Source organism: Gammaproteobacteria bacterium (assembly GCA_034522055.1).
Lineage (GTDB): Bacteria > Pseudomonadota > Gammaproteobacteria > JAABTG01 > JAABTG01 > JAABTG01.
Genome location: JAXHLS010000002.1, coordinates 3,191,208 through 3,248,878, shown reverse-complemented (window position 1 = coordinate 3,248,878; position 57,671 = coordinate 3,191,208). Strand labels below are relative to the sequence as shown.

At 64.7% G+C, this 57,671-nt stretch carries 43 protein-coding genes and 3 tRNA genes (2 of these 46 cut by a window edge); 8 read left to right on the top strand and 38 right to left on the bottom strand.

The window, feature by feature from the left end; all coding sequences use genetic code 11:
* From U5S82_15710 to U5S82_15695, 4 genes are all read right to left on the bottom strand, one after another.
* Positions 1-684: the 5' end (the start) of an ABC transporter ATP-binding protein gene (locus tag U5S82_15710; GenBank protein ID MDZ7753056.1), read on the bottom strand. The gene continues 1,356 nt to the left of window position 1, outside the view; the window shows 684 of its 2,040 coding nt (coding positions 1-684); it begins with the start codon at positions 682-684; the stop codon falls past the left edge of the window.
* 163 nt (positions 685-847) lie between these two features.
* Complete coding sequence (locus U5S82_15705; protein ID MDZ7753055.1) at positions 848-2,212, bottom strand: ABC transporter permease; 1,365 nt, start codon at positions 2,210-2,212, stop codon at positions 848-850.
* 4 nt (positions 2,213-2,216) lie between these two features.
* Positions 2,217-3,194 carry an ABC transporter permease gene (locus U5S82_15700; protein ID MDZ7753054.1) on the bottom strand — a complete coding sequence of 326 codons (978 nt, stop codon included), beginning with the start codon at positions 3,192-3,194 and terminating at the stop codon, positions 2,217-2,219.
* On the bottom strand, positions 3,191-5,341 hold the full coding sequence (locus tag U5S82_15695; protein MDZ7753053.1) for an ABC transporter substrate-binding protein: 2,151 nt from the start codon (positions 5,339-5,341) through the stop codon (positions 3,191-3,193). The genes U5S82_15700 and U5S82_15695 overlap by 4 nt, the downstream gene beginning before the upstream one ends.
* A 208-nt stretch (positions 5,342-5,549) precedes the next feature.
* Here U5S82_15695 and U5S82_15690 point away from each other — a divergent pair, with 208 nt between their 5' ends.
* Entirely contained in the window at positions 5,550-6,344 is a 795-nt protein-coding gene (locus tag U5S82_15690; protein MDZ7753052.1) for an enoyl-ACP reductase, read from the top strand.
* Between the two features lie 154 nt (positions 6,345-6,498).
* Here the strand turns inward: U5S82_15690 and U5S82_15685 are convergent, their stop codons facing one another.
* The 11 genes from U5S82_15685 to U5S82_15635 all read right to left on the bottom strand — a co-directional run bounded on the left by U5S82_15685 (position 6,499) and on the right by U5S82_15635 (position 19,772).
* Positions 6,499-8,436: a SurA N-terminal domain-containing protein gene (locus U5S82_15685; protein ID MDZ7753051.1), complete on the bottom strand. Its 1,938-nt coding sequence runs from the start codon at positions 8,434-8,436 to the stop codon at positions 6,499-6,501.
* A 313-nt stretch (positions 8,437-8,749) separates the two neighbouring features.
* A tRNA-Asp gene (locus U5S82_15680) sits at positions 8,750-8,826 on the bottom strand.
* 23 nt (positions 8,827-8,849) lie between these two features.
* Positions 8,850-8,925 (bottom strand) — tRNA-Val (locus tag U5S82_15675).
* Between the two features lie 13 nt (positions 8,926-8,938).
* On the bottom strand, positions 8,939-9,211 hold the full coding sequence (locus U5S82_15670) for an HU family DNA-binding protein (protein MDZ7753050.1): 273 nt from the start codon (positions 9,209-9,211) through the stop codon (positions 8,939-8,941).
* A 443-nt stretch (positions 9,212-9,654) separates the two neighbouring features.
* Positions 9,655-12,072 (bottom strand): endopeptidase La, encoded by a 2,418-nt coding sequence (lon, locus tag U5S82_15665; protein MDZ7753049.1) that lies wholly within the window; start codon positions 12,070-12,072, stop codon positions 9,655-9,657.
* 198 nt (positions 12,073-12,270) lie between these two features.
* On the bottom strand, positions 12,271-13,557 hold the full coding sequence (clpX, locus tag U5S82_15660) for an ATP-dependent Clp protease ATP-binding subunit ClpX (GenBank protein MDZ7753048.1): 1,287 nt from the start codon (positions 13,555-13,557) through the stop codon (positions 12,271-12,273).
* A 177-nt stretch (positions 13,558-13,734) separates the two neighbouring features.
* The gene (clpP, locus tag U5S82_15655; GenBank protein MDZ7753047.1) at positions 13,735-14,379 is read right to left on the bottom strand and encodes an ATP-dependent Clp endopeptidase proteolytic subunit ClpP; all 645 of its coding nucleotides are present in this window, start codon (positions 14,377-14,379) and stop codon (positions 13,735-13,737) included.
* Between the two features lie 27 nt (positions 14,380-14,406).
* Positions 14,407-15,699 (bottom strand): trigger factor, encoded by a 1,293-nt coding sequence (gene tig / locus U5S82_15650; protein ID MDZ7753046.1) that lies wholly within the window; start codon positions 15,697-15,699, stop codon positions 14,407-14,409.
* A 180-nt stretch (positions 15,700-15,879) separates the two neighbouring features.
* Positions 15,880-15,964 (bottom strand) — tRNA-Leu (locus U5S82_15645).
* 401 nt (positions 15,965-16,365) lie between these two features.
* On the bottom strand, positions 16,366-17,718 hold the full coding sequence (gene nhaD, locus U5S82_15640; GenBank protein ID MDZ7753045.1) for a sodium:proton antiporter NhaD: 1,353 nt from the start codon (positions 17,716-17,718) through the stop codon (positions 16,366-16,368).
* 65 nt (positions 17,719-17,783) lie between these two features.
* A complete protein-coding gene (locus U5S82_15635) occupies positions 17,784-19,772 on the bottom strand; it encodes an SLC13 family permease (protein MDZ7753044.1) in 1,989 nt (662 codons plus the stop codon).
* Between the two features lie 294 nt (positions 19,773-20,066).
* Between U5S82_15635 and U5S82_15630 the strand changes: the two genes are divergently transcribed.
* Entirely contained in the window at positions 20,067-20,984 is a 918-nt protein-coding gene (locus U5S82_15630; GenBank protein ID MDZ7753043.1) for a LysR family transcriptional regulator, read from the top strand.
* Positions 20,985-21,019: 35 nt separating this feature from the next.
* Here the strand turns inward: U5S82_15630 and U5S82_15625 are convergent, their stop codons facing one another.
* From U5S82_15625 to U5S82_15615, 3 genes are all read right to left on the bottom strand, one after another.
* Positions 21,020-23,032, bottom strand: coding sequence for a molybdopterin biosynthesis protein (locus U5S82_15625; GenBank protein MDZ7753042.1), 2,013 nt, complete (start codon positions 23,030-23,032; stop codon positions 21,020-21,022).
* The gene (locus U5S82_15620; protein MDZ7753041.1) at positions 23,019-24,161 is read right to left on the bottom strand and encodes a molybdopterin-binding protein; all 1,143 of its coding nucleotides are present in this window, start codon (positions 24,159-24,161) and stop codon (positions 23,019-23,021) included. The genes U5S82_15625 and U5S82_15620 overlap by 14 nt, the downstream gene beginning before the upstream one ends.
* 71 nt (positions 24,162-24,232) lie before the next feature.
* A complete protein-coding gene (locus U5S82_15615) occupies positions 24,233-24,697 on the bottom strand; it encodes a hypothetical protein (protein MDZ7753040.1) in 465 nt (154 codons plus the stop codon).
* A gap of 204 nt (positions 24,698-24,901) precedes the next feature.
* On the opposite strand from U5S82_15615, the gene U5S82_15610 reads away from it, so the two are divergent.
* From U5S82_15610 to U5S82_15585, 6 genes are all read left to right on the top strand, one after another.
* Positions 24,902-26,221 (top strand): dicarboxylate/amino acid:cation symporter, encoded by a 1,320-nt coding sequence (locus U5S82_15610; protein MDZ7753039.1) that lies wholly within the window; start codon positions 24,902-24,904, stop codon positions 26,219-26,221.
* A gap of 459 nt (positions 26,222-26,680) precedes the next feature.
* Positions 26,681-28,006 (top strand): tyrosine-type recombinase/integrase, encoded by a 1,326-nt coding sequence (locus U5S82_15605; GenBank protein MDZ7753038.1) that lies wholly within the window; start codon positions 26,681-26,683, stop codon positions 28,004-28,006.
* A gap of 200 nt (positions 28,007-28,206) precedes the next feature.
* Positions 28,207-28,395, top strand: a complete 189-nt coding sequence (locus tag U5S82_15600) for a hypothetical protein (GenBank protein ID MDZ7753037.1) — start codon at positions 28,207-28,209, stop codon at positions 28,393-28,395.
* A gap of 114 nt (positions 28,396-28,509) precedes the next feature.
* Complete coding sequence (locus tag U5S82_15595) at positions 28,510-28,704, top strand: transcriptional regulator (protein ID MDZ7753036.1); 195 nt, start codon at positions 28,510-28,512, stop codon at positions 28,702-28,704.
* Between the two features lie 237 nt (positions 28,705-28,941).
* A complete protein-coding gene (locus U5S82_15590) occupies positions 28,942-29,175 on the top strand; it encodes a ribbon-helix-helix protein, CopG family (GenBank protein ID MDZ7753035.1) in 234 nt (77 codons plus the stop codon).
* Positions 29,176-29,180: 5 nt separating this feature from the next.
* Positions 29,181-29,528: a type II toxin-antitoxin system PemK/MazF family toxin gene (locus U5S82_15585; protein MDZ7753034.1), complete on the top strand. Its 348-nt coding sequence runs from the start codon at positions 29,181-29,183 to the stop codon at positions 29,526-29,528.
* Here the strand turns inward: U5S82_15585 and U5S82_15580 are convergent.
* The 20 genes from U5S82_15580 to U5S82_15485 form a co-directional block, all read right to left on the bottom strand.
* Positions 29,498-29,707, bottom strand: a complete 210-nt coding sequence (locus U5S82_15580) for a carbon storage regulator (GenBank protein ID MDZ7753033.1) — start codon at positions 29,705-29,707, stop codon at positions 29,498-29,500. The two genes, U5S82_15585 and U5S82_15580, sit on opposite strands and share 31 nt — an antisense overlap.
* A 382-nt stretch (positions 29,708-30,089) precedes the next feature.
* Positions 30,090-30,557: an RES family NAD+ phosphorylase gene (locus U5S82_15575; protein ID MDZ7753032.1), complete on the bottom strand. Its 468-nt coding sequence runs from the start codon at positions 30,555-30,557 to the stop codon at positions 30,090-30,092.
* Positions 30,558-30,590: 33 nt separating this feature from the next.
* Positions 30,591-31,028, bottom strand: a complete 438-nt coding sequence (locus tag U5S82_15570) for an antitoxin Xre/MbcA/ParS toxin-binding domain-containing protein (GenBank protein MDZ7753031.1) — start codon at positions 31,026-31,028, stop codon at positions 30,591-30,593.
* Positions 31,029-31,082: 54 nt separating this feature from the next.
* Positions 31,083-31,232, bottom strand: a complete 150-nt coding sequence (locus tag U5S82_15565) for a hypothetical protein (GenBank protein MDZ7753030.1) — start codon at positions 31,230-31,232, stop codon at positions 31,083-31,085.
* Positions 31,233-31,570: 338 nt separating this feature from the next.
* Positions 31,571-34,396, bottom strand: a complete 2,826-nt coding sequence (locus U5S82_15560; protein MDZ7753029.1) for a helicase-related protein — start codon at positions 34,394-34,396, stop codon at positions 31,571-31,573.
* Entirely contained in the window at positions 34,393-35,904 is a 1,512-nt protein-coding gene (locus tag U5S82_15555) for a hypothetical protein (protein ID MDZ7753028.1), read from the bottom strand. Before U5S82_15555 ends, U5S82_15560 begins: the two co-directional genes overlap by 4 nt.
* Positions 35,905-35,985: 81 nt before the next feature.
* Positions 35,986-39,321: a Swt1 family HEPN domain-containing protein gene (locus U5S82_15550; GenBank protein MDZ7753027.1), complete on the bottom strand. Its 3,336-nt coding sequence runs from the start codon at positions 39,319-39,321 to the stop codon at positions 35,986-35,988.
* Between the two features lie 2 nt (positions 39,322-39,323).
* On the bottom strand, positions 39,324-39,665 hold the full coding sequence (locus tag U5S82_15545; protein MDZ7753026.1) for a HepT-like ribonuclease domain-containing protein: 342 nt from the start codon (positions 39,663-39,665) through the stop codon (positions 39,324-39,326).
* Positions 39,652-39,939, bottom strand: a complete 288-nt coding sequence (locus U5S82_15540) for a nucleotidyltransferase family protein (protein MDZ7753025.1) — start codon at positions 39,937-39,939, stop codon at positions 39,652-39,654. The genes U5S82_15545 and U5S82_15540 overlap by 14 nt, the downstream gene beginning before the upstream one ends.
* A gap of 30 nt (positions 39,940-39,969) precedes the next feature.
* Positions 39,970-43,053, bottom strand: a complete 3,084-nt coding sequence (locus U5S82_15535) for a DUF1156 domain-containing protein (GenBank protein ID MDZ7753024.1) — start codon at positions 43,051-43,053, stop codon at positions 39,970-39,972.
* Positions 43,050-43,640, bottom strand: coding sequence for a hypothetical protein (locus U5S82_15530; GenBank protein ID MDZ7753023.1), 591 nt, complete (start codon positions 43,638-43,640; stop codon positions 43,050-43,052). Before U5S82_15530 ends, U5S82_15535 begins: the two co-directional genes overlap by 4 nt.
* Positions 43,641-43,658: 18 nt before the next feature.
* Positions 43,659-44,819: an AAA family ATPase gene (locus U5S82_15525; GenBank protein ID MDZ7753022.1), complete on the bottom strand. Its 1,161-nt coding sequence runs from the start codon at positions 44,817-44,819 to the stop codon at positions 43,659-43,661.
* On the bottom strand, positions 44,819-45,208 hold the full coding sequence (locus U5S82_15520) for a type II toxin-antitoxin system PemK/MazF family toxin (GenBank protein MDZ7753021.1): 390 nt from the start codon (positions 45,206-45,208) through the stop codon (positions 44,819-44,821). Before U5S82_15520 ends, U5S82_15525 begins: the two co-directional genes overlap by 1 nt.
* Positions 45,198-45,428, bottom strand: a complete 231-nt coding sequence (locus U5S82_15515; protein ID MDZ7753020.1) for a type II toxin-antitoxin system PrlF family antitoxin — start codon at positions 45,426-45,428, stop codon at positions 45,198-45,200. The genes U5S82_15520 and U5S82_15515 overlap by 11 nt, the downstream gene beginning before the upstream one ends.
* A gap of 209 nt (positions 45,429-45,637) precedes the next feature.
* Positions 45,638-49,888 (bottom strand): ATPase, encoded by a 4,251-nt coding sequence (locus U5S82_15510; protein MDZ7753019.1) that lies wholly within the window; start codon positions 49,886-49,888, stop codon positions 45,638-45,640.
* A complete protein-coding gene (locus U5S82_15505) occupies positions 49,885-53,463 on the bottom strand; it encodes a helicase-related protein (GenBank protein ID MDZ7753018.1) in 3,579 nt (1,192 codons plus the stop codon). Before U5S82_15505 ends, U5S82_15510 begins: the two co-directional genes overlap by 4 nt.
* 351 nt (positions 53,464-53,814) lie before the next feature.
* A complete protein-coding gene (locus U5S82_15500) occupies positions 53,815-56,079 on the bottom strand; it encodes a VIT and VWA domain-containing protein (protein MDZ7753017.1) in 2,265 nt (754 codons plus the stop codon).
* A 5-nt stretch (positions 56,080-56,084) separates the two neighbouring features.
* Positions 56,085-56,510 (bottom strand): MerR family transcriptional regulator, encoded by a 426-nt coding sequence (locus tag U5S82_15495; GenBank protein MDZ7753016.1) that lies wholly within the window; start codon positions 56,508-56,510, stop codon positions 56,085-56,087.
* A 78-nt stretch (positions 56,511-56,588) separates the two neighbouring features.
* Positions 56,589-57,140: a cyclin-dependent kinase inhibitor 3 family protein gene (locus U5S82_15490; protein MDZ7753015.1), complete on the bottom strand. Its 552-nt coding sequence runs from the start codon at positions 57,138-57,140 to the stop codon at positions 56,589-56,591.
* Between the two features lie 10 nt (positions 57,141-57,150).
* A protein-coding gene (locus U5S82_15485) for a tetratricopeptide repeat protein (GenBank protein ID MDZ7753014.1) crosses the window boundary here: on the bottom strand, positions 57,151-57,671 show its 3' portion. It continues 130 nt past the right edge of the window; only the last 521 of its 651 coding nucleotides appear in the window; its start codon lies off the right edge, out of view; the stop codon is at positions 57,151-57,153.

Genomic DNA, 57,671 nt, shown 5'->3' with positions numbered 1-57,671 from the left:
CACCCCCACCTCGTGGGCCATCTCCGCCACCACCCCCAGATCATGGGTGATGAGCAGGATGGTCATGCCCAATTCCTCCTGGAGTCGGCGCAGCAGGGCCAGCACCTGGGCCTGGATGGTGACGTCCAGGGCGGTGGTGGGCTCGTCGGCGATGAGAATGTCCGGGCGGCCCGCCAGGGCCATGGCGATGATGACCCGCTGTTTCATGCCCCCCGAGAGCTGGTGGGGATAAGCGTCCAGGCGCCCGTCGGGGTCCGGGATCCCCACCTGGACCAGCAGCTGCCGGGCCTCGGCCCGCAGGGCCCGGCCGCGGAGGCCGCGGTGGCGCGCCAGGCCCTCGCCGATCTGATCCCCCACCCGCATCACCGGGTTCAGCGCCGTCTGGGGTTCCTGGAAGATCATCCCGATACGCCCGCCCCGCACCCGCCGCATGGCCTTCTCCGGCAGGCGCAGCAGATCCACGCCATCCAGCAGGGCCCGCCCCGCCGCCACCCGCCCTCCCGGTGGCAGCAGCCCCATGAGGGAGAAGGCGGTCATGGACTTGCCGCAGCCCGACTCACCGAGGATGGCGAAGGTGCGGCCGCGATGGAGTTCGAAGTCCACCCCGTCCACCGCCCGCACCTCGCCGTCGGCGGTATCCAGCACCGTCCGCAGGCCCTCCACCCGCAGCAATACGTCACTCATGGGGCGATGACTCCCTCGGAGCCGTCATCCCATGACAGCGCTGGGCCCCACCGACAAGAGACCGGGCCAACGGACCCCGGTGAGCAGGGAAGTAACCGGGTAGCCCCGCGGCGCCGGGTGTGAATGGTCATGGGCAACTCGTTGGTAGGGGACGCGTGGGCACTCACGAGCGGCGCGGGTCGAAGGCGTCGCGCACGGCATCGGCGAAGACGTTGGCCGCCAGCACCATGGTGAACATGAAGATGAAGGCGGCGGCCAGGCTCCACCATACCACCGGCTCCCGGGCCATCTCCAAGCGGGAGCTGTTGATCATGTTGCCCCAGCTGTTGGTGGTGGGATCCACGCCGATGTTGACATAAGACAGCACCGCCTCGGCCAGCACCAGGCCGCTGAAATCCAGGGCCACGGTGATGAGGACGATATGCATGACGTTCGGCACCACGTGGCGGGCGATGATGCCGCTATGGCTCACGCCGAAGCCGAGGGCGGCCTGGACGTATTCCACCTCCCTGAGCTTCAGGGTCTCGGCGCGCAGCAGCCGGCACAGGTTGGTCCAGCTGGTGATGCCGAGGATGATACACAGGGCCAGCAGGCGCAGATCGGCGCGGTCTTCCAGGGTGCCGAGGGCCTCGGCGTGGTTGGCCATGTAGATCTGCACCGTGAGGATGGCGGCGGCGATGAGCAGCACCCCGGGGATGGAATTCAGGGTGGTGTAGACATACTGGATGACATCGTCCACCAGCCCCCCGAAATAGCCCGCCGCCACGCCGAGGCCGATGGCGAAGGGCAGCATCACCAGGGTGGTGAGGGTGCCGATGACCAACCCCGTGCGGATGCTCTTGAGGGTCTGGTAGAACACATCCTGGCCGACCTTGTCGGTACCCAGCACGTGGTATCTGGGGGCCAGCTCCACGGCCAGGAACAGCAGTGCCAGCAGTACCCCCAGGGTGGCCAGCAGGGTGCGCCACGGCAGCACGTCCCGGCCCCCGACCATGATCCCCAGCGCCACCCGCCAGCCCGGGGTGCGGCGGCGCGCCACCCATCCCACCGCCGCCGCCGCCAGGGCCAGCCATACCAGGGCCGCGACGGCCAGGGCCCTCACGGCCCGCTGCCGGATGTCCCGCCCGCGCTGTCCCGGGTGCTCGAGGTGGGCCCCACCATGGGCGAGGCGCGGGTACTTGCGGGTCACCGTGCCATCGCCATGGGTGGTGCTCACCTTGGTGAAGGCATGGGTGGCGAAGGGGGCCGAATAGGAGGTCTCCGTGGACTCCCGCAGCGGTGTCAGGAGGGTATCCAGCACGCTCACCACCTGGCCGTCCGCCGCCGCCGCGCGGTAATGAACGGAATCCGCGAGGCCGATGACCACATAGACCCCCAGCACCACGATGGCCGCCATGCCCAACGGCGCGCGTGCCACCCGGCGCCAGTTGTCCAGCACATGGGGGCTGCGGCGCACCTGCCAGGCCCCCAGCAGGGCGACGACGACCAGCAGGTAGACCAGGGCATCGGTCCACAGGATCACCCACATGGACCTAGCCCAGGCGCACCCTGGGGTCTACCAGGGTGTAGGAGATATCCGTGAGCACCAAACCCACGATGTAGAGCACCGAGCCCAGGAACACCATGGCGCGGACGATGGCGAAGTCCTGGGCCAGGATGGCATCGATGGTGTAGCTGCCGAGGCCCGGGATGCCGAAGAAGGACTCGATGATGAGGCTGCCCATGAACAGCAGGGGCAGCAGCACCACGACCCCCGTGAGGATGGGGATGAGAGCGTTATGCAACACGTGGCGGCCCAACACCACGGACTCGGGCAGCCCCTTGGCGCGCGCCGTGCGCACGTAGTCCCGCCCCAGCTCCTCCAGGAACAGGGTGCGGTACCAGCGGGTGCCGGCGCCGATCCCGGACACTACCCCCACCACCACCGGCAGCACCAGGAACTTGAGGCCATCCAGTCCGCCGGCATAGCCGGAGATGGGCACCAGGCGCAGCAGCTTGCCCATGAGGAACTGGCCGCCGATGATGTAAAATAGGCTGGAGACGGACATCAGGGCGACGCACAGCACCACCCCCCAGGTATCCAGGTAGGTGGCGCGGAAGAACACCAGCACCAGGGCGAAGGTGATGTTCACCGCCAACCCCACCAGCAACACCGGCACGGCGATGGCGAGGCTGGGTCCCATGCGCTGGCCGATGTCGTAACCGATATCGCGGCCGCTGTCCGAGCGCCCGAAATCGAAGGCGAAGAGGCCGAGGGACTTGTGGTAGAAGATGGTCTCCGTGAAGCCAGCCGCCGCGGCGGCCTCGCCGTTCCAGAACAGGGGCAGGTGGTAACCACGCTCCTCCTTCCAGCTCTCCACCGCCGTGGGCGTCACGTGGCGCTCCCCCAGGTGCATATAGGCCATGTCATCGGGGCTGTTCACCAGGAAGAACAGGGCGAAGGTGAGCACGTTGACCCCCAGCAGGATGGGGCCGGCATACAGCACCCGCCGCAGGATGTAGGCCATCATGCCAGGGCACTCCGGCGCTGGCGCCGGCGCCAGCCCACCGCCGCCGGCACCACCATGAACACCAGCAGCAACGCCGTCACCCCCAGGGGCCACAGCCGCGGGCGGTTCCATTCCCGGCGTCTGGCCTCCCGCAGCTGCGGGTCGATACGCAGGTACTTGAGGGTGTTGTTGGCCATCATGTGGGGCTTGAAGTTGGCGTACCACTGGTGGCTCAGGGTGAACTCCGTAGGATGGAAGCCCCAGATCCACGGGGCATCCCGGCGCACCAGCTCGAGCATGCGGTCGATGACCGCCGCCCGCTCCGGGCCGTCGGCCATGGCGCGCATGTCCTGGAACAGGCGGTCGAACTCGGGATTGGCGTAGTTGGCCGCGTTCTCACCGCCGTGCTGCGCCTTGCCGTTGGGGCCGTAGAGCAGGAACAGAAAATTCTCCGGGTCCGGGTAATCGGCGTTCCAGCCCCAGCGGAAGATCTGGGCCGTGCCCTTGGTCATCTTGTCCCGGAAGCGGTTGTAGTCGGTGGCGCGGATATCCAGCTGGACACCGAGCTTGGCGAGTTGCTTGCGCATCCAGTCCAGGCGCGCCTTGTCGTCGGGGCCCGTGGCCCGCACGTCGAAGTGGAGCACCAGGGGCTCGCCGCTATCGGCCCGGATCCCTTCCGCATAGCCCGCCCGGACCAGCAGCCGGCGGGCCTCCTCGATGGGGCGCCTTCGCGGCTGGCCGCCGGCCCACTCGTAGACGTAAGGGTTGATGCCCTCCCGCCCCTCCCGGTGCCCGAAGACCCCCGGCGGCAGGGGCCCCTGGGCCGCCCGGCCACGGCCGTTGGCGAAGATGGAAATGTACTCCTCGGTGTCCACGGCGATGGAAATGGCGCGGCGCAACAGGCGCGCCCGTTCGTCGTAGCCCCCCACCACCGGGTCCTGCATGTTGAAGCCGCGATAGATGATGGAGGTGGTGACCGCCGATGCCAGTTCGATGCCCTTGTCCCGGAAGGTGGGGGTGACGTCCGGATCCCCCTGGCCCGTGAACTGCACCGCCTGGTCGAAGTTGTCCGAGGTGATGCTGGAGGCGTCGTAGTAGCCCTGCATGAACTTGTTCCAGTAGGGGATGTTCTCCTTCTCCAACACATACACGGCCTTGTCGATGAAAGGCATGGCGGCCCCCGCGTCCGCCAGCAGACCGGCCGCGCGGTCCCCCGGCTCGCCCTCATGGGGGTAGGGTTCACCGCGGAACTCGGGGTTGCGGGCCAGCACCATGCGGCGGTTGGGATTGTTCTCCACCAGCATGTAGGGCCCGGTGCCCACCGGGAACCAGTCCAGGGTGATGTTCCTGTCCGCGAGGCCGGGCTGGCGATAAAAGCGGTCGGCCTCCCACGGCATGGGAGCGAAGAAGGGCATGGCGAGCCAGTAGACGAACTGGGGATAGTGGCCCTCCAGGGTGATGCGGAAGGTATGGCGGTCCACCACCGCCACCCCGGCATGGGGGAGTTCCCGCAGGTCGATGAAGCGCTCCCGCTCCCCGCCGTGCTCCGCCCGGGCCGCCAGACGCTCGGCGAAACCCGCCATGTCACGGATGTAGTTTGCCATCAGGCCCGCGATGGGGGATTGCAGGCGGCGGTCGGCGAGGCGCTTGATCTGATAGACATAATCGGCGGCCGTCAGCTCCCGGCTCGCCAGGGGCGCCAGCTCCCCCGGCGCGCGCAGGTCCCCGAGGGCCGCGGCACCGAGGTCGTGATGAACGAAATCGCCGTCCGGCGTGCGGGCGAAGGCGGGATGGGGCTGGAAACGGACCCCCGGCTGCACCGACACCTCGTAGACGCTGTAGGCCACGGCGTCGGCATCGGTGTCCGCGGGCAGCTTCCGGCCTTCATGGTCGTAGAGCCGCACCGCGGGCAGGGTAGTGGCGGCGCGGGGGATCAGCCGGTAGGGGCGGAGGAGATAATGGTATTGTAAGGGCGGCTCGTAGATCTGGGAGATGAACCGGTATTCATCGCTGCTATAGGAGCGCGCCGGGTCCAGGTGCTTGGGCCGTTCCGCGAACGCCCCGTAGAGGATATTCTCGCCGTGCTGCGCCACCGGGTAGGGATGATTCCAGGGCTCGCCGCCACAGCCTCCCAGGACCAGCAAGGCGCAGAGCACGACCGCCGGCATGGGACATGGGCACCACTTGTGGTCAAACGGCATGGGAGGGTCGACGGCGTTTTGTGGTTCTGGGTTTGCCTTTCGGCGTCGCGGCGATTATAAACCAAGGCCCTGCCATCACATTACGCCACCGGGGTGAGGCCTTCATCGAGCCCGCGCGAGCGAACTTGCTTCACCACGACGCACCCGTACAACAATCAGGATTCAAGGACCAACTATGGGATTTCTCGACGGTAAACGCGCCCTCATCGTCGGCCTGGCCAACAATCGCTCCATCGCCTGGGGCGTCGCCAAGGCCATGCACCGCGAGGGTGCGGAGCTGGCTTTCACCTACCAGAACGACAAACTCAAGAGCCGGGTCGAGGCCCTGGCGGCGGAGCTGGGAGTGGAGATCATCCTGCCCTGCGACGTCGCCTCCGACGCCGAGATCGAGGCCATGTACGCAAAACTCGCCGGCCACTGGGACGGCCTCGACTCCATGGTCCATTCCGTGGCCTTCGCGCCCAAGGAGCAACTCGAGGACTACTATCACGAGCACGTGACCCGCGAGGGCTTCAAGATCGCCCACGACATCAGTGCCTACAGCTTCACCGCCCTGGCCAACGCCGGCCTGCCCATGATGGCGGGGCGCAACGCCAGCCTGGTGGCGCTGACCTACATGGGCTCCGTACGGGCGGTGCCCAAGTACAACGTCATGGGGGTGGCGAAGGCGAGCCTGGAGGCCAGCGTGCGCTACCTGGCCTTCGGCCTGGGCCCCCAGGGGATCCGCGTCAACGCCGTATCGGCGGGCGCCATCCGCACCCTGGCCGCCGCCGGCATCTCGGAATTCCGGCGCCTGTTGGACTACAGCGAGAAGAATGCCCCCCTGCGCCGCAACGTCACCATCGACGAGGTGGGCAACGCGGTGGCCTTCCTGTGCTCCGATCTGGCCTCGGCCATCACCGGCGAAGTGATGTACGTGGATGCCGGCATCCACATCACCGCCATGGGCACGGAGGCGGGTGCCCCATAGACATGCCCTGATCCTGCTGGCGGCCATCTGTGCCGCGGCCGTGCCGGAGGCCGGCCTGATGGCCCTGATGTTCGTTCTGTCCGCGGCAAGCGGCAACCGCGGCCATGCCCGGCGCCCCCACCGGCCATGGCCCCCCCCACCGGCCATGAGACCGTTATTCGGGCAGGTCGATTCTCGAACGGTTGATGGTGATATCGCTGTTCGAGCGTAGTGCCTGTACCAGGGCATCGAACTGCTCCTCCCCCTGCATCTCGGCCAACACCTGGCGCCTTCGCTCAGCGGCCTCCGCGGCTATCTGTCCGCCATCTTCCACGGCCTCGAGGACGATGATGGCGTAGTCCCCGTCGGCCAGGGACAGACCATCGATGACCGCGTTGCCCGCGGGACGCCCCATGCGGAACACCTTGTCGATGACTTGCTCACCCACCTCGTCGCCGCGCCGGCTGGCCCCGCTCACCTCCCGCCACTCGAGCCCTTCCTGGCGCGCCAGCACCCGGCCCTCGGCACCCTGCCGCAGGCGGGTCATCAAGGCCTCGCCCTTCTCCATGGCACGCTGCCGCGCCGCCTCCCACTCCAGGCGTACGCGGATCTCGTCCTCCACCTCCGCCAGGGGCCGCAGGGTGGGGGCGATGCGTTCCTCGAGGCGCAGGGCCACCAGATGCATGGGCTCCACCTCGATGGGCTCGCTGTTCATGCCCTGGGCCACGTCCTCCGAGAACGCCGCCGCCACCACCCGCGGATAGGCGGCGATACCCTCACCACCCGAGCGCGGGAAAGGCGCGCTGGTGCGCACCTGGAGACCCAGGGAGTCGGCCACCACCTCGAGGGTATCCACGTGCTCGTAGACCAGGTTGGCGAACTGCTCCGCCTGCTCGTAGAACCTCTGCTCCGCCCGGGTGCCCCGCAGATCCGCCACCACCTGGTCGCGGACGTCCTCGAAGGACTCGACGGCGGCGGCCCGCACGTCCTCCAGACGAATGATGTGAAAGCCCTCGCTGCTCCGTACCGGGTCGCTGATCTCACCCTCTACCATGGCGAACACGGCTTCTTCGAAGGCGGGCGGAAACAGGGGCTCATCCAGAAGGGGCGCGGTGGCCCCTCGTTCGAAATAACCGAGGTCACCTCCTACGGTCGCCGATCCCACGTCGTCCGAGTGGGTCGCGGCCAGTTTGGCGAAATCTTCCCCCGCGGCGATGCGCTCACGGATCTCCTGCGCCTGCCGGCGCACGTCCTCGATGGCATCGCCGTCCGCCCCGGGGGGCAACGTCAGCAGGATATGACTGGCCCGACGCTGCTCCGGCACCATGTAGCTGCGCTTGAAATTCTCGAAGTTGCCGCGTGCCTCTTCCTCGCTGATCTCGACGGACTCGGCAATCTGTTCCCTGGACAACTCGACGTAACGTACCACCACGCGTTCGGGAATGGTGAAATCGGCCTCGTTGTTCCTGTAGTAGGCCTCGATGTCCTCCCGGGTCACCGCCGAGGGATCTCTCATGGCGTCCAATCCGACGGTCAGCACCCCGAAGCTGCGGCGCTGCTCCGCCAGACGGTTGGCCTCGGTCAGGGCACGGTCCGTCACCAGGGCGGATCCGATGAGCCCCTGGCGCAGCTGCGCGCGCAGCATGTTGCGTTGCAACGTCTGCTCGAAACCGCTGGGGCTGTACCCCATGCTCATGATCCAGCGCTCGTATCGCTGCTGGGAGAATCTTCCGTCTTCCTGGAACACATCGAGCTGGCGGATGGCGGCCGCCAGTTGTTCATCGCCGATGCGCAATCCACCAGATAGGGCAGCCTGCACCACCACCTCCTCGTCGATCATGCCCTGGAGGGTCTCATCCCGCAGCAGCTTCTGATCCAGATCGGATACATTGCCGCGGCCCTCCATCATCATCTGCAGGCGCTGGCGCTGGCGCTGGAAGTTGTCTTCGAACTCCCTGGCCGACAGCTCTCGTCCGTTCACCTCGGCCACGATCACGTCCCCCCCGCCACCGAAGTACTCGTGCACGCCCCACAGGGCGAAGGGAATGATGAGCAGGATGACGATAACCCACATCACCCAGGACTGGGACTTACTGCGTATGGCGAGAAGCATGTGTCAATTCACTCGGTCGTCTAAGTGCGCGCCGCGCCATGCCTGGGCGAGCCGCGGGTGGGACGGGTCTTGGCCGATAAGATAACTCTCATGGCGATACGCGCCGCCCAAGATGATGAAAGAGGAGCGCGTATCGCCATGTTCGTTCCCTCACCCCATCCCTCTCCCAAAGGTAGAGGGGGAGATGGTGCTACGCGACTTTCACATTAAAGAACCGGATACGAAAAAGGGCGCATCCCAGGATGCACCCTTGTCTTTTCATGCCGGTTTCTTTCATACAAATTTGGGCGCCCAGTGGGCGACGCCCCGATAATGGCGGAGTGGACGGGACTCGAACCCGCGACCCCCGGCGTGACAGGCCGGTATTCTAACCAGCTGAACTACCACTCCGAACAACTCGTGTCCCCGGGATTTGGTGGGTGCTGAGGGGATCGAACCCCCGACCCTCGCCTTGTAAGGGCGATGCTCTCCCAGCTGAGCTAAGCACCCCGGGGAAAGCAGGTTAGTTTACGGTATCCTTGAGGGCTTTACCAGCCTTGAACACCGGCATCTTGGATGCCGCGATCTTGATCTCTTCGCCGGTGCGGGGATTGCGGCCGGTGCGCGCGGCACGCTCCCGGACCATGAACGAGCCGAAGCCCACCATGGACACCTGATCCCCCCCTTTGAGGGCCCCCGCAATCGCGTTCACCATCGCGTCCACGGCCCGCGTCGCGGCCGCCTTGGAGATATCAGCCTCGTCGGCCACCGCATCAATCAGTTCAGCTTTATTCATCTAGTCGTTTCCCCCGTCTAACTCGGAATAATTGAAGGCCGCGAATCAATACGCCCCTGCAAGCAAAGGAGGCTTTATACCAATTGGGCCCGAGAACAGTCAACTTGCCCAGGGAGGGCCTCGGCCCCGTGACAACACGGTGTCAGGGCCCTGCCCCTGATCCGTAACCCTAAACTGTTTCCCATGGCAACACGCGCCCAATCCTGCCATGAGCACATGTGCCAAGCAGATAAACCGGAACTCCGGCAAATGGGGGAGACTACGAATCGCATAGCCGCCGACGACCGATCATCTTCCCTGCCCAACCCTCGACGAATTGCCGGCAAAGCCGTTAAATATATTTTCCGGACAGTGTCTGCCCAAAGTGACCCCGACCGCTCAAGGCCACCCTCCCGGGTAACCCCGTCCAGAGTCGCCCCGGGAGGGAACTCCGACCGCCGCCTTCAGTGGGCCGTTATACGACCACCCTTCTTCTTCACGGGCGCCGCCGGCTCCACGACCTTGTCGGTGTTTTCCCCTTCCTTGCCCGTTTTCGGCAGATGGTCCGGCATGTGCTGCAAGGCGACCGGCAGGACCTGCTCTATCCAGCGCACGCACCGGATGTCGAGATTCTTTTTGATATTGTTGGGGATCTCCACCAAGTCGCGCCTATTCTCTTCCGGAATCAGCACGGTTTCAATGCCACCGCGCAGAGCGGCCAGCAGTTTCTCCTTGAGGCCGCCGATGGGCAGCACCTCGCCTCGCAGGGTGATCTCGCCGGTCATGGCCACGGAAGAGCGCACGGGGATCCCCGTGAGCACGGACACCAGAGACGTGCACATGCCCACGCCCGCACTCGGCCCATCCTTCGGCGTGGCCCCCTCGGGCACGTGGACGTGGATATCGTGTTGCTGGTAGAACTCTTCTTCGATACCCAGGAAGGCGGTGCGGCTCCTCACCACCGACATGGCGGCCTGGATGGATTCCTGCATCACGTCACCGAGTTGCCCGGTATGGCTGAGCTTGCCCTTGCCGGGCATGATGGCGGCCTCTATGGTGAGGAGATCGCCCCCCACCTCGGTCCAGGCGAGGCCCGTGACCTGACCGATACGATCCTCCTCGTCGGCGCGACCGAAGCGAAAGCGCTTCACACCCAGATACTTGTCGATGTTGCGGGCATTCACCATGACCCGGGTGGTGTCCTGCTCGACGAGCAAACGTTTCACCACCTTGCGGCAGATTTTCGATATCTCCCGTTCCAGATTGCGCACCCCGGCCTCGCGGGTATAGTACCGAATGATGTCCCGGATGGCGCTTTCGCTGATGGTGATCTCTTCTTCCTTCAAGCCGTTGTTCTTCACCTGCTTGGGTATCAGGTAACGGGTGGCGATGTTGAGCTTCTCGTCCTCCGTGTAGCCGGAGAGGCGTATCACCTCCATGCGGTCCAGCAGCGGTGGCGGGATATTGAGGGTATTGGCGGTGGTGACGAACATGACCTCGGAGAGATCGTAGTCCACCTCGAGATAATGGTCGTTGAAGGTGTTGTTCTGCTCCGGGTCCAGAACCTCCAGCAGGGCGGACGCCGGGTCGCCGCGGAAATCCATGGACATCTTGTCCACCTCGTCCAGCAGGAACAGCGGGTTGCGCGCCCCCACTTTGGCCAGGTTCTGAACGATCTTGCCGGGCAGGGCGCCGATATAGGTGCGGCGGTGACCCCGTATCTCCGCCTCGTCGCGCACACCGCCCAGGGCCATGCGCGCAAACTTGCGGTTGGTCGCCCGGGCGATGGAGCGTCCCACGGAGGTCTTACCCACGCCGGGCGAACCTACCAGGCAGAGGATCGGGCCCTTGAGTTTCTTGACCCGCTGTTGCACCGCGAGGTACTCGATGATGCGCTCCTTGACCCGCTCCAGGCCATAGTGGTCCTCATCCAGGACCTCCTCCGCCTTTTTCAGATCATGGCGGATCTTGGTGCGCTTCTTCCACGGCACGCTCACCAGCCAGTCCACGTAGTTGCGCACCACGGTGGCCTCGGCCGACATGGGCGACATCATCTTCAGCTTGTTGAGTTCGGAGGTGGCCTTGTCCTTGGCCTCCTTGGGCATCCCCGATGACTCGATCTTGTTCGCCAGATCCTCGATCTCGTTGGGGGCGTCGTCCATGTCGCCGAGTTCCTTCTGGATGGCCTTCATCTGCTCATTCAGATAGTACTCGCGCTGGCTCTTCTCCATCTGCTTCTTGACGCGGCCGCGGATGCGCTTCTCCACCTGTAGCAGGTCGAGCTCGCCTTCCATCAGGGCCACCAGGGCCTCCAGCCGCTCGCGCACGTTCTCCACCTCGAGGAGCTTCTGCTTCTCGTCCAGCTTCACGGCGAGATGGGCGGCGATGGTGTCGGCGAGGCGACCGGGCTCATCGATGCTGGACAGGGAGGCCAGAATCTCCGGCGGCACCTTCTTGTTCAGTTTGACGTATTGTTCGAACTGCGCCAGCACGGAGCGGGTCAAAACATCCGCCTCGCGGTCGCTGACCACCTCATCCTCGAATACCCTGGCCTGGGCCGAGAAGAACTCCTTCTCGCCGATGAAGTGCAGCACGGTAGCCCGTTTGACACCCTCCACCAGCACCTTGACTGTGCCGTCGGGCAGCTTCAGCAGCTGCAGGATGGTGGCGAGGGTGCCGACCCGATAGATATCTTCGGGTTGCGGGTCGTCCTGGGACGCGTTTTTCTGCGCCAGCAGGAGGATCTGCTTGCCGTCCTCCATGGCCTGTTCCAAGGCCGCGATGGACTTCTCTCTACCTACGAACAGGGGGATGACCATATGCGGATAGACCACCACGTCGCGCAAGGGAAGTACCGGAGTGATGACGGTCTGCTCATCCATCGCGTTGGGGGAATTCTTGGTGTCGGCCACGTTTGTTACCTCTGGTGCGTTTAGCGGGGCTTGAGGCGTCGGGTATCCCTTCGCACGACCACCGCCTTGTGTCTGTTCGAGAGACTTTCTTGAAGCCCCGCGGCGAATGACTAACTACGTGGGTCCCGCATCACCGGAATTCAAGGCGCCCGCCACGGCGCCGCAACGTCAGTCGGAGGCGGCCAGCTTCCTGTCCGCATCGCCTTCGTAGATAATCAGGGGGCGGCTCTCTCCTTTGATAGCGCCCTCGTCCACCACGACCTTGTGGACACCCTCCATGGATGGCAGGTCGTACATCGTATCCAGCAACACGTGCTCCAGGATGGAACGCAGGCCGCGGGCACCGGTCTTGCGCTCCATGGCCTTGCGCGCCACCGCCCGCAGGGCTTCGTCCCGGAACTCCACTTCGGCCCCTTCCATGGCGAACATGCGCTCGTACTGCTTGGTGATGGCGTTCTTGGGTTCGGTGAGGATCTGTACCAGTTGGGCCTCGTCCAGCTCGCCCAGGGTCGCGGCCACGGGCAGGCGCCCGACGAACTCCGGTATGAGCCCGAACTTGATGAGGTCTTCCGGCTCCACGTCGGAGAGCACCTCTCCCACCGGTTTCACATCATCCTTGCCCCGGACCTCGGCCTTGAAACCGATGCCACCGCGCTCGGTGGAACGCTCCTTGATGATCTTGTCCAGACCGCCGAAGGCGCCACCACAGATGAACAGGATGTTGGCCGTGTTGACCTGCAGGAACTCCTGCTGGGGATGCTTGCGGCCCCCCTGGGGCGGCACCGATGCCACCGTGCCTTCCACCAGCTTGAGCAGCGCCTGCTGGACGCCCTCACCGGACACATCGCGGGTGATGGACGGGTTGTCGGACTTGCGGGAGATCTTGTCGATCTCGTCGATGTAGACGATACCCGTCTGAGCCTTCTCCACGTCGTAGTCGCACTTCTGCAGCAGCTTCTGGATGATGTTCTCCACGTCCTCCCCCACGTAGCCCGCTTCCGTGAGGGTGGTGGCATCGGCGATGGTGAAGGGTACGTTCAGCAACCGCGCCAGGGTCTCGGCCAGCAGGGTCTTGCCGCAACCCGTGGGGCCGATGAGCAGCACGTTGCTCTTGGACAGTTCGACGTCGTCGCCCTTGGTGCCGGTCTCCAGGCGCTTGTAGTGGTTGTAGACCGCCACGGAGAGCACCTTCTTGGCGTGGTCCTGACCCACCACGTAGTCGTCCAGGATGGTGTTGATCTCCTTGGGGGAAGGGAGCTTGCTGCCCTGATGGGACGCCGCCTTCTCCTGGATCTCCTCGCGAATGATGTCGTTGCACAGCTCGACGCATTCGTCGCATATGAAGACCGACGGCCCCGCTATCAGCTTGCGGACCTCGTGCTGGCTCTTCCCGCAGAAGGAGCAGTACAGCAACCTGTCTCCGTCTCCACCTTTCCCCGGCTTGTCATTAGTCATAATACGGCCACCTCAATTCAAGCTCCTCGCATTTTCACAGGCCCCGGGCGATTCCGCGACGGAATCATCGGCGCACGGCGATGACGTGCTATGTCACCGCCCCTCATCCCCGGCGGCGCGACGCCGGCGCGGATGGCCGCAACCCCTGTGCCACAGCGGGTCGGAATCCGACTCGCCTCAGGTGTTTGCGGTCTGCCCGCGCAGCGCCAGCACTTCATCCACGAGGCCGTACTTCACGGCCTCCTCGCCCCCCATGAAGAAATCCCTCTCCGTATCCTCACGGATACGCTCCAGGGGTTGCCCAGTGTGTTCGGCCATGATCTGGTTCAATTGTTCACGGATCTTCAGGATCTCCCGGGCGTGAATGTCGATATCCGACGCCTGACCCTGATAGCCCCCCAGGGGCTGATGGATCATCATGCGGGAATGGGGCAGGCAGAATCGCTTGCCCTTGGCCCCGCCCGCCAGCAACAGCGCCCCCATGCTGGCCGCCTGGCCCACACACATGGTGCTGATGTCCGGCTTGATGAAGCGCATGGTATCGTAAATGGCCAATCCGGCCGTCACGGCCCCGCCCGGGGAATTGATATAAAAGTGGATATCCTTGTCGGGATTCTCCGATTCGAGGAACAGCAGCTGGGCCACCACGAGGTTGGCCACCTGATCCTCCACGGGTCCCACCAGGAACACCACCCGCTCCTTGAGCAGCCTGGAGTAGATGTCATAGGAACGCTCACCCCGGGAAGACTGCTCGACCACGATGGGTACGAGGTTGAGCGCGGAGGGCTCCATGGGGTGCTTTAAATGATTTGTATCGGACATGTGGTTATGCGTGACCCGGGTTGAGGGTCAGGAAGAAGTCTGACCCGGTTTCATGATCTCGTCAAACGAGCGCCGTTCCTCGGTGACCTGGGCCCGTTCCAGCACCCAGTCCACCACCTGATTCTCCATCACCAGCGACTGCACCTCATTGAGCCGCTGGGGGTCGCCATAATACCAGTCCACCACCTGCTGGCTGTCTTCGTAGCTGGCGGCGATATTATTGACCTGCTCGCGGACCTTGTCCTCATCCAGCTTGATCCCGTTGGCGCTGACGATCTCCGTCATCAGGAGGGCTACCGCCACCCGGCGCCGCGCCTCCGGCTGCAGCGCATCGACGTCCAGGGGCGGCCGATTCGGGTCCGCCTTCGCGGCCGATGCAATACGCTCCGCCTCCGTCTTAACGAGTGCCTGGGGCACGTCCATGTCCGCCGCACCCAACAGGGCCTCGATGACACGCCCCTTGACGCGATTCTTGAGGGCGTCCTCGAGTTCACGCTCCATGTTGACCCGCACATCCGCCTTGAGATCCTCCACCCGGCCGCTGTCGATACCGAAGGACTGGACGAATTCCTCGTCGAACTCCGGCAGGCGTCTGCTCTGGACCTTCTTGACCGTGACCTCGAAGGACACCGGCTTGCCGGAGAGTTGCTCCGCGTGGTAACCCTCGGGAAAGCTCAGTTCCAGGGTCTTCTGATCGCCGGCCTGGAGGCCCACGAGACCCGCCTCGAAACCATCGATGAGACGCCCGGTCCCCAATTCGATGGGCAAGTCACTGCCGGCACCGCCCTCCAGGGGCGCGCCGTCCACGGTGCCCGCGAAGTCGGCGATGACCTGGTCGCCCATCTCGGCCGGACGGTCCACGTCCTCCCAGGTGGCGCGCTGGGCACGCAGGGTCTCCAGCATGGCGTCCACATCCTGGTCGGTGACCTCGGCGTTCTCCCGTACCAACTGAAAGGCGCCTGGATCGGGCACCTGGATGTCGGGATAGACCTCGAAGGTGGCGGTGTAGGAGAAACCCTCACCTTTCTGGTCGGTCATATCGCCGATGCTGGGGGCGCCGGCAGGCTTCAGGCCCTCCTGCATCAGGGCCTGGGGATAGGTGGCCTCCACCAGCCCGGTCAGGACCTCGTGACGCACGCCGTCACTGTACTTCTGCTTGAGGACCTTGAACGGCACCTTGCCCGGACGGAAGCCGTCCAGCCTGGCCGTGCGTTGCAACGACTGAAGTCGCTTGTCCACTTCCGGGGAGATCTGCTCCTCCGGGATCTGAACCGTCATGCGTCGCTCCAAACCGTCACCGGCGCTCACTGATACTTGCATCTACTCACCTCGCTTCTGCCCCGACAGAAATGCCTCGCATCCCCATCACCGGGTCCCCATTAGAATTTCAGTTTAAGGAAAACCGTTTCAACCTAAGCCTGCCAAGGTTTTGTCCGGCGGCCGCCCCTCTACGACCAGCGTTCTTCGGTTTCAGGGGTCGGGGTAACCTCCCCCGCTGGCTGGTGCGAAAGAAGAGATTCGAACTCTCACCCCTTACGGGACTGGAACCTAAATCCAGCGCGTCTACCAATTCCGCCACTTTCGCATAAAAAACATAAAGTTAACCCACCCACCCACGCTTCCGGGCCAGTGGCGGGACGAAACTTATAGAAGATTATACGCACGCGGGGGGAGGATATTCATTATCAATGCGTCATGGAATTAACTCTCATGGCGATACGCGCCGCCCAAGATGATGAAAGAAGAGCGCGTATCGCCATGTTCGTTCCCTCACCCCATCCCTGTACTCCAGGCATCCTGCCCTTCGCCCTGCGGGCCGCGCCAAGGCGCGTTCAAATCCGTTCCCGACGGATTTGTCCCAGAGGGAGAGGGGAAGTTCGTGCTTCGCGACTTTCACGTTAAACACTGAAGAATTCAGCGTTTACCGTGGGCCCACGTGTCTATCGGGCCCCACGAGGCAACCGAGAGGCCGGCGTCGAACCGGGGTCAGAAGAACCGGGCGTTGACCCAGAAGTGGGCGACGATGCTGCCGGCATAACCCAGCAGAATCACCGGCATCCAACGCAGGTGCCCGAAGAAGGTGTACTTGCCGCGGGCCAGTCCCATGAGGGCCACCCCCGCGGCGGAACCCACCGACAGCAGGGAGCCCCCCACCCCAGCAGTGAGGGTCACCAGCAGCCACTGCCCATGGGACATATCCGGCTCCATGCTGAGCACCGCGAACATCACCGGGATGTTGTCGACGATGGCGGACAGCGCCCCCACCGCCACGTTGGCCTGAGTGGCCCCCCAACCCAGATACATGGTGTGGGAGACCAGTTCCAGATAACCGATAAAGCCAAGCCCCCCGACACAGGCCACCACGCCATAGAAGAAGAACAGGGTATCCCACTCGGAACGCGCCACCGATTCGAATACGTCGAAGGGCACGATATCACCCAACTCGCCGCGCTCGAAGCCCTTGTGCTCCAAGTGCCGGTGGTCGCGCTCGAGGGTACGACTCAGGTAGTAGCCGAAGATCTGCAGATAACCCATACCCGTCAGCATCCCCACCACCGGCGGCAGATGCAGGAAATTGTGGAATACCACGGCGGTGGCGATGGTGGCCAAGAACAAAAGAATGATCCGGCGGGCACCCCGGTGCAGGGTGACCGCCTCCTCCACCACCACGGGCTGCTCCCGGGGCACCGCGAAGTGCATCAGCGTGGCGGGGATGAGGAAATTCACCACCGAGGGAATGAACAGGGCGAAGAAGCCCCAGAACTCCACTATGCCCTTCTGCCATACCATCAGGGTGGTGATGTCCCCGAAGGGGCTGAAGGCCCCGCCGGCGTTGGCGGCCACCACGATGTTGATGCACGCCAGGGTGACGAAGCGGGCATTGTCCCCGCCCACCGACAGCACCACCGTGGCCATGAGCAGCGCGGTGGTGAGGTTATCGGCTACGGGCGATATGAAGAAAGCCAGCAGGCCGGTGATCCAGAACAACTGCCGGAACCCGAAACCGGAACGCACCAGCCACGAGCGCAGGGCATCGAAGACCCGGCGTTCCTCCATGGCGTTGATATAGGTCATGGCCACCAGCAGGAACAGGCCCAGCTCCGCGAACTCCAGGATGTAGTGCCGCAGGGCCTGCTGGGCGGTCTCGGTGTCGCCATGACCGGTATAGACCAGGCCGATGAAGGCCCAGATGAGGCCGGCGGCGATGATCATGGGCTTGGACTTGCGCAGGTGGGTGAACTCCTCCGCCATGACCAGCCCGTAGGCGATGACGAACAGGGCGATGGCCGTGAAGCCCACCCAGTGACCGGTGAGATCCATGCGCTCGGGCATGGCCATCACTACTCCGGGTACCCCTGCCAGGGCGATGAGAACGACGGCGCGGACCAAGTGAGCGAAGCGCATCAGTAGACGAGGTTCAGCATGGGCAGCATGACCACCAGAAACAGGATGGTCATGACGCCGCCGGCCCGTATGTAGTCGGGCACGCCGTACCCCCCGGGGGCCATGATGAGGGCATTCACCTGGTGGGTCGGGATGAGGAAGGAGTTGGAGGTGGCCAGGGCCACCGTGAGGGCGTAGAGGGCCGGGTCTTCCCCTGCGCCGATGGCGATGTTCACCGCCAGGGGCACCAGCAGCACCGTGGCCCCCACGTTGGACATCACCAGGGTGAAGAAGGTGGCCAGTACGGCGATGGCCGCCTGGATGACCCAGGAGGGCATGTCCCCCACCACCAGGAGGGTCTGATCGGCGATCCACTTCGCCGTGCCCGTGGTCTCCACCGCGAGGCCCAGAGGGATCAGGGAGGCCAGCAGGAACACGGTCTTCCACGACACCGCGTCGTAGGCCTCCTCGATCTTGAGCACCCCCGACAGCACCATCCCCAAGGCCCCGGTGAGCAGGGCCACGGACAGCCGCACATCCGTGAACAGCACCAGGAACAAGGCCAGGGCGAAGAACAACCCGGCCCACTTCACCTTCTGGGGCCGCAGTTCCTCGTGGGGATATTCCGTGGTGATGATGACAAAATCCGAATTCTTCTCCAGACGCGCCAAGTCGTCCCAGGTGATATACCCCACCAGCACGTCGCCGGCCTGGAAAGGCGTCGCCCGTACCCCTCCACCCTCCCGGGTGATGGTCTCGCCACCGCGGTTGATGGCCAGCACCGAGAGACCGAAGGCCTTGCGCATGGCCATGTCCCGGGCGGTCTTGCCGATGAGCTTGGAACCTGGCGGAATCACCAGTTCGGCGATGCCGGCCTTGGATGACACCAGGGCGTTGGCGAAGGTCTCCAGCCCCCTGCGCACGTCCACCTGGGCCGCCAGGGCGAAGGGGCCGAAGACGGAAGGAGCGGCCAGCAAACCGAGGATGGTGCCGGCCTCGATGCCGGTGTCGCGGTCCACCGAGTTGGCCCCGAAGCGCGGCCCGTCTCCCTTGTCCACTGCCACCACCCTCACCGCGTGGTAGCCCTCGATATCGTCGAGGTTCTTGCCCACCAGGGGGCTCTCGGCGGGCACCACCACCTCGTAGAGATCGTAGTTAACGCCGTAGAGGCTCTCGAAGTAATCCTTGGCCTTCTTGGCGCTGCCGCCCCCCTCTTCCGTTGCCCTCACCGGCAGCACCCAGCGTCCGGCGATGACAAAATAGATGATGCCCGTGGCCACCAGGGCGAGGCCGATGGGGGTCACGGAGAACAGGGACCAGGTCTCCATCTGCTGCTCCGCCGGCAGTGCCTTGTTGGAGGTGAGCATGAGGTCATTGAGCAAAATCAACGGACTCGAACCCACCATGGTCACGGTGCCGCCGAGGATAGCGCAGAAGCCCATGGGCATGAGCAGGCGGGACATGGGGATCTCGGTGCGGGCGGAGATACGGCCCACCACCGGCAGGAACAGGGCGGCGGCCCCCACGTTCTGCATGAAAGAGGATATAACGCCGACGGTGCCGGAGATGATGGGGATAATGCGGGTCTCGGTGGTGCCGCCGACACGCAGGATGAAGCCCGCCACCCGGGTCATGACGCCCGTCTTGTCCAGGCCGGCGCCGATGATCATGACTGCGATGATGGACATCACGGCGTTGGAAGCGAAACCGTCAAACAGGCTGCGGGGGTCCACCAGGCCCTGGTCGATGCCCATGAGAGGCGCGAGCAGGTCCGTCAGCCCCAGCAAAACCATGATACTGATGGCCGCCACGTCCACCCCCACCACCTCGAAGGCGAACAGGTAGATGGTGAGCAGCAGGATGCCGGTGACCCACGCGATCTCCGTGTTGGGCACCACCATGCCGAGGCCGAGGGCGACGACGAAGAAGACGACACCGGCCACCCATTGGTTGCGGGTCAGGCCGCCACTGCTTGCGGATACCTTTTCTTCATCTGCCAAGGCTGTCACGGTGATTTCTCCAGATTTTGTATTTCGGAAACCGGATGATGGGCAGGCGCCGGCCACGGCCACGCCGTGACGGAACGACATGGCCCGGCGCCGCGAACGGAAACCGGCGTCCCCGCACCAGGGCTCCATTAGCCCAGGCTATGCCTGGCAAGATATTCTTTATTGGAAACTGAGCGCTCGCCGAAATTCTGGAGCGCGGATCGCGTCAGGGGCGCCAATTCATCCCAGAGATGGGTAATTCTCCCCATGAATGAGCTACATTACAAATGAATTGTTACTTACAAATATTCTTATATGGAATATGACGTTCTTCCGGACCTGAATGGCCTGGCGGCCCTGCGGGCCGTGGTGGAACTGGGTGGGGTGAACGAGGCCGCCACCGCCCTACACGTGGGACAACCCGCCGTCACCAAGCGCCTGCGGGCCCTGGAGAACTGCTATGGCGAGGCCCTGATGGAACGCAAGGGCCGGCGCCTGCAGCTCACCGCTGCCGGCGAGAAGGTCTACAACTACGCGCGTCTGGCCCTCGACCATCACGGCTCCCTGCAGGACGATCTGGCCTCCCTGCGGGCCGGTCGCAGCACCCTGCGTCTCGAGGTGACGTCCGCCATCGGCGAGCACCTGCTGCCGGACCTGCTGATGCGTTTCGCGCGCGCCCATCCCGACTACCGCATCGTCAGCCAGATGAACTACAGCCGCTGGATCCAGACTCGTCTCGCCACCGGCCTGGCAGATCTGGCGCTACTGGAGATGGCCCCGGACCACCCCGACATCCTGGTGCAGAAGTGGCTGGAGGACGAGCTGCTGATGGTGTGCGGCCCCAATCATCCCTTGTGGGGCAGCGATCCCCTGCCCGTGGCGCGCATCCCCGACCTGGACTACGTGCTGCGGGAGGCCCGCTCCTCCACCCGCACCGCGCTTGAACAGGCCCTGGCCGCCATCGACATCCCCCACATCCCCGTGGCCATGGAGGTGGGCTCCACCGACACCATCATCGAGATGCTCCAGCGCGGCCCCTACGTCAGCTTCCTGCCCCGCTTCGCCCTGGAGGACGCCCTGCGCTCGGGGGAGCTGTTCCACATCAAGGTGCAGGGACTGCGCATCATGCGCACCCTGTGGGCGGCGCGCACCCGGTCCACCCTGAACAACCCCGTGGCCAACGCCTTCATCCAGCTGCTCCAGGGCCTGCCCGCCGGCGGCGAAGCCAGATAGGCGGCGCCGCCCACGTCAGAGCGCCCTCGTTGCCGTTAAGCTGGCCCGGCATTCGCCGCCTCGCCGCCGTGCCTGAAGCCCAGGGCGGCAAGCAGGGCGCGTCCCTCCTCGCTGTGGAGCAGGGCCAGGAAACGCCCCACCGCCGGGCGCTCCAGCCGACTCTCGGGGATGACGAAGTCGTAGTGTTCCTCCTTTAAGGGGAGAAAATCGAGGCCATACTCCCGGGCCACGGTATCGATGGCCACCCCCCAATCAGCACGGCCCTGGGCGACGGCGCTGGCCACGGCGTTGTGGGAGTTGGTCTGGACCCCGTAGCCCGCCGGCTGGCGATCACCCAGCAGCCGGTCGATGAGCACCCGGGTACCACTGCCGGCATTGCGGTTGACCATGATGCACCGGGGGTCGGCCAGGGCCGCCGCCACCCCCTCCTCCGGCGTGGCGGCAGCGGCGAAGCGGGCGTCGCCGGCACGGAACACCACCCCCTGGAGGCGGCGATAGCCCTTCACCAGTTCCATGCCCGGTTCCAGGAAGGGCCGGTTGTATTCCTGGGTGTCGGGATCCATGAGATGGACCCCGGCGATGTCGCACTCGCCGCGCCGGGCCGCGGCCAGCCCCCCCATACTGCCCACATGGAGGGACTTGATGACCAGGCCCTCCCCCTGCAAGCGCCCCAGCAACCGGTCGAGTCCCACGCAATGGCTGCCGATGGTCACCAGATCCGCGGGCTCCAGCCGCTCCGAAATGAGCTGCACCTCCACGGGCGTGTCGGCGGCCAGCTGCTCCGTCTGGGCGGGAATGACCATGAAACCGTCGGCCTTGCTGAAGGTGGTGACGGCCCCCGAGTTCTTGCCCGTGGGATAGGCGGCATAGCCCCCGGCGGTGCGCAGCAGGTTGACCATCAGGTATTCGGTGCGGCCGCTCTCCGAGCGCGTGCGCACCGCGAGACGGGCTTCGACGCCGGCGCGCCGGCGCTCCCGGCTGCCGGCCATCTGCAGCAGCACCGGCGCCACGAACTCATGGAAGGTGAAGATGGCCGAGGTGGGAAAGCCCGGCAGGATCACCAGGGGCTTGCCGTCGGCCACCGCCAGGCACAGGGGCTTGCCCGGCTTGATGGCGACGCCATGGACCACGATCCCCGGCGCCCCGAGGCCACTGATGACGTGGTAGGAGAGGTCACCGGCACCCTTGGAGGTGCCCCCCGACAGGATCACCATGTCGCACGCCAACCCCCGTCGCACCATCGCCTCCATGGCCACCGGGTCGTCGGCCACGGCGCCGAGGCGTACCGCCTCGCAACCCAGTTCCTCCACCGCGGCGGCGACGATAGCTTCGTTGGAGTCGTAGACGCGGCCCCGCCCCAGGGGCTCGCCGGGGGCCACCACCTCGTCGCCGGTGGAGATCACCGCCACCCGCGGGCGGCGATACACCACCGCCTCGGGCTGCCCCACCGCCGCCAGCAGGCCCACCTCCCGGGAGGTCAGCACCTGGCCGGCATGCAGTACCGTCTCGCCCCGCCCCACATCGGTACCGGCGAAGGTGACGAAAGCGCCGGTGGCGGTCGGCCGGCGTATCAGCAACAGTTCCCCGTCGTCCGCGAGCTCCGTGTCTTCCACCATCACCACCGCGTCCGCCCCGCGGGGGATGACGGCGCCGGTGGCCAGCACCGTCGCGGTGCCCGGCTCCACCGTACACACCGCCTCGACGCCCGGCGTGAGTACCTCCGGATTGAGTCGCAGGCGGCAGGGGGCCTCCTCGCCGGCCCCGGCGGTATCGGCGGCGCGCACCGCAAAGCCATCCACGTTGGCGCGATCGAAGTTGGGCACGTCCACCCCCGCCACCACGTCCGCGGCGAGGATGCGGTGCAGGGCCGCCGCCAGGGGCACCGTCTCCGGGCCCAGCGGCGCCGGCCGCAGCGCCGCGGCGAAGCGCCGGCGCGCCTCGTCGGCGTCCACCACCTCCAGAAACTGCTGCTGGGTGGCGGCGCGACGGCGCCGCTGCAGAGCCTCGGCCGCCTGGCGGGCCGTGGCAGCGGGATCACTGGAAGACATGCACCTCCACCTCCGTACCCTCCGGGTAACCTTCGCTGTGCATGGGAATGATCACGAAGCCATCGGCCGCCACCGCCGAGGCCAGCAGGCGCCCCTCACTCACGGCCAGGGGCACCGCGCGGTCGCCTTCGAGGCGTACCCGGCAGAACTCCAGCCGCCCCAGCCGCGAGGCCACCTTGGATTGGAGGGTGGCGTGTCGAACGACGTAGGGCCAATCCCCGCCGTCCCCGGCGAGGCGCCGCACGGCACGCCCCGCCAACAGCTCGTAGGCGCACAGGCAGGCCAGAGGCGCGCCGGGCAGCAGGATCACGGGCCGTCCCCCGAGGCGGCCGAGACCCACCGTCTCCCCGGGATTGATGGCGACGCCATGGACCTCCAGGACATCGCCGCGGGCCAGGGCGGCGGCGGCAAAATCACCCTCGCCGTCCCCGCTGCCGCCGTAGACGAGCAGCAGGTCCCCACCCGGCGCCGCCAGACGGGCCTCAAGGGCCGCCGCATCGGTGGCCAGATGGCGTCCCTCCACCGCCCCCCCATCGCGTCGCACCAGGCTCTCGAGCATGAGACCGGCCGTATCTCCCGCCGCCAGCGGCCCCCCGGGGGCCGCCACCAGGCGGACCCGCGGCCGGCGCACGACCATGACGGTCTCCACACCGAGGGCCGCCAGCTGGGCCAGATCATGGGCCCGCAGGCGGTGGCCCGAAGCCAGCACGGTGGCACCCGCGGCGGCCTCAGCCCCCGCCGCCAGCACGTGCTCCCCCGCCGCCACTGCGCCATATATCTCCAGCACCGACCCGAGGACTTCGGCCTCCTCCCGCGGCAGCACACCATCGGCGCCCTCCGGCAGGGGGGCACCACTAGCCACCGCCACGGCCTCATCCACGGCCAACCCGCCGTCCCCGCTCCCCTTGCGCAATCGCAAGCGCAAGGGGCTGTAGCTGCTGGCCCCGATGGTGGCCCGGATATGGACGGCATAGCCGTTGCGGCCCGCCAGGGCAGTGGCCGGCAGGGCGGCAGCGGCTTGCACCGGCCGGGCCAGCACCCGGGCGTAGGCGGCGCCCAGGGTCACGGCCTCCCCGGGCAGGGCCGCGATATTGCTATCCAGCCACTCCAGAGCGTGCTCCGGCGGCACCGGTGCCGCACGACTTGGGCCCTGAACGGAAAAGCCTGAAACGTCGGGAGCCATGGGCTGCCAGGGTATCGCTAGCGTTCGCCGTCCGCCTTCGGCTCCCCGGTAGTCTCCTGATAGCGCTCTTTCGCGTAATCCATGGCCTGTTTGCCCTTTTCCTTCGTGGCGTCATAGGCCTCGGCACCCTTTTCCTTCGCCTTCTCGTAGAGCTCACCCGAGCCTTCCTTGATGTCCTGCCAGGCGGCTCCACCCTTCTCAGAGAGTTCCTTCGCCGTCTCCTTGCCCGACTCCACCGCCGCGGCTCCCAACTCCCTGCTCTGCTCTGTCCACTCGCGGCCCTCCCGGGACAGCCGCGACTCCTGCCCGGATGCGGGAGCATCGTTAGTGGCCGACTGCCGGTCCGGCGCGGGTGCGGTCTCCGGGGCGGTGGGCGCCCCTTCCTGTGCCGACGAAGGCGCCTCGTCGCCGCCGCAACCCACCAGGCCGGCGGAAATAAAGAACAGGAGGGCAGTGCCCCGGGTGGCGTTACGGGTCATCATGGTGGCATCTCTTCGGCTTGCACTGGGGAAGGCCATTCTACAAGGAGTTTGGTCGCCGTCCATGGCAGGCGAAAGACGTGGAGAAAAGAATTTCCTCTCGCCGCGGCGGTGGTCCTGAAGGGGATGGCAGTCCCGGGGCGGCGCTTGCTTGCGCCGATGGTTGCCGGCGGGCATCCTGCGCCAATCCAATCGCAGAGAGCACCCGTGAACGCGCCGCCAGCCCGCAACCCATCCCTCACCATCCGCATCCTGGTGGCCCTGGTGGCCGGCGCCGTGGCAGGCATGGTGCTGAACCCGTTCCAGGACCAGACCCTGGTCCAGACCTACCTGGTGGACGGCATCCTCTACGTGGTCGGCGCCATCTTCGTGGCGGCCCTGAAGATGATCGTCGTGCCCCTGGTGTTCGTCTCCCTGGTGGGGGGCGTGACCTCCCTGGGCAGCCTGAACGCCCTCGGGCGCATGGGCATCAAGGCCCTGCTGCTATACCTGTTCACCACCGCGGTGGCGGTGACCATCGCCCTCACCCTCGCCACCGCCGTAGGCCCCGGGGAGGGGCTCGACGTGGAGGCGGCGGAGGTGGAGTTCACCGGGCAGGAGGCGCCGCCTCTCACGGAGGTATTCATCGACATGGTGCCCGACAACCCGGTCCAGGCCCTGGCCGAGGGCAACATGCTCCAGATCATCGTGTTCGCCATCCTGTTCGGAGTGGCCATCATCATGACCGGGGAGCGGGGGCGCCACGTGCTCAACCTGTTCGCCGACCTGGACGCAGTCATCATGCGCATGGTGGAGATCATCATGCGCCTCGCCCCCTACGGCGTCTTCGCCCTCATCGCCCGCACCTTCGCCCAGCAGGGGATGGACCTCATCCTGCCCCTGCTGGCCTATTTCCTCACCCTCACCGCGGCGCTGGCCATCCACGCCTTCGGCACCTATTCCCTGGTGCTCAAGACCCTCACCGGCCTGAGCCTGGCCCGCTTCTTCTCCAAGATGCGCGACCCCGCAGCATTCGCCTTCTCCACCGCCAGCTCCGGGGCCACCATCCCGGTGACCCTGCGCACGGTGGAGGCCAAGATGGGGGTCGACAACTCGGTGGCCTCCTTCACCGTGCCCCTGGGGGCCACCATCAACATGGACGGCACCGCCATAATGCAGGGGGTGGCCACGGTGTTCATCGCCCACGTCTACGGGGTGGACCTGGGGATGACCGACTACCTGATGGTGGTGCTCACCGCGACCCTGGCCTCCATCGGCACCGCGGCGGTCCCCGGTGTCGGGCTCGTCATGCTCACCATGGTGCTCAACCAGGTGGGCCTGCCGGTGGAGGGGATCGCGCTTATCATCGGCGTGGACCGCCTGCTGGACATGATGCGCACGGCCTGCAACGTCACCGGAGACTGCGCCGTGAGCTGCGTCATCGCCGCGAGCGAAAAGGCCCTGGACCGCGCGGTGTTCGACGACCCGGACGCGGGCTCGGTGCTGGGGGCGGACGGCCATGGCGAGGCCCCGTCGCAGACGCAGTAAGGGGCGTTACGCGCGGCGTGACGTCGTGGCTCTGGGGGCTTCGATCTCGAAAGTGCAGGCCGAGCTGGCACAGTGGCTGAGAGGGTCGGAGGGGACCAAAGCTCACCGGTCGGCGCCCCGGATGTGTGAGAGGAGCCCGAGGGAGGAGGAGAATTCCAACGCAGCAAGGCCGGCCCAAAAACGGCAAAGGGGTTAGGCCTTGCGTCCTAACCCCTTGTCTAGATTGGTGGGCCGTCAAGGATTCGAACCTTGGACCTACTGATTAAGAGTTACTGTTTTGCGCGTCTCACTACAGAACACCCCCTAACAGAGATCTGCGCTTAACTTACTGTTTATCAATATGTTACGCCTCTCAAGAGTCTCCTTCCCTAACGCTTCCAAACACCCCGGAACAAGGGTATTCTGGTAGACAATTGGTAGATACTTTTTCCGACCAAGACCCACTGAGAGAAAATCAGTATGTCCAGGAAGCGCATCAACGACCAGGTGATCACCAACGCAAAGCCACCCCCCGGCAAGCCCAAAGTTGACATCTTCGACGACTTGGTAACGGGCCTCTGCTTGCGAGTGGGCACCCGGACCAAGACGTGGTATGCCGTCTACGATCTTGGCCGCAAGACGGTATGGCAGAAGCTCGGGAAGGCCCGCACGTCGAAGGCGGACCCGGCCACCGGTAGCGCCGCACCTGAAGCCCGAAAGGCCGCACGAGCTGCCATCGAGCTTGCCACTAGGGGCGAGGACCCGCGGCAGCAGCCCACCGAGGTGCTACCCGACGCGGCGCGAGAGAGCTTCAACGCCGTCGCCGACGACTATCTTGAACTCCACGCCAAGGTGAAGCTAAAGCAGAAGACAGCCGATGCCTACGAGCGTGAGCTGAAGCGGGTGAAGAAGAAGATCGGGCACAAGCCCATCACGCAGGTGTCCCGCCGCAACATCCTGGACATCACCGAGGGCTACCTAAAAGATGGGCACCCCGCACAGGCAACGCAGACTCACCGTCTCCTGGCCGCCCTGTTCAACTGGTGCGTCGCCCGGGGCATCCTTGCGACTTCCCCCTTGGCCGGACTCAAGATCCCCGCCAAGGTTAAGCCGCGGGACCGGGTGTTGACCAGCGAGGAGCTCCGGGTGGTCTGGCAGGCTACCGGGGCGCTAGGTTATCCCTTTGGCCCGTTCGTGCGCCTCCTTTTAGTGACGGCGCAGCGGGAGACCGAATTGGCCCATATGCGATGGAACGATATCGCAGGCGACGTCTGGACCATCCCGGATACCAAGCGCGGCACACCGCACCGCGTGACCCTCCCGAAGACGGCGCGGGAGATCCTGAAGAGACTCCCCCGCTTTGACGGCCCATACGTGTTCAGCGGGACCGGTGGGAAGAAGCCCGTCTCAGGATTCTCGAAGTCGAAGCGGTACCTCGATGCCGAGATCGAGCGACTCCACCAGGAGGACCCCGACAGATGGCCCGTTGTCGCGCCCTGGCGATACCACGATTTAAGAAGGACCGCGGCGTCCGGCATGGCCCGACTTGGTGTCCTACCCGCCGTAATCGAAGCTGTGCTGAACCACCGCAGCGGCGTCGTGAGCGGCATTGCCCGCGTCTACAATGTCCATTCCTATCAGACGGAGGGCACCGAGGCCCTTCGTCAATGGGGCGTACACATTGAGAAGATTACCGGTCGGGCCGAGCCCGAGGTGAAGTGGACCTCAGGCGATGAAGATCGAGAAGCAATAGACCGCGGCCAGGGTGAACCGAACCCTGATGTTGACCGGGCGGTGGTGCAATGAAGTGGCCGCAATGCAGTGATCGGAGTTCGATTTCGATCACCGGATCTGGGAACTCTCGCGGAACCGAACGAAGAACAAACAGCCGCACATCTTACCGCTGCCGTCGGCTGTGCTGTCGATGCTTCGTCGACAGCTGAAATACTCACTTTGGCGTCGCCGATTGGCGGCTGCATGACCTGCATCGCATCGTCGTCACCGGCATGAACGACGACCTCGGTATCTGGCCCCACGTCGTCGAAGCCATCGTCAACCATGTCACCGGCGCCGCCAAACGGGGGGGCGCCGGTGTCTACAACCGGGCCGAGTACCGCAAGGAGCGGCGACGCGCGCTCGAGCGTTGGGGCCGCCACCTGCTCAAGCAGGTCGCCGAGGCTCGCCGAGCCCCCTGATTACCCGCCCTGCGGAAAACCGCGCACCCGGTTGACGGGGTTTTCTGCCGACACCCTACAGCCACGGACCTAGCATCGTACCCGTCCATATCAAGTTCTGACGGGAGACATACCATGCACCGACTACTTACCGACCGACAGCTGCGCGAGAAACTCGGCGGATGCTCCAGCATGACCCTCTGGCGCATGCGCCGGGACGGGAAACTGCCGAAGCCGAAGAAGCTCGGGCAGAAGAATGTAACGCCAGAAGACGAGGCAGATGCAGCCATTGCATCACTGCTTGGCTTGGGCGCCGACGAACGCACGTGACACCAGGAACGCATCGGGGGGTTCGAACCCCCGGTGTTTTGCTGTATTTCAACAGGTTACTAAGGCATCGTGTCCAGATCGTGTCTAGTTGGAATGCCTCTCTCTCCCGATTCGCGCCGATCTCAAGTCGTTCTCTAACTTGTTCTGTTCAGATTGCGCACCAACTCGCGGCAGGACGCGGTTGCCCGGCGGTGTCCCGCCCCATATACTGCAAACCGTACTACGGGTGTACATACAATGAAGACGATCACTGTCCGGGCCGACCGGGAGTTCGATGCGCTGCTCACGCGGCTCGCGCGGCGCACAAAGACCACGCGCAGCGGCGTGATCCGCGACGCGGTACGCCGTTACCAGCGCGAGCTGGAGCGCGAGGCGCTGCGACGGCAGTTGCGCGATGCTTCCGTGAAGACACGCGCCCAGGCCGAGCAGGCCGCCGACGATTTCGACGCCGCCAGCGCTGACGGGCTGTAACGGGCATGCCCGTCAAGCGCGGTGCGATCTATCTGGCCAATTTCAATCCTTCGAAGGGCACCGAGCCAGGCAAGATCCGCCCCTGCCTTGTCATGCAGAGCGATCTGCTGAACGAAGCCGGACATCCCAGCACGACGGTACTGCCCCTGACGACGCAGTTACTCGACGACGCCGCGCCGCTGCGTTACCGCCTGAAAGCGCGTGATGCCCTCGATGCCGATTCGGACATCATGCTGGATCAGACGAGAACCATCGACAACCGTCGTTTCATGGACCCGATACTGAGCGTCCTGACCGAGCGGGAACTGGCCGAGGTGGAAACCTACTGGTGTATTGTGATGGGGCTCGACTGAGCCAGCCGCAAAGCCTCAAGCGGGTGATTGGCGCGCCGGGGCACCAGCCACGATCCGCCTGCCTGTATTCGCTGGTAAATCTCCTCCCGATACACCTGGACGTCCCGGGGTGCCTCCACCCCAATACGCACCTGATTCGTCTTCACCCCGAGCACGATCACGGTGATGTTGTCGTTGATGCGCGGGGCTCCCCCTACGCGGGGGGTATAAGCATGGTTGCCTCCTTGGCTGGTGGGTTGCTCTGGTTATGGCGGCCGCTACTTCCGGCGCCATTCCCATGGCGGGACGGGCCTGGAGCCCTCCCACAGCCCTCGGGCGGCCTCCGTCTCGAGGAGCGGCCCTCGATACGGCGGTTTGGCGTATTTCCGGTAGACCCAGGTGGGAACCTCCTCAACAAGCTCCCGGTTGATCCACTCGTCGCCCGCGTAGATGTCGGCAACGGTATGGCCATAACGGTCCTTGGTAATGGCGTTCGCTCTGCGGCATCGTTACGCTCCCTTTCGTGACTCATCACAGGCTGCTCCGCCCGCTTCTGTACCGCAATAGCCGAAGCACAGCCTCCTACTTCCACATCCTCGTGTCGAAGCCGAAGGGCTCGGGGTCGCCCGTCCGAATGTGCCGGAAATCGGGGTGCCGTGGGTTCAGCAGCACGTTCCATTCCGCCGGCACGATGACGGACGGCACCCGCAGCACCGCCGATTCTCCCTTTTCGGCCCAGGCCGTGCCCAGGGCCTGGCAGGCCGCCGGGGGTGGCTCGCTACGCCAGTCCCGGGGCAACGCCTTGGGGTCCAGATCCTCGGTGGTCACTTCATCCGGGATGTCCACGGCCATGGCCACGAACCGCAGGCGTGCATCATCGGCGGTGAGGTGGACGAAGACCTCGAGCGCCGCCAGGGACAGGGTGCCGCCCAGGTAGACCATGGGCGTGTTGCGGGCATTCCAGCGGCCGCCATAGCGCCGGGCCCCTTCACCGTCGAAGGCAGTGGCCCCATGGGCTGCCTTCACCAGACGCCAGGCGCGGACGGTCATGCACAGTATCCGCCGGGCGCAGGGGGCTGGGGCCTAGCTGAAGACGCCATACTCGATGCGTCCCAGCAGATCTTCCACCTCCCTCGCCCCCGCTTCGCTACTGAGGAGTTCGAGGGGGGCCCGGTTGCCCAACCCCCGCTGGGGCTCCCGCAGCCAGCGGTGGGCCCGCTCGTGATCCTCCAAGACCTCCTCGGCGAAGGCCGCCACCCGGGCCAGGCGGTAGAGGCGATCGCTCTGGGCCGGCTTGAGGCGGGCCGCGGCGTCCCTGGCCTGGCGTTGCAGGGTCTTGGCGCTGACACCCAGTCCCGCGGCCAACTCCTCCTCGGTGAGGCCGAGGCGGCGGCGCACCGCCAGCGCGGCGCTGCGGGGCAGGCCCTGGATGATGCGCTCGGCCAACTCTATCTGGTTGCGGACGGCGCCGCCGAGGTTCCTCGGCCCGCCCATCACTTCGATGGTGTGCTGTTCAAGCATGTCGAATCCTTGTTGGACAGATGTCTATATAATAAAAGACAAGTGTCCGAAAGACTACAGCATCGCCGGCCCCTCGGCGAGCTGGGCCGCCACGAGGCGGCGGGCCTCCGCCAGCCAGGCCGCCAACTCGGCCTCGTCGTGGAGCACCCGCTTGGGTAGCTGCACCGGAGTGACCCTGCGCTCCACTAAACTGGCGGTGGCCATGCGTACCTAGTCGAAGCGCGGCTGCAGAGCACCGATGGGATCGGCCCAACTGTTCAGCGGCGTCCGCTCCAGGGCCTCCGGCAGGACATCAGGCGTGATGAACAGCGCCTAGGACGGTGGATATACCTTGCGGCCCATGGCATAGACGCCGTAGGGGGATCACCTTGCCCGGCACGTCCCCACGAAATCGTGGACCAGCGCCGTCCCGGGCTCGCCGCTCGGCTGCCACACCCGCCCGGCATCGCGGAAATCGCCAACCAGCTCCTTCTTCCACCAAGATGACCGGCGGGCCGGCGCCCAGAAAGCGCTCGGCGGTGGCGTTGACGTGTTCGATCTGACTAATCTGTGCCTGATGTCGGTGTCAGCCACCCTCCGCTCAGCCACTGCCGGCTCTCGGGGTGAAGGTCTTTATTGCTCAGCCGGCCCAATCGCAGCTCAGCTGCGTTACGAGCGGCCTTCAGCCAGGTCTTGGCCGTCTCCCCCTCGGGTAGCATGGTACCGCCGGAGGCAGGGGACAACAGCCAGCGGCTGAAGGCGTCAGCGTTCTCTTCCACCGTTCCATCATCCAGGACCCGGGCCGCGAAGAACTCCTGGCGCATGCGCCTGCCCTGCTCGTTCTGCCAGCGCAGGATGGCAGTGAGCACGGCACTACCTTCCATCCCCTCCAGGGCCGCCACCTGCCCGCCGAAGTCGTAGCTGCGAGCGCGTTGGAGCAGTAGGCGCATCAACGGCGAGGACATGTCGAGCGCCTCCACATCGCGGCGATTGGTAGCCCACACCCTGTCCGGAGTCACCCGCCAACGGGGGCGCGTTCCCGGCAGATCATTCAGCAAAGACTCGGGAAGCCTCACCTCCCACAGCAGTTCGCCATGGGACTTGCGGACCTCTGCTCCGAGCTGCGTCAGCATGCCCGCGGCGAAGGTCTCCACGTGGGCACTTGTGATCCGCAGCTCGTAGCGAAGCTCATCGGGGTCGAAACCCCGCACGTGCTGGAACAGCTCGCGCTGCTTCTCTACTGCCCCTCTGGCGCGCGCCAGCGCCTCCTCCAACCGGTCCAGGGTACGGGGCTCCGTAGCGTCCGCCGCCTCTTCCAGGATGCTCTCCACATCCAGTAGATCTGCCAGCTCCCCGAGGATGTCGTCCGCCAGCTTTTCGTTGAACTCCCTGCCCAGTACCGACATGTCCTGGACCACCTGGAGTATACGAGTGTACATGTGGTCCATGATCTTGCCATCCAGCGTCTGCGGTGAATGGATGTTGAACACGATGACGCGGTGCTGTTGACCGTAGCGATAGAGGCGCCCGATTCGCTGAACGAGGCGCATGGGGTTCCAGGGTAGGTCGTAATTCACCATCACGTGGCAGCGACGGTGAAGGTTTATACCTTCACCGCCTGCCTCAGTGGAGACCAGAAATTGGGCCGCGTCCTCGAAGCGGGAGATGGCCTCGCGGCGCTCGTCTGTTGAGAGACTGCCGTGCAACAGCTCCGCCGCGCCCGGCCCGAAATGTCTCTCCAGGGTGTTGGCGATATAGGCCTGGGTGGCCCTGTACTCCGTGAATACCACCACCTTCCTTTTACCGTCCTCGGCCAGGACGGTGGCGAGAAGCTCATCAATGAAGGCCTTTAGCTTGAGATCGTTGCGCAGCAAGGTCTCCGCAGCCTGTATGAGTTCCTCCAGCAGGGCAATTTCACCCTCGAAGAACTCTTTGTCCGAGGCCTCGAAAGTCTCCTCCCACTCCCCCAGGTAACGCTCATCGGGCTCTTCATCACTCGGCAGAGCCGTGTGGACGACCTGCTCCAGCCGCAGCCGCTCCATGCGCCGGCCCAGTGCTTGATGGATCGCGGCCGCGCTGGAGGCGGCTAGCTTGCGGTAGATGGTCATGACGAAGCCGATGGCGTTGCCCTTGCGACCCAAGCGCTCGCTTGCCGCGTAGCCGCGCCGGATGTAGTCACCGAGTTGGCGGTCGAACTCCTTCGCATCTTTCGCCACGGGTACCCGGACAGCGCTCGTGGTTTTGCCCTTGAAGATGAAGTTACCTTCCGAGTCCGTCACGTCCGCCTTGTGATTGCGGATAATCATTTCGCGCAAGATTTCCGGATTGAGCTGCAGTGCCGTAATCTCTCGCCGCCATTCCGGGCGCAACAACTCCAGAAGGGCCTGAAACTTGTCTTGCATCCCCTGATGGGGCGTAGCACTCAATAGCAGCAATGAGTCTGTCCGGTGCCGCAGCGCGCCCGCCAGCTTGTAGCGCTCCGCTGCCTCCAGCTTGCTGCCCCATTGTCGCCGCGACAAGCGGTGGGCCTCGTCGAATACGATGAGGTCCCACGGCTCCGCCTGCAGCAACGACTCCCGGTGGTCAACCATCTTCAAGCGGTCGATGGAGCCGATAACGCAATCATGGAGTTTCCAGTGTCCAGGATCGTGTATTTCGAAATCGCGACCATGGATCTGGAACTCGTCCATACCGAACTTTATGCGCAGCTCGTCCTGCCACTGGCGAGTCAGACCGGCAGGGGTCACCAGCAGGATGCGGCGGAACTGTCCGCGCTGCCTCAGGGCCGCCAGCAGCATGCCCACCTCGATGGTCTTGCCCAACCCCACGTCGTCAGCGATAAGCCAGTTCAGGTTGCCGGAGGCCAGGATGTGGTGGACCAAGTGGATCTGGTGAGGCAGCGGATCGATGTCGAGATGGGATAGTGAGCCCGTATTCTCGTTCCACATCTCCAGGGCGTGGGCCAGGTTCCGTAGCCGGAAGGCCTCGGCATCGCCTGTCTGGCCCGGCTGGGGGATCAAGAAGCGATGCTTGACCGCGTTGACCTGTCGCAGGTTCTCCCACGGCAGCCAGAGGCGCTCGCCGCGCCAGGGGAACTCAACCAGCACCTGTTCCCGCCCGCCGAGGATCCGCGTCTCGACCACGACACCCTCCCCGAGGGACCGCCGGACACGGGAGCGCGGAACGTCCTGGACATGCATGCGGAGCCGAAAGCCGCATCTCAACTTGTGGATGTCGATCCACTCGCGGCGACGATCATGGTTCCACTCCACCTGCACCGTCTGTGGTCCCGTCCCGTCACCCTGCGCCACGACTCTGCCGAGCTTTTCGGTGCTACGGTGCACCACCCATGCCCCAACTACCAATGACAAGGGCGGTGCGAGCGTCATTCGTCCCCTCCTATGTCGTCGGGGAAGCGCATGGCCGAGAGAGGGAGGGAGGAACTCAGAAGGTCGGGAATGAGGTTGTTCTCTGCAAGCCAACGGTACTCTCGGGTCGAGTAGCCAGTCTGGCCGCCGCCAGCCTCATTCCACGGGTCCCATTCCGGTTGCTCGAATGACCAGCCAGGCCAGTCCCGCAGGCTGCCACGGCTTCGCCCGACGTGGGACTGCAGGTACTTATAGAAGGAATCGGCCATACCCGTCTTCGCGTTCTCGCTATACCAACGGTCATACAGATCATCAAGGAAGGTGGCAACCTCGGCGGGCTCGATGTCGCCGCCGAAGGCACGAACCAGCGCCAGCGCAGTGGGCCAGTCGAGATTCCGGTAGATGGGCCATGCCGTACCCGTCATCTGGCCGAGCCACGAGTAGCGGTAGCCCAAGTCCGTGGCGAACGCGGGGCGGGAGCGCCAGATCTCCCGGCACTGTAAAGCACCCCACAGCTCCGCGGGCGTCATGCCGGCCGTGAGCTCCCGTTCCATGGCGACCCGCGCGGCGCTCCACCAGTGTAGGGTGAACACTTCGGTCAGGAGCTCGATGTCTTCCTCGTCCCAGTCAAACCGAAGCCCGACCTTGATGGCCACCTGGCGCGCACGCTCCGCCCGGCTCAGCCGTCCGCCGGTCCGCACCTCCGCGAGCACTTCTTCCCGTGTCGGTGCCTCCTCGGGATCGGCACCGGCGAGGGCAAAGTCGGCCCAGTCCTCGTCCACATCGACCGCACCACCCGCCAGTGAATCGGCTGTTTCCGTCAGATCCTCGTCTTCTTCGGAAAGCTCATCCATGGCCTCCGCCGCACCGCCGGCGTCGTCCGTCGCAGGCTCCCATGCAAGCAGGTCCTCCACAGCCGAGTGATCGATCGTTTCCTCGATAAGGTCCAACTGGTCGGTGTCATCGGAGCCGGGGCCCGCGGAAATGCCCGCGGTGAGGTCCAGCTCTCCCTGGAAGGGAACGACCGTGGAGGGCGGGCGTGACTTCCGTTCCTTGCCCATAATTGACGAGAAGCTCGGCGTCCTCGCGGGCAGTGGAAGCGGTGTCGCCGGCAGGTGCCGCGCAGGCTCTCCTGAAGAGTCCGTGCCCGGACTGGCAGCGGGAGGATCCTCCTCCAGCTCCGCGGCGCCGAAGAACCGTCGCCTGGCGCGGATCTGTTGGTCCTCCTGCTCGATGAGCCGAAGATAGGGGTCGTGTGGTTGCTCCGATTCCGGCGCAGTCACATGCGCCGGCGCAGTCCCGCCCTTCATTCCCTGCAGCGCTTCCTCCAAGTACCGGGCGGCGAGCTCCGGCAGGCCGGCCGCCAGGTAGGCGCGGCCGAGCCAGCGCAGCAGGCGCGGCTCGCCCGGGCTGGTAGCGAGCGCGCGGCCCAGAAGCTCCGCGGCCTCCAACGCCCGGCCCTTTTCCACCAGCTCATGAGCCGCAGTGCAAACCGCGGCGGTTTCCTGTCCTGCATCCACTCTTGTCATCTGTCCACAGCCTCCCGAGTGGGCCGGTCCATCCGTAGGTCGGACGGCGACGGTCCGGCCAATGGCCGGGCCTCAGCGCGTCTACTCCGTCTCAAATCCCTGGCTCTTGAACTTAAGGGTTCGGGCATTCTCGATGACTGTGCGCACCAGCTGCTCAGAGGCGCCGTCGGGGATGTGCGCCTCGATCTCCAGGGTCACCGTCACCTCGGTACCCACCACGCCCGACAGATGGGCGATGACCTCCTCCGCGATACGTCCGGCATCCCGGCCTGCGCGCTCTGGGGATAGATCCACGGTGCCGTGGAAGCGGGTAGGCCGCGCCGGTGCCTGGTGCTCATCGTCTTCCGATGTGTCTCCCCCGGCCTTCCCGGTGTCACCACCGTCCGGCCCTCCGGGGGACGGCTTCAGATCCGGCCTGGCGCCACCTTCCTCTTCGCGCAGCTGCCCCTGAGCGACCTCCGGCAGCACCAGCAGGCCGTTGGAGTCCTCGTCCACGGATACCAGCTGGCCGCCACGCAGCCCGCGATAGCGCTGTGCGGCTTCGTCATGGCTGTCGGCGTATGCGAAAGTGTCCTGGGGCCAGGTAAGGAGTTTCACACCGTCCTGAACCGCCTCGGCCAAAACGTGGGGCCCCTGCAACCGTGGCAGGTACAGGTAGCGCGCGAAATCCTCCACCAGTTGATGGACGGAGACATGGTCACCACGCCACAGGGGCACGCGGTCCAACTCCATGCGCAGGCGGGTACCCGCGAGTTGGGCGATCAGCAGCTCCTCGCTCTTCAGCTTCCTGCTCGCCCGCACGGCCAGGGCATCCCGACCGCTGAGGCGTATCGGCAGCCACTCTATCGCCGCCTGTGGCGTCTCCTGCACCGGTACCAGCAGCCACTGGTAGGTCTCGGGCAGGCGCGCCACCACGGCGCCGTCCACCGCCCCCTTCTGGGTCTCCGCCTGCTTTACCTGGTGTGGCGACAGGTCCAGGGTGTCCTTCTCGGCCAGGATCGAATCCCAGGCCACGTACCGTCGCAGGGCATCGTCCAGATCCTGATAGCGCGACTTGTCGGCCGCGAGGAAAACCAGCGTGTTGCGGTACAGGCGTGGTGTCGTTCCCCGGCTCTCAAGGATCCCCTTGGCGGCGGTCACGGCGGCGTTGCCGGCCTCCTTGCTGTAGGGCTGGTCGATGCCCAGCACCACCAGCCGGGCGTCGAGATCGTCGGGCACGTCGCTGCTGGTCGCCGGCAAGGGGTGGATACGCGGGAAGTCTCCACGGGTTGCCAGGTCCTTGCGCAGGCGCTGTTCCAGCTCGTGAATCACCTTGTCCGGGTCGCGCTTGAGCTGCTCGGCACGGTCCTCCGCCAGCTTGGTCACGGTGGGCTGGGTGGAATACCAGTAGCGCGGGCCGTCCTGGTACAGGTAGGTGGCCGCCCCGGCCAGGCGGCGCAGGGCATCGCCGAAGATTGCCGGCGACTCGCCGGGCATGACGCAGCCCAGCTTTACCCGGCGATCCTCCAGCCCTCGGTTGGCGACGCTGGGGGTGGGGGCCGAGCCCATGTAGATGGTCCGGGCCACCCGGCGGCAGGCGGCATACTTGCCCAGGTTCGAATGGTGGCCATCGATTTCCATGGGGAGGGAGCTGGGGCCATCCACGTCCTTCTCGATGATGGGCACCCAGTTGTCGGACAGATAGCGGGTCAGCTCGGACTGCACCCGCCGATCGTCGATGGGGATGTTCGCCGGCATGATGAGGGGGTTGCGGTCTCCCTTCTCCCACAGGCTGTGGATGACCGCGGCCATGAGGCGCAGCACGCCGCGGGTGCGCTGGAACTTCACCAGGGTCGACCACTCGGTGTAGAGCCGGTCGAATACCTCGGGATGGATGGGGTAGGCGGCACGGATCCGCTTCTCGTAGTCCGAGTCGCGGCATTCCGCGGGAAACTCCTGGTGCTGGGTGCGGTACAGATCCGCGAAGGCCCGCGCCACCACGTCACGGTCCTTGAAGTGGGCCGGATCGACCAGGGGCTCGAACAGGCGCCGCCGCACGATCTCGAAGCCCTCCTCGGCGCTCGCCGGGCGCCAGGAGGACTCCACCCGACCCACCACGTTGCGCAGGCGATCCAGGGCCTCCCGCCCGCGGGCCCCGCCCACCTCCACGTCGTCCGCCTGGGCGTGGGGCGACGAGCCCGCCACGTCCGAGGCCGGCAGGCTGATGACCAGCAGGCAGTTGCCCGCCAGTTTGGCCGACTCGGTGAGCACCTGGGCAAAGCTGAACTGGGTCTCGAACCCACCCGCCGGCAGATCGCTGTCATCGTGGAGCTGACGGGCGTAGGCCACCCACTCGTCCACCAGCACCAGGCACGGGCCGTACGCCTTGAAGAGTTCCCGGATCACGTCACCCGGGCTGGTGGCTCGCTCGTCGTCGTGGCGGACGCGCTCGTAGGCCTGCTGTCCTCCGAGCTGCCACGCCAGCTCCCCCCACAGGGTGTGGATGACCGTACCGTCCGGCTTGGTGGCCGGGTTTCCGGGCGAGATCTTGTTGCCCACGAGCACCACGGGCTTTACCGTGGGCAGGGTCTCCACGGCCGCCTCCTCCAGCACCGCCTCGATACCCACTAGGTCCTTGGCGGGCGTGCCCGAGAACAGGTGGTAAAGGGCGAGCATGGAATGGGTCTTGCCGCCGCCGAAGTTGGTCTGAAGCTGCACCACCGGGTCGCCGCCCTGCCCCGTGATACGCTGCACGGCCCCTACCAGCAGGCTCCTGAGGCTCTCTGTAAGGTACGTGCGGCGGAAGAACTCCACCGGGTCCCGGTACTCGTCCGTGCCCTCGCCCAAATGCACCTGCCACAGATCGGCGGCGAACTCCGCCTGCTGGTAGCGGCCGCTGGCCACGTCCCTGTGAGGGGCGATGACCTCCCGCCAGGGCTTCAGCGCACCTGCTGCCGCGCTCTCGATGGCCGAGCCGGATGACTTGCGCCGCTCACTGCGCACCTGTTCGTCGAAGATGAGCCGCCTGAGCTCCATCTTCATCTTCTTGACCTCCTCGGCCTCAGGCGCGGACACGGCGGCGAGCAGACGCTCGCTGGAGTCCAGCGCGCGGTCCGCATCGTCACCCGAGAAGGTCTCCTGGTGGGCCCAGCGGTTGCGGTAGCCCCGCAGCTCACCCACCAGGCTGCGCTCCGCCGGCCCCAGGATTTGCCGGAACACCTCGTTCCAGGACTCCCACATGGCCTTGAGAAGCAGCGCCGTGTCCCACTGGCTCACCGGCTTGTCCTTCGCCATGGGGTCTTCCATGAAGCCCCGCATGACCGCGACGCCGTGGCCCCTCTCCAGCGCGCTCTTGATCTCGCGCTCCACGAAGGGCCCGAGCCCCGTTCTCAGAAGGTCCAGCGCCTTGCCGACGCGTTCGTGGTTGGATATGGCCATGATTACTGATTGTCCTTTAGGGCGCGCTGCAATTTCGCCAGGAGTGGCGGCAGCGCGAGTTCTACGGTATCCCACAGAATGTCCAGGTCGACGTCGAAATAGGCGTGCACCAGGCGGTTACGCATGCCGGTGATCTGCGCCCAGGGGATGTCCGGCAGCTCGGTCCGCCCCGCCGCGCTCACTTGCGTCGCCGCCTCACCCACGATCTCGACGGCCCGGGTGAGGGCCATGACGAGCTGCCGATCATGGTCCAGATCCTCGCGCCTGCGACCCTGGACGAATTGCAGCGCCGCCTCGGCCGCCTCCGCCATGTGCCGGAGGCGGTATCGGTCATTCGGCGACATACTGCACCTCGGCCGTACGCACCACCTCGTCGCGGAAATGGCGGCTCAGATCCCGCGGCGTGCGCAAGTCCACCTTGCGCCCGCCCATGGCCTCGGAAAGCTCCATTTCCATCTGGGCCAAATCGAGGAAAGTCGGCCGGGCCGCGGGCTCGAACTCCACCAGCAGGTCGATGTCGCTGTCCGGCCGGGCGGCTCCCCTCAGTTGGGATCCGAATAGAGACAGGCGGCGAACGCGGTAGGCCCGGCAGAACTGAGTCAGTCTTTTGGCGTCCATATTCAGACTCGGGTGCATCGTTACCCTCCGTTACAGCAGTTCCGCCTGTGCCCCCGGGTCCTGCGCCTCGCCGCTCTCCCGCGCCAGGCGCAGGATCTCGGGCCAACTCTGGACCAGTGCATTGTAGGCCAGGGCCTCCGGGGCGCGCTTCTTGCGCTCGCACAGGGTGTAGAGGCGGTAGGCCAGCTCCCGGGCCACCTCGGCCTTGGCACCCAGCTTGGCTGCCAGCCCCGCTGCGGCACTCTCGCCGCCGGCCTCCAGCACACGGATGAGGTGATGGACCATCTCCCACACCGTCAGACGCGGATCGGTGGCCGGGTCCCAGTCCTCCGGCAACTCGACGGGCCGCAGCAACCGCACCTTGCCCGCCTTCGAGGCCAGGAAGCCCGCCTCCACCATGCCGGCGACGCTGGTGTTCTTGGCCCGCGCCAGCACGTCGGCGACACCGAACTCCCCTGCCGCGAACCCGCTCTGCTCGAACCACGCCAGGGCCCAGCGCGAGTCCGCATCGAAGTCGCCTTCCTGCTCCGCCAGGGCCTCGTCCAGCACCTGGTTGATGAGGGCCAGGGCCTCCCGCACCGACACCGGCTTGCCCGAGGCGTCGATGACCTTCTCGAAGTGGGTGTAGACCCCCATCCCCGGCCCGATAGCCGCTTGGGCCAGGTCCACAGGGGCGATGTTGCCACGCTGAAGATGTTTCAAGGCCGCGGGGAGTTCCATCTTGAGGGCGGTGAGGAATTCTCGCCGTGTTGCAGTGGGGGCATTCTCCAGGCGCGGGCGGCAGACGAGGATGATGCTGGAGGCCAGGGCGTTGGTGCCCGAGCCAATCATCCGATTGCCCAGTTCTGTGCGCATGGGCCACGTTCCACTAACCCCAAAACCAGCACGAATCACCGCATCGAGAAAGGTCTCCCAGCCGGTGGACGACGTCCCCGCGTCGCCCTTCCGTTCCGACTGCTTGAAGGCGTAGTAGATAGTGACGGGAAAGGCTGGGTGTGCCTGCTGGGCCAAGCGATGCATGGCCCGGGACATGCCGTCGAGGAAGAATGCCTCGGCCTTGTCCTTCGTGCCGTGGCGGTAGGGGGTAGCCACCAACTCCTCGGCCTTAGGCACGGCCAGGGTAGAGAACAGGCCAGGGAATACAGACTTCAGGGAACGGCGCAACCACACGTAGAAGAAGTCTGAGAGGTCGGCGTAGCCGATATTGTCGTAATAGGGTGGATCGGTAGAAACGATTTTGCCATCACTTACGTTCTGCGCTGCTGCGTCTGCAAGCGCAGCACAGCCTGCGCCGAAGACCGGCAAACGTTCCAGGACATCGGAGACCCTCGAAATCGCGCTCGCGAGGCTGGCCGCAATCTCGGAGAGAGGGTTGGCCTCTGCATAGTCCCATGCCATAGGGATTGCCTGCCGTGAAAAGACATTCCGAATTCCGGGCTTTCGTCCTTGCCCGTCGCGGAGGTCCCAGGAACAGATATTGGAACAACGATCAGCAAGTCGCGAAACGGTGAATGCCAGCATCGCGGCCAAGGCGTCAGCATAGGCCGTGGCGCCACTGCCACCGTCGGCTAAATAAGTTAGTTCGGAGGAGTGAGTAGTGAGCGGATCGGACTCATTGCTCACTTTTCTCCACTCCTCGCCCGCCTCCCCAGCATCACGCCGCACCCGCTCCCGAGCCTCCTGCACCAGGTCGGAGAAGGTGTCCAGTGCCACGAGTTGGCGAGGGGTGAAGAGATCGCCGTAGGTCTTCAGACCATAGTTCGGAGTCTTGAAGTCCCTGGGGTTATCAGGCAACACCATATCCGGTATCCATTCCGGCTTGGCTTCGCGTGCTAAAGACTCATGCTCCCGCGTGGGCGCCAGATAGACGCGTCCGCGATCACCCTCGGCCACGATTGCCATCAACCGCGCCCCCATATGCCCGGCTTTGCCCTCGGACCGAATGTAATCGTAGGAAATCGGCACATCCGACATCAGGCAACGAAAAGCATGGCGCTTACCAGCACCAGTCCCTCGCTTCGCCGTTTCGGCGTCCGCGGGCTTACCCACCTCGACGTTGAATCGGTAACCACTGCCCACCACGGGCTCCACATACGCCTCTTTACCCTTCTTGGTGGAAAGCATAAAGGTAGACGCGAGCGGCACGTCCACATCCCGAAAGGCGGGGTTCGGGCTCTTCACCGTGCGCGCCCACAACCAGGCGATGACGGTGAGCTTGCGGCCCACGTACTTCTTCAGGTCCGGCCGTTCCTTCGCCATCTTCGCTGTGACCTCGATGGGCGGGTACAAATGGCCGATGCGCTTTTCTGCCTCGTCCCGCATCCACCGGCCGTAGTAGCGCACATCCTCGGCGAGGCCCTGGGCCCCCTTCCATTCCCGTTGGAACATCGCTCCCTTACCCTTCCTGCTCCCCCTTGGGGGGGCGAGGGCTCCATCATCGGGATGGACGGGCGGCATCCCGGCGAACTTGGGAGGGATCTCGATCATGGCCTTGTTGATGAGCACCGCCACCGGGTTGAGGTCCGAGGCATGGGCCTCCAGCCCCAGGCGCTGGGCCTCCAGGGGCAGGGCGCCGCCGCCGGCGAAAGGATCGTGGAAAGCGGGCAGCTTGTTGCGGTCGAACAGCTCCGCGGCCCGCGGGTGGCCCGCGTTGTCGGCGCAGGTACGGCGCCAACTCTGCCAGATCTCGGCACGGGCTCGCTGGAGCACCACCTCGTTGGTGGTATTCTCCCACTTCACCAACTCCTCGATGATCCCGAACAGCCGGTCTCGCTCCAGCTCGGCGATGACCTCTTCAAGGGTGGGCACGGGCTCGGCCGCAGCGTCCTCCTCCGAGAGCGCGCGCTTCGCATCGTGCTCCGCCAGGCGCGTCTTCAACAGCCGCTGGGCCGCCCGCTTCTTTGCCGGGTCCGAGAGCAGCACGTCCACATACTCCGAGGGGTCGTCCACCATCTGGGCGAAGATCACCGCCCGCGCCGCCGCCAGCGGCCGCCGCGCCCACCACAGGTGCAATGTGGACGGGTGCCCGTGGCGGATGGACTTCTCCCGCGCACTGGCCACGTTGATCGCGTCCAGCGGCAGGGCCACCTCTATGAGCTTCTTGCGGGTCTTCATGGGTTATGTACCAGTCGTCCTATGCATCCGAATGCCCTGCGAAGGCTGTCCGCCCGGCCAGCCGCCACGCCGGGGCGCCAGCCGTCCTGCGGATCGGTGACGAAGTCGATGACCTCGTTGGTATAGCCCGCGCCCACCGCCCGACCGCTGCCCGGCCGGGGAACCATGGCGGCCTTGATCCTGCTGCTCCGCGACCTCCGGCACAGGTCAACAAAGGCACGCTTGGGATCCGGCAGGGCCTCGGGGTCCGGCGGGATGCGACCGGGGCTGACCCTGAACCAGCCGGCCAGCCGCTCGGCATCCGCCAGCAACCAAGCCTCCACGGCGCGGACCGCCACCCGCAGGCAGAGGGTCGGTGCCGGGTCGCACAACAGCTCGCGGCAAAAGGGCACGGCACAGTCTGCGTCCCGGTCCAGGTCCAGCAGCACGACCCAGGGCGTGCCGGTGGTGCGGGCCGCCTGGTCGTAGCCCCTGATCCCCTTGCGCACCGCCGGCTTCCCGTTCTTCTTATAAATCTCCGTCAACACCCCTCCTGCCGCAGCCACCAGGACCGCCATCACGGCCTCGTCGATCGGTCCCTCGACCACTGCTCGAACACTCATTGCTCAACGATCAAAGAGGGCCAGCTGGGCCACGCTTCCGGGACGGGTCTTGGGAAGCACGGCCTCGCCGAGACTCACGCCCCCGCTCAACAACGCTTCCACGTCGGCGAGGCCCGCAGCGGATCTCGCCTTCGTTCCCTCCGGGCTGGGCTCCAGGAGGATCACCTCGTCCAACCCGATGCCCTCGTCCGCCAGCAGGTCGTCCGAATGAGTGCTCACCAGCACCTGACGGTGTGCCTTCTGCTGCACTCGTTGAAACATCCGCGGGATGACCTTGACCACCTCGGGGTGAAGTGAGAGTTCCGGCTCTTCCAGGAGCAACGGGCCACCGCCGTCCAGTAGCGACCACAGCAGACCAAGGAGCCGCAGGGTACCGTCGGAGAACTGGTCCTCCTGCTGCCATGCGCCCTGGGGACGCCAGTGCTCATAGCGACCCCTGAGGTGGGGCGTGCCCCGGGCGTCCCGCGAGAGTTCCAGCTCGCTGAGCTGGGGTACGGCAACCTTGAGCGCTTCACGGATCTTTCGCAGGCGGGCCGACCGCGTCTTTTCCGGCGCGGCGGCGAGCTGCTCGAGGAAATCCCCGCCATACGGGTCGCGCACCCTCCCCACGGACCGGTCGGGCTCGCGCACGAGTTGGGGCACCAGGTGTAGATACCTGACGGAGGAGAAAAACTCCGCCACCTCCCGGAAGGCCCGGTTGGCATTGACTTGCTCCAGGTAGGTCTGGGTGAGGCGCTCGGGATCAGCGTCGTCATCCGGATCGGGCCGCGTGAGCAGCACGTCCCCATCGCGGCTCACGACCTCCTTCCTGATGATGGGGCGCCGCCGGTTGTCCTGGGTGAACACCAGGTGGTATTGCCAGACCGTATCAATTTGCTCATTGCGGAGATCGGCCTGTATTTCGATATCGCTGTACTTGCGCGCCGCAAGGCAACGCAAGGCAGAGACACCATGGCGCCGGGAAACCGCCTCCTGCAAGCCACCCCCGACGGCGGTCAGGTCATGCAGGAACCGCAGGCTGCCAAGGAGGTTTGACTTACCGCTGGCGTTCGGGCCCACCAGGAAGCAACGCCGCTGGAGCGCCACGTCGACCTCGCGGAAGTTTTGCCAGTTCTTGAGGTGCAGCCGGCTGACGTAGGCGGGCTTGCCCTTTTCTTCACCCATCAGGATGGTCCTGTAGTGCCACGACGCTTGTCCGTCTGCTTACGTGACAGGGTTTGTCCGAACAGGCTGGCCAGCCCGGCCTCCACGGTACGGCGGTCCCTGGGCCCAAGCTGCCCCAGCCGGTCCCGCACGAGGCGGTGATCCAGGGTGAACAACTTGAAGCGCACCTTGGAGGGCGCGGGAAGACCCGCCGCCTCCAGGTCCTCAAGCTCGCAGTCCAGCGGCCAGGGCGCGTTGGCGGCGGACGTAATCATGGCCATGACGGAGTGAGCCGCCGGAATGTTGAAAGGCTCCGCGGCGGAGAGCACCAGCGCCGGCCGGTTCTTCCGGGCATTACGGTCCGAGAACGGAAAGGGGACCTTGACGATGGTGAAGCGCTCAAAGCTCACGGTAGGCCTCCTCGTCCTCCGGCCCCGACCACTCGGACAAGGTGCCCTCCACCGCCTGCAGGTACTCCAGGTCCGCCGGCTGCACCCGCCGCACGGTGACCGTGCCATCATCCTGTACTTCCCAGGCGATGAGGTCACCCGGCTCCACGTGGAGGGCGGAGCGGACCACACGGGGGATGGTGGTCTGGCCCTTGGCGGTGATCTTGGCGACTTTGGTCATCTCAAGGCCTCTCGTAAGGAATGCATTACTTCCTTACAATAATTGAGCCAGCGAGTCCCGTCCACCAATCCAGGCTTCGCCCGCTGTCGATGGTCATTCGGAGAGTGCACCGCCCCTGCAGGCCAACGCCGAGATGCTGCCCGCGCCAGCAACTCGAGCTATGGGACGGTAAATCGCCTGAGCTGCGTATATCTACTAGGTTGCTCATCTCACCCGGTCCCAGCAAGGACGACCCGGTAGGTTGCAGGATAAAGAACCACTTCGCCCATGTTCGTCATCATGCGCAAATGCTCTCCGGTTAGCTCCTTGGGCGCACCGTCGGTATCCGCCAGGATCAGGGCGTAACTATCAGGGTGCTGCTCCACCAAGCTCCAGATCTCGGCTTTTATCTCCAAAGGTGTGCGCTCCAGGCAGTGGTCTTTCGCCCAATAGTATTTCAGGAGCTCGCCACAAGCGTCGTGGTGTACCCACGGAAAAAGCGCATCCTTTGCTCTCGCTATCCAGCTACCATCTTCGCCGTAGAAACGGGCATCGCTATCCTTCCGGAAGCCTAACGACTTGGCGAATCGCTCCACGATATCGGGCTGGGCTGGCTTCCTGTCCGTTTTCGGTGGGGATTTTGAAACGCCAAACTCATCGAGAGCGGGCTCATCCTCGAGCGCTTCTTCAATAGCGGGCTCGTCCGTAGACTCATCTTCACCAACCTCTACAACGTCGGCCTGGACGCCGTTGCTCGTCGCAAAAACCTGTTCCGCGTTTGTCGGCGACGACGCTACCGGCGTATCCACCTGCCCCATAGCATATTGGAGGCTGTCGCCTTCAGCAGAGTTTTCAGTGCGTTCACCGTTCTGCCCTGGCTCGCACGCAATGCTGACGGGAGATAAGAAAAAATTTGCCTCCATGTAGGCACGGACATCTTCTATGGACCTTTCAAAACCGTAGTCGAGGGCCGCCTTGATGTCTGTTCGCCCGAAGACTTTGCCAATGACATCCGGCACACGCCTAGCAAGCTTCGCCTGGGACAGCGGTTCGGTATACAAGGCGATGTCACGCCAGACGACGTCCGCTTGCTGCGGAGTGCCAGCCGGGGTACCTTCAATATATGGAATGATCTTGATGGCGGGGCATTCCACCCACTTGGTTCTCGCCAGTGCGTCGGCGCAACGGCGAACTCGCACCGTCTCTTCTTGGTCATCCAGCTCGACTCGACCCAACTCCTCCCCAAGCGCACGCATCCAATTCCTCGTCGGCTTGACCATCGCCACGTCGGGCTCCTGCTCAAAGCGTTCTTCTATGCAATGGGCCAAAGGCGTCAAGTTCGAAAAACCACTGCTATCGACCACCGCCGCCGACAGGAATTGGAAATCTGCCGTCTTCTGCTTTACCCACTTGTGAAGATGACGCCAGGGAATAAGATGCTGCATTCTCAATGAGTACGAGAGCCTTTGCAGCGGTACCCACTCGTTTGCAAGATTGATCCAGTGGACGCATTCTTCCCAGACTCGCACCGGATGGCGTACCGTGAGTTCTCTTACCCGTTGCGCATCCTTCTGTGATAGCTCAAGGCCTGACGGAAGGGTCATCAGCCATTGAATGGTGAGTTCCGCCGTCGGCCGCTCGGCAACGCCAACTTTGCGCCAAAGGGTCAAGTCGCTTAGCGTTGAATTAATAAGCAAGGATTCGGGGGCTTCTACGTTTTCCGCCGGCAGCGCGACCGCTAGCGAAGTCACCCATGCACCGTCTTGGGCGAGAACGAGTCTTTCCGTCTGAAATGCTTCCTTGATGGCTGAAAGCTCGGCGGTGGAACAGTTGTCTGCCAGTTGGTCGAGGCGCCCGCACCACCTCTCAACTTCTCGGATTGGTGGATTCTCTGCTTGCGCCAATGCACGAAGGCGACTGAGGAGACCTTCGGGGCCGGTGGGCGTAGAACCTACGCCAAGCAGCTCCAGCAGGGGTCGAGTGACTTCACGGTCCAGCCGCCCGTGAACAAAAAGCTCCACGTCCATCAGGGCCTCTGTCTCCGGCGTGCGCATCAAAAGATCCCCAGGCCTGTGGGCAAAGCCCCGCGTATCTGGCAGGCAAGGAAGCTTCTGCAGTCGGATTATCCACGTGGCAGGTATGGAATCGGCAGTCAACGTGCGTGTACTTCCTGTCGTGGCCACCTGTAGCAATCGCGCGCTCAATGCACGCGACCAGTAGCTCTCCGGCTGGGTCAGAATTCGCTCAACCAAGTTAACCCAGACGTACTCATCTGAGTTCGCAAGTTCTTCCCAGTGTTGCCAGTAAGACTCATTGAAATCCCAATCAATAGCCCGGAACTGATGGGTCACGTAGTGAAATGACAAGGCTCCCTCATAACCTCTCCGTCGCGCCTCCTGCTTAATTTTTTCCCTACCGCGAATCTCTCGGCTAACCTGATTGATGGCAGGCAGTGTGAGTAACAGCGCCCGCCCTGAAGTAATCCAAGATCGCCACTCCTCAGGCGAGCAAGACACATACGTTTGGCTGTAATGCTGATGAATTAGCTGCGCGTCTCGAGCTGATACCGGAAGAAGATTCTCCAGAGTGCCGTCTTGGTCATAAACAACATTCTCGTACGCTGGTCGCAGTTTCCTGTCGCGGGTGACGAAATGAAATTCTTCAGTCAAGCGCGCATTGAGCTTCGCGGCAATTTGGGCAAGCTGGACGCAGGTCCCAATATCAAGTGACTCCCCGGGAGCAAAGAACTGCACCGCCACCTGATTCACCACCTTGTCCACATCACTGGCGCCACCGAGCCCTATCTTTTCAAGGACGCCTGTCGCATCCTCTACAGCTTTGTTTTCCGAAGACTGCTTATCGCCACCCAAGCGCCGGTGCTCTGAAAGAAACCGTAACCAGTTCTGGTTCAGGAAGAGGAGATGCTCGGCCAACAGTTCCCAGTCCGACTCCGACTGAAGTAACCTCTTCTCACCGAGGCGCACGGTTTCACTGGCGGAGTAAAGAACCTTCTTTCCGTGGACAGGGACGATACGAACATCTTCAGGTTTTCCGAAATATCGCAAATGCAAGAGCCCGGGCGCCAGATATGTCCACAACTGAAGCAGCTGTGGCCACGACCCGGGGCGAGGAAGGTGCTTCTCCTGCAGGGTGTTCAACACATTCGTTTCGGTGATCTCGTCGACCAGACGCCACTGAACCAACTTCCTCCGATGGGCCGGGTCGATATGGCGACACAAGGGCGGCCTTGCCTGTCCATCCAAGAGCTTGGTAGTTTCTTCCGCTCCCCATACGTCCAGCAGCGTATCTGCCAGGATCACACTCTGCTTCTCAGGCACGAGTCGTCCATCATCTGTGAGTAGAAAGTCCTTCTCATCTAATGCAGAACCGAAGGCTTCTTCACAAACAGTGCCACAGACACCCTCGAGGGAATCGTCATCGCGATCTACATCTGGAAACAATCCATAGGCGGGCGCTCTTTCGGATACCTCCAACCCCGTCGCACCGAGCCATTTCAGCATTGCGGATGCCGCAACCTGTCCCGTACGCTCCAGAAGCCATCGGTTTGTCGGTGACGTCTCGGGGTCCTTGATCTTTAGCCGTGCGGGATCCTGTATGAAAGGGGCATTGCAGGCAAACGGCAACTCTGTCTCGACACCTGTGGGGAGGACCACGTAAAGGCGGCCCGGCGCACCCATTACGAGTTCAATCTTACAGGGAGGAAAATCTGTCTCATCCTCTACCGCGATCATGCGCTCCTGACGTATCTCGGTCAGTGGTTCGTCGGGGAATGGCTCCGGAGATGACCTTACCAGCAGGTATGGATCCTGGCTCTCGTCGTTCAGCAACATCCATTCACTTTCAAGCAAAGGGCCTGGCCCCAAGCTACGCCAGTGGACTGCCTTTTCTCCCACCTGTAGCCGACGAACAGTCCGAAAGAACAACAGCGACAGTGGACTCTTCATCCATTCCTTTAGATTGTTCTCAACCTCCTTTTGACGATGTCGATCTCCGATCTTGACGCGGATCACAGTCCAGCCATTTGTTTCTCGAGCATTCTCCAGCCAGACAGGTTCCGTAAAACGGCGGCGATGGAATGCAACGGCGAGTGTGGGTGTGAAGAGTTCAACAGGATCACCGAGACTGAAGGTACTCTTGAATCCAATCCCGCGAAAACCGATAGTATGTAGGGCCCTTTTGTTGGAATAGCCAAAACGACAAAGGGATGCGAAGTGTTCGTCCGTGAAATCCTCCCCGTTGTGCTCAAAGCTGAACGTACCGTCGGCCACCCATACACGAGCCTCAGTGGCACCAGCATCATCTGCATTTTGTAGAAGCTCGGAAAGAATATGCCTGGGACTCTGTACCTGCTTAAAAAGCTGATGCCAGGGCCCTGCTAACTCAGGATCCTGCTCAAGCTGCTCCCAGCGCCGTGCAGCGTTGGCGCGGATGTGATCGAAATAGCTGGGCCGACGGCTCATCTCGGTGGCTCAGCACGCTCAATCAGCTCGGAGAAGCTGTAGTTCACACTGGTCACCCCGAAATCCGGTTCCCGACCAAAGGGTCGACGAACATAGTGGACTCGGTGGCTCTCGGCGTCCCGGAACTCGACGATTGCCAGAATGTAGTGGTCGGGCTTGTTGAGGGAGTAGAGGATCTCGTTCTTGGTGACCGTGATAGTGTCGGCGCCTGAAACCCTGCCTTTGACCTCGATGAACCGCAGCTCGCCGGTGTTCGGAATACGGCTCTCGATATCGTAACCGAGCCTTTCGAACTCACGGTCGACGGGCTCGAAGCCGAGCCCTCGCTCGGTCTCCATCACGATCTCCCGCGCCCGTGCCGCGGCGGCCTGGGTGTCCGCGACATTGGCCTTGTGGGGCAGCGGCCGGCCGCCCATCTTCGCAAGCAGGCCGGCGGGCACGACGACGAGGCCGCCTAAGGCGACTGGTGGCGCGGCAGAGATCTGGTTCTCCAGATCGAGTTCTGCCAGACGCTTCTGCAGGCGTGCCTGCAGCTCGTCGGCACGCCGCCGGGCTTCCTGGGAGTTGAGCCGCGCATTAACCCGCCCGGACTGCTCCTGGAGCCTCAGCTCTTCGGCCCGGTGGTCCCAGTAGCCGATCTCCTTGGTCAGTCGGTCTTTTACGGCGGCGCGTGTCTTTTCCACCAGACCCAACCGCCGGTCTTTCACTTCCTTTACGTGCGCGGGGACCACCTGAGCAATGGCGTGAGCGGCGGCTTTCTGCTCCAGATCCCGTCCGATACTCTCCAGCGCAGGATGGGCCAGGAGCTCCGCGATGCCCGGCTCATCCGGCCTCAGGGGACGGTAGTCCAGGTAAGGCGCGTAATGCAGGTGGCGAGCATTCCCCTCGCTATCCATCTCCACGTACAGCATCTTTCGCGATACGGTTCGGCGTTCACCACTCTGGGTCGTGCGCGCATCCCGTACTGCGTGTTCCAGATAGCAAAGCATCCGCGGGGACGTCCCCATGTCGCCATCATCCACCAACACCGTGCCCCGCTTCAGCAGATCGCGGTTGCGCTCCAGGGTGAGGTCCAGGGTGGCATCGAGGAGCGGATGGCCAGGGCAGACGAAGGCTGCGAGGGCCTGGCCCTGCGGCGCCATGAGATCCTTCTCGAAGGCGATGCGCTCGTAGCGGGCCAGCACCGGCTCTCCTACACCGATGAGTCGATCGCGGTTGCGTACAGGCGCAGGCACGTGCTTTATCTCGTAACGGCGCGGCTCACGCTGGCGCACCGAGCCACCCAGCTGGCCGAATGCCTCCAGGAAAAAGGATTCGATGTAATGGGGTTGCAGGCGGCGGGCCTCCGCGCGCTCCATCTCTTCACGCACCCGGGCGACCCTGCTGGCGTCCATGGCATCCTGCGCCAGGGCACGCTCCTCCAGGAGGGTCTGGATATGCTGTTTATCAACCGCGTCGGCGATGGCTTTGTCCAGCTTGGCGCGGACTTCCGGCAGGTCCCCGTAGCGAATGGCCTCGATCAGCAGCTCACGCAGGGGACGGCCCTCGAACTGCACCTTTCCCAATACGTCGAAGACCTGGCCGCCCAGGGCTTCCCGCGCCTGCTCCAACTTTTCCAGCAGCCGGTGGTAGACGTCCCCTTCGCGGGTCTCCTCGGCCACGAGGTTCCATAGATGGCATACCTCGGTCTGGCCGATACGGTGGATGCGCCCGAAGCGCTGCTCCAGGCGATTGGGATTCCAGGGGAGGTCGTAGTTCACCATCAGGTGGGCCCGTTGGAGGTTGATGCCCTCCCCTGCCGCATCGGTCGCCACCAACATCCGCACCTCCGGATCATGGCGGAAGGCCTCTTGGGCCTTAATCCTTTCCTCCCGGCCCATGCCACCGTGAATGACGACTACGGCTTCGGCCTTGCCTAGCAGCGTGCTCACGCGCTGCTGCAGATAGCTCAGCGTGTCCCGATGCTCGGTGAACAGCACCAGTTTCTGGTTGGGTGATGCCTTCGGCGGTGGAATGGAGCCTTCCCGGTATCCGGGATGATCCTCCGCAATCCCGCCGGCAATGGCCTCCGGCGTGAAAACCTCGCCCAAGAGGCTGGCCAGCTCGCGCCATTTCTTGTCTTCCCCACCGTGCCGCACTTTCTGCGCCAGGGATTCAAGCCCCTTGAGGATCTCGATCTCGGCCTTCAGTTCGTCAATGGTTCGGGACGCAGTAGCCTGATCGAGGACCGCCTCTTCGGTGGCCTCAACTTCACTGTCCGGCGCATCCTCGAGGTCGTCGATGTCTTCGTTATCGAGCGTGGGCCCAGCGGCGTCGTAGACATCTACGGCACCACCACGATGCAGGAGCTGGACTTCCCGCAGCCGTTTCTCGAGCCGTTCCCGGCGCCGGCGCAGGGATTGATAAATGGCCTCTGGCGACGACGCCAGGCGGCGTTGCAGGATAGTAAGCGCGAATCCCACCGTGCCGGCCCGCTTATCATTCTGGAGCGCTTCGGCTCGGTTGAACTCCTCGCGCACATAGTCGGTGACCTCCCGGTAGAGCCGAGCCTCGGCATCGGAGAGCTTGTAGGGGACCGTGTAGGCGACGCGCTCCGGGAACAGGGGGCGGCCGTCGAACTTGAGGAGATCCTCTTTCACCATGCGCCGCATGAGGTCCGAGACGTCCGCCTTATGCACGCCGTCCCGGAAGCGGCCCTCGAACCGATCCCCGTCCAGCAGGGCCATGAAGAGCTGGAAGTCTTCTTCCTTTCCATTGTGGGGCGTGGCCGTCATCAGCAGGAAGTGGCGGGTCAGCGTACTGAGAAGCTGGCCCAGCCTGTAGCGCTTGGTGTACTTGACCTCGCCGCCGAAGAAGGTGGCGGAAAACTTGTGGGCCTCGTCGCAGACCACCAAGTCCCAGCGGCACTCTGGCGCCTTGAGCTTTTCCTGGACACTCTCGTTGCGCGAGAGCTTGTCCAAGCGCGCGATGACCAGGTTGTGTTCCAAGAACCAGTTTCCTGTTCGAGCGGCCTCCAGCCCATCGTTGGTCAGAATCTCGAAGGGCAACTGGAAGCGTCGATAGAGCTCGTCCTGCCATTGCTCGGCCAAGCTGCCGGGACACACCACCAGACAGCGCTGCAAGTCGCCTCTGACAATAAGCTCTTTGATGAGGAGGCCTGCCATGATGGTTTTGCCGGCTCCGGGATCATCCGCCAGAAGGAAGCGCAGAGGCTGCCTGGGCAGCATGGACTCGTATACGCCAGTGATCTGGTGGGGCAGCGGGTCCACCAGCGAGGTGTGGACGGCCAGCACAGGATCGAACAGGTGGGCGAGGCGGATGCGATGCGCCTCGGAAACCAGGCGGAAGAGGTGGCCGTCCCCGTCGAAGCTCCAGGGGCGCCCCTCCTCTACGACGTTAAGCCTGGGCTCGGCATCGCGGTAAAGCAACTCGTTCCCGAGCTGCCCAGAGGGATCCTTGTAAGTGATCTCGACCGCATCCGAGCCGAACCACTGGACGCTGACGATGTTCACCGAGCAGTCCGGCAGGATCCCGCGGACCGCGGCATTAGGCTTGAGGTCTTCGAGGCGACTCATGACGATCCTTGTTGGTTATATTGCCAAAATGCCATTCCGGCTAACCCCCTGAAGGGGGCTGTACAGCTGGTGAAGCATAACCGTTCTGCGTCAGCCCAGAAAGGCCCGACACGGAAAGTGTTTTATATTTCCTGTAGTTATGTTGATTCACTCTCTTTTCACCGATTTCTTTTCAATCGTCTCGATCACGTGGCGGGCCAGCTCCTCGACCCCGCGGCGGTTCACGGTGCTGGCGTTGGGGCCGTGCATATAGCGCTTGCTGACCTTATGGGCGAGCTGGGTCGCCGCCGTAGCCGAGGCGGCCCAGCAGCTCGCTCTTGTCGATGCTTTCCATAAGATTCCCTCCCGCCGCTAGGGGAGCGGCGCTGTCGACAGCATGGTGTTCACCCGATCTTGAAGCACCTCCGGGACTGACGCGTCCTTTACCGCCTTGTGCAGGAGCCGCTGCACGTGGCGCTCCAGCCCACCGCCCTCGGGCCGGCGCAGCAGGCCGAAGAGCAGTGCGAGCACTACATCACGCTCTTCGAACCCCTGCTCGACCAGCTCCTCTAAATCCTCCAGGAGCGCCGGCTCCAAAGCCAGCGCCGACAAGTCGGTGAGGCGGTCAAGGTCGAGGAGGGCCGCATCCCTCTCGGGATACCGCGCGTTGAGCTGCCGGACAAGCCGTGCCAGGGAGGCAGGCAGGTATCTGTCGAAGTCAAGGTCGAAGCCAGGGTCATAAAGGCCGGTATCCGCGGCGGCTTCTCGGCGGTTGTCATCGGCGTCTTCTCTAAAGGGCATGTCGTAGTCGAAGTCGAAGTCGTCGCATGATGGTGGCATAACGAGACTGGGGCACTCATCGCCTTCCATGGATGTATCCATTTGCCAATCCACGGTCCCCACCCCATGCCACCCCGCTGCCAGCACCTGGGGTACCTTGCGCAGGGCGGGGATGGTGTCTGCCTTCCCATGCTCGGTGCGCACGCTGACCAGCACACAGCTGGTCTGTTCGGTCACCAGCTGGTAATTCACGGCCATGTCCCGGGCCTCGGCGGCTTCCAGTGCCGCGAGGCGCGCCCAGGCGGCAATCCGCGGCAGCACGTCCGCCGCGGCGCCCGTACCGGAATACTCGTCGGCGGACACGGCCGCGTGCTCCAGGAAGCGCGTCCCGTCCGCGAAGCCAACGTCCAGGCTCACTTCGCCGGTGGGTGGCTCGCTGAACCAGCCAAACACGTGCAGGGTGTCGCCGGCATAGACCGTATCGAGGCTTTGGGGCGCCTGACGCTCGGGCCGTCGTGGCCAACGTACGTTGCAGGCCTGCGCACGGGGCTGGGACATACGCCGGAAGTGACGCACGATGCGCTCGGCCATGTCCTCTCGAGGCGAGACCAGCTCCAGGGCGCCGCCGGTGGTCTCGGCGAGCCGGCGCAGGAAGGCCTCGGAGACCGCGCTGCCCACGCCCACGGTGAACAGGCGCTGCCCGGAGGCGCGGGCCAACTCCAGGACGCGGTCTTGGTCCCACACCTCGCCATCGGTGACGAGCAGCACGGCCGGGCGCAGGCCCGGCGGCGGCTCGCAGCGAAACGCCGTATGCAGCGCGGGCCCGATCTCGGTGCCGCCCAGATCGGCATCGAGCCCGTCGACGAAGCGCCTGGCCCGGCCCAGGTTTTGCGGCGTGGCCGCCACGAGCCCGGGAAACAGGGCGCGATGGGTCGAGCCGAAGGCGATGAGGGTGAAGTGGTCGGTCGGCTCCAGCAGGCCCGTGATCTCACGCAGCGCGTTGCGGGCCTGGGCGATGGAGTCGCCGGCCATGGAGGCGGAGCAGTCCACCACCAGGGTGACGCCCCGTGGCGGGCTCCGGCTGGGGGCGGTGGACACCGGGTTGAAGGATGCAAGGGCGACCCAGCCCTCCCCGTCCCGGGCCACCAGCGCCTGGCTGACCGCCGCCTCGGGCCGGCGCAACACCAGCACGAAGTCCCGGTCCATGAGGGCGCTGCCGCCGGCGAGGCTCAGCTCGCGCCGGCCACCGTGGTCGGCCACCGCCACGGGATGGGAGGGGCACTCGAAGGCGGCCGCCGCGAGCACGCCGTCGATGCCGACCTTCAGACTGAAGCCGTGCTCCGCCGTCAGGGCATGCTCCGGCACCTGGTGGGGCATCAGGCCGGCAGCGCCGGGATCACCGTAACGGGGCGCGATGGTGGTGGGTAGAAAGAAACGCAGGCTGTCGCCCTGCCAGCGCAGGAGCTGGGCATAACGGAAGCGCACGACGGCGCGCTCGCCGGCCATGAGGTTGCCCACGTTGACCGTGTAGAGCCCCGGCGCCGCCTGCTCCAGCAGGGCGGCGGTATCGCCGTCCTCCACCGCCGCCTCGTACTGCTCGGAGGCCTCGCCACGGGGCCTGACCACCCCCGTGAGTCTGCGGCCGTCGAGTTCGAAGATCATCTCAAGCAGCACCGCGTCCAGCGGGAGGGGAAAGGTGTAGACGGCCTCGATGTTGACGGCCTCGAGGTTGCGGTAGGTCTGGGTCACCGTGGTCTCGGCCATCAGGCCGCGGATGGCGGCCTCGACGCTGACCCCTTCCAGGGCCACCCGTTCCTTCCCGGGGGATTCCAGCACTGCGGCAGCTGTTCTTACCATGGCGTTCACTCCTTCTCCTCGCGTGTCCGTCGGTAGAGTTCCATCACTTCCTTCACGAACGACCGTAGCGCCTCCGGGCTGAGGCCGGCGCGCCCTGGCTCCACCGTCAGCTCCACGCCGTCGTCGATGGTCAGGTGGCTCCAGACCTCGATGGTGCCGGGCCTGCGGGGCCGCACCGGCGGAACCGCATCGCCGCCCTCCCCGTCCGTGGCCAGCAGATCCCTGATGCGCTCCAGGGAGAGCCCCGCGTCCTGCCACTTGCGGATCTCCAGGAGCTGTTCGAGGTGCCGGGTCGTGTAATAGGCACCCCGTCCCGCCCCTTGCGGCCGATCCACCAGGCCCACCTGGATGTAATACCGCACCGTACGGCGCGGCAGGTCCGAGAGCTTGCAGAGTTCGTCCAGGGTGAAATCACGGTCCGCGGTCTTCATGACAGTTAATATAGACAGTTTTACTGTCAATTTAAACTGTCCCGAAATTGAGCCCCTCACCCCTCGCAGGGCAATTACCTAAACAGGCTTGGCCGGACCGTGGCGCAGATAGGCCTCCTGGGCGGCGTTCTCCACCGCCCCGGGGCGGGCGGTGCGGACCCGCCTTAGCGCCGCAGCCGGATCCTCTCCCAATTCGATAAGCAGCTTGGCGGCCACCAGCCCGGTGCGGCCGAGGCCACCGCGGCAGTGGATGACCACGCCCTCCCCGGCCAGGAGCCGCCGGCGCAGCTCGGCGCCAACGGAGGGCCAGCTCCTCTCGAAGGGTTCGTCGGGGATGGAGGCGTCGCGGATGGGGAGCTGATGCCAGGTGAGGCCGTGGGCCTTGGCGCGGGTGCCAAGGTCGGCGACCCGCAGGTAGATGAGCTCCGGGGTTTCCATGAGGGTCACCAGGGTGGTGGCGCCCCAGACGACGATGGCGGCGAGATCGGTGTCCAGGTCCCGTTCCCAGGGGCCACTCATGGCGTGGCGGTCGTGCTTGCCGGGGCAGAATGTGAGGCCCAGCCGGCCGCCGGCGGGCAGCTCCAGGGTGGCGATCTCCAGGGGATGGGTAGCGCTTGTTCGGGGTTCCATGGGCATTCCCTCATGTGTTCCCTTTTGCCGCCTCGGCGCGCCGACGACAGTGGTCCAGCCTCTGGTCGAAGTCCGCCACTTCGGCAGGTACCTCCGGGTGCTGCGCTACCAGTTCCACGAGGTGACACAGCGCCCGGGGATCCCGGGGTTGGAGTTCGGTGGCCTTGAGGTACATCCCGGCAGCGGCCGCTGGCCGGCCCTGCCCTTCAAATGAGGCGCCCAGGTTCTTCCAGGCGTTGTGGCGGGCCGGGTCGATCTCGATGGCCTTGATACAGTATGCCTGTGCGGCTTCGTACTCCCCGAGCTGGTTGAGGGTGTAGCCGAGGTTGTTGTTGAGCAGGTAGCGCACCCAGGGCTCGCCCGCGTCCAGCGTCAGGCCCCGCAGGTAGCTGTCCCGGGCATCCTGGAAGTCCTCCGTCTGCTCCTGAAGCTGACCGAAGTGGAGCAAATACCGGGCCTCGTCCGCCGGGTTAGCCGGGGTCCTGAGGAGTTCGCGCACCAGCTGCCTGGCCTCGGCGTGGTGTCCCGCGC

Excerpts from the sequence above, each read along its gene's own strand:
- U5S82_15515 (MDZ7753020.1), bottom strand. The coding sequence starts at position 45,428 with ATGACCAAAGTCGCCAAGATCACCGCCAAGGGCCAGACCACCATCCCC.
- clpX (MDZ7753048.1), bottom strand. The coding sequence starts at position 13,557 with ATGACTAATGACAAGCCGGGGAAAGGTGGAGACGGAGACAGGTTGCTG.
- U5S82_15590 (MDZ7753035.1), top strand. The coding sequence starts at position 28,942 with ATGAAGACGATCACTGTCCGGGCCGACCGGGAGTTCGATGCGCTGCTC.
- U5S82_15600 (MDZ7753037.1), top strand. The coding sequence starts at position 28,207 with ATGAACGACGACCTCGGTATCTGGCCCCACGTCGTCGAAGCCATCGTC.
- U5S82_15510 (MDZ7753019.1), bottom strand. The coding sequence starts at position 49,888 with ATGAGCCGTCGGCCCAGCTATTTCGATCACATCCGCGCCAACGCTGCA.
- U5S82_15555 (MDZ7753028.1), bottom strand. The coding sequence starts at position 35,904 with ATGACAAGAGTGGATGCAGGACAGGAAACCGCCGCGGTTTGCACTGCG.
- U5S82_15560 (MDZ7753029.1), bottom strand. The coding sequence starts at position 34,396 with ATGACGCTCGCACCGCCCTTGTCATTGGTAGTTGGGGCATGGGTGGTG.
- U5S82_15505 (MDZ7753018.1), bottom strand. The coding sequence starts at position 53,463 with ATGAGTCGCCTCGAAGACCTCAAGCCTAATGCCGCGGTCCGCGGGATC.
- U5S82_15535 (MDZ7753024.1), bottom strand. The coding sequence starts at position 43,053 with ATGAAGACCCGCAAGAAGCTCATAGAGGTGGCCCTGCCGCTGGACGCG.
- U5S82_15545 (MDZ7753026.1), bottom strand. The coding sequence starts at position 39,665 with ATGTCGCCGAATGACCGATACCGCCTCCGGCACATGGCGGAGGCGGCC.
- U5S82_15605 (MDZ7753038.1), top strand. The coding sequence starts at position 26,681 with ATGTCCAGGAAGCGCATCAACGACCAGGTGATCACCAACGCAAAGCCA.
- U5S82_15575 (MDZ7753032.1), bottom strand. The coding sequence starts at position 30,557 with ATGACCGTCCGCGCCTGGCGTCTGGTGAAGGCAGCCCATGGGGCCACT.
- U5S82_15595 (MDZ7753036.1), top strand. The coding sequence starts at position 28,510 with ATGCACCGACTACTTACCGACCGACAGCTGCGCGAGAAACTCGGCGGA.
- tig (MDZ7753046.1), bottom strand. The coding sequence starts at position 15,699 with ATGCAAGTATCAGTGAGCGCCGGTGACGGTTTGGAGCGACGCATGACG.
- U5S82_15490 (MDZ7753015.1), bottom strand. The coding sequence starts at position 57,140 with ATGGAACCCCGAACAAGCGCTACCCATCCCCTGGAGATCGCCACCCTG.
- U5S82_15500 (MDZ7753017.1), bottom strand. The coding sequence starts at position 56,079 with ATGGTAAGAACAGCTGCCGCAGTGCTGGAATCCCCCGGGAAGGAACGG.
- nhaD (MDZ7753045.1), bottom strand. The coding sequence starts at position 17,718 with ATGGCCATGCCCGAGCGCATGGATCTCACCGGTCACTGGGTGGGCTTC.
- U5S82_15705 (MDZ7753055.1), bottom strand. The coding sequence starts at position 2,212 with ATGTGGGTGATCCTGTGGACCGATGCCCTGGTCTACCTGCTGGTCGTC.
- U5S82_15495 (MDZ7753016.1), bottom strand. The coding sequence starts at position 56,510 with ATGAAGACCGCGGACCGTGATTTCACCCTGGACGAACTCTGCAAGCTC.
- U5S82_15685 (MDZ7753051.1), bottom strand. The coding sequence starts at position 8,436 with ATGCTTCTCGCCATACGCAGTAAGTCCCAGTCCTGGGTGATGTGGGTT.
- lon (MDZ7753049.1), bottom strand. The coding sequence starts at position 12,072 with ATGGATGAGCAGACCGTCATCACTCCGGTACTTCCCTTGCGCGACGTG.
- U5S82_15700 (MDZ7753054.1), bottom strand. The coding sequence starts at position 3,194 with ATGATGGCCTACATCCTGCGGCGGGTGCTGTATGCCGGCCCCATCCTG.
- U5S82_15615 (MDZ7753040.1), bottom strand. The coding sequence starts at position 24,697 with ATGATGACCCGTAACGCCACCCGGGGCACTGCCCTCCTGTTCTTTATT.
- U5S82_15565 (MDZ7753030.1), bottom strand. The coding sequence starts at position 31,232 with ATGGCCACCGCCAGTTTAGTGGAGCGCAGGGTCACTCCGGTGCAGCTA.
- U5S82_15695 (MDZ7753053.1), bottom strand. The coding sequence starts at position 5,341 with ATGCCGGCGGTCGTGCTCTGCGCCTTGCTGGTCCTGGGAGGCTGTGGC.
- U5S82_15540 (MDZ7753025.1), bottom strand. The coding sequence starts at position 39,939 with ATGGACGCCAAAAGACTGACTCAGTTCTGCCGGGCCTACCGCGTTCGC.
- U5S82_15625 (MDZ7753042.1), bottom strand. The coding sequence starts at position 23,032 with ATGTCTTCCAGTGATCCCGCTGCCACGGCCCGCCAGGCGGCCGAGGCT.
- U5S82_15570 (MDZ7753031.1), bottom strand. The coding sequence starts at position 31,028 with ATGCTTGAACAGCACACCATCGAAGTGATGGGCGGGCCGAGGAACCTC.
- U5S82_15585 (MDZ7753034.1), top strand. The coding sequence starts at position 29,181 with ATGCCCGTCAAGCGCGGTGCGATCTATCTGGCCAATTTCAATCCTTCG.
- U5S82_15630 (MDZ7753043.1), top strand. The coding sequence starts at position 20,067 with ATGGAATATGACGTTCTTCCGGACCTGAATGGCCTGGCGGCCCTGCGG.
- U5S82_15670 (MDZ7753050.1), bottom strand. The coding sequence starts at position 9,211 with ATGAATAAAGCTGAACTGATTGATGCGGTGGCCGACGAGGCTGATATC.
- clpP (MDZ7753047.1), bottom strand. The coding sequence starts at position 14,379 with ATGTCCGATACAAATCATTTAAAGCACCCCATGGAGCCCTCCGCGCTC.
- U5S82_15690 (MDZ7753052.1), top strand. The coding sequence starts at position 5,550 with ATGGGATTTCTCGACGGTAAACGCGCCCTCATCGTCGGCCTGGCCAAC.
- U5S82_15550 (MDZ7753027.1), bottom strand. The coding sequence starts at position 39,321 with ATGGCCATATCCAACCACGAACGCGTCGGCAAGGCGCTGGACCTTCTG.
- U5S82_15525 (MDZ7753022.1), bottom strand. The coding sequence starts at position 44,819 with ATGGGTGAAGAAAAGGGCAAGCCCGCCTACGTCAGCCGGCTGCACCTC.